Genomic DNA, 40678 nt, shown 5'->3' on the forward strand with positions numbered 1-40678 from the left:
CCCGCCACGCCTTTGGATGTACTCATCCACCGCTTCGGTGAAAATGTCGACCATCGATTTATCGTGAGCGGCAGCGAAAGACTTCAAGCGACGACGAAATTCGGGCGAAACACGGAAATTGCACGGCACCTGTTCGCCTGCTTCCGGCTTGCTAGTTGCATTTCCCACCACATGAGTCGTCTCTTGTGGTGTCGGTGGTAATCCTTTGCCGCTGGGCTTCTTGCTTGGTGAGGCCATCTGTTGCGCTCCTGGTAGTTCGCGTTAAAGCGTCAAAGCGTTATTTCTTTACTAGCTTATCGCTTCTAGACGGTCGATTAATGACTGGATCAAGGCGTCAGCTTGCTCGCGCGGGCCTTTGTAGGGGCTTTCCACAACCGACTGACCGCCATCTTGCGCACGCCGGAAAGCTGTCTTCTCAGGGATCTGGGAGTCGAGCACGTAATAGGGGGTGGCGGCGAGATAGCTGCGCGCTTCATCCAGCTCGCGCGGGCTATCGCCAGTCTTCACCAAGGCGACAGCGATGCGCTCCACTGAGACGCCATGCTCACCGGTCAACGCATTCGCCAGCAGCACGGTCGGCTCCAGGTCATCGAGGGAAAGCCCTGTTGGCAGCACTGTAAGGTGCGCACGCTTGGCTATTTCCACCGTCGCTCGGGTTGCGTGTGGAGCACCGTCCATCACCATCAGGTCATAGGCATCCGCCAGCTTCAGTGCTTGCCCCACAGTACCGAAGGTTTCCACTGCCACCACCGGCTCAACTTCTCGCGCAAGTCGACGCTGAAGCCAAGAAAAGCTAGTCGCCTGGTTAATGTCGAGATCCGCCACTTTCACGTTCCAACCGGCAGCCGCGTACGTCGTCGCCACCGCCCTGGCTAAGGTCGATTTTCCCACGCCACCTTTCTGGCTGATCACACCAACAACGTAACCCATGTCATCGCCTATTCAGTTCGATTTCGTTTCGGTGGGCAGACGATACCACCCATAAATAAATGACGCTATAACGCAATGACGCAATAAACGTAGTAGCTAGCGAGAAAGGGTAAGAGCTATTGATATAAACGGTTTTACTCAATCTGAGTAAAAGTGAAGGCGTTAACCTTCAATGCTAAGACGGAGAACACTCTTAAATTAGTGATGACCTGGCACCCAAAAGTGACCCCAAGTTGGGGTAAGTGACCGACCCCATTTTGGTAAGAGTCATACCGTTATTGGTGACAATCATGCGAGCGTTTAACCCAAAGATTCAGATGGAATACAGCGAGAAAATAATCACCGCAGAGCATTAAAAAACGACGACCATCCGCGCAAGCCAGCAGCCGTTGGGACGCTCAACTACGAAGGTATCGTAGTGAAAGACACAGATCGGAAAAATATCCGACCCTGAAGTGCCATAGGGGCAATGAAACCTACCTTTTGCAGATACGCTGAAAGGCCCTACTCCACATCAGGCCTCTCCAAGCGATACACCGCAGAAGGTCCCTAGGCGAGAGGAGTATCCATAACAGAAACCCCCTATTGGGCAGGAAAGCGCTCGGCTGAAGGTAGGTAACTCACTAGATAGCTTCCGTTGGCATTATCTTCAAATATCGACAGCGCGCTGATAGCACTTCAAAGCGCGCGTATAGGTGCCAAGCCCTGGACGATCCACCGGCACTTCACGCACCACCGACACGACAAGGCCCTGATCTTCCATCAGCCGCAATGTGCGAGCAACATCCGTCATCCGCTTCCCCAGACGCTCAGCCACGGCGGCGGCAGGGAGGTATTCATCCTCAGGCTCACTGGCTAACAGATCCAAGATCATTTGCTTGTTTCGTGTCATCCGCATGAATTATCACCTAATGCCATAGGGCTCTGCCTCAAGTAGTACGCATGGACCACTGCCCAACGTCTTATGATTACCTAATCCTGAAAAGTGATCGAATAAAACATCTCAATAAATAACAACGGTCACGCCCCTATAGGCTTCGCCCCAAGTAGTACGCATGGACCGGTTATCACTTTCTCGATTAACTAAATCCAGTCCTGTTACAAGCGAATCAAAGCAGTACACATAACCGATTGTCACGTTGAAACCATGAGCCTTAACCCCTTACAGGCTTCGCCCCCAAGTAGTACGCACGCACTAGTTATCACTTTTAAGCAGCTTCACGACACGAGGTTGTGAAATACCCAATTCTTTCGCAATGGCTCGCTGTGAAAGACCCTTGGCGCGTAACGCTAACGCAGCTTCACGGCGCCGTTTCGTTGTGTCCGCCATGTTCTCCAGGTATTCGCTCCTCTCCGCTATGCCGGCCAGTCTGCGCCGCTGTCGCTCACGTTCAGCGTGACGTTCGGCTGCTTCCGTTTTGCTGATGATGGTTTTAAGCTTTTTCTGCTCTTCATCAGTGATTTTCAGCGCTTGAATCAGCGTGTCATTGCGCGGAGTGTACAGCGGAGGATATTTGCGTCCGTTGAACTCAACCTGCTCACCTTGTGCGTACGCCGTCGCACGCCGGAAGGTGGTGCCAAGGTCGCAATCTTGATACGTCCAGCCAGGGGCGATCTCTTTGGCGAGAGAGCGGGCTTCGTAGTGAAGTTGATTTGCCTTGGTAGGCTCGGCGAGGGCGAGGAAGTTTGTCGTCCAAAACAAAAACAGCATCCGCTGCCCTTCAATGTTGCCTGAGCGCATACTGGCAAGCGTGCGAAGGTCTTCTAGGCGATCCCAGGCAAGCTGACGGTCGCTGAGGCGTCGTAGGCCGTATTTCCCACCCCGGATAAGGGTAAAGCTCTTGCGGCGCCTCTGACGCTCCTCACGGGCCTTCTGCTCGGCTTCTCGCTCCGCCTCATAGATATGCCTCGGCACATCCACCAGCTCATCAAACAGCGTATCGAAGCTGTAACGCACCAACTCGCCATCTCGTGGGTCTCGATCTTCCCAAATGACTTCACAGCGCTTTTGGTTTTTCTGATTGATCGTGCCTTCAAGGCGGAGAACGCGAGAGGCGTCACGCGCGCCTGCATCAGCACCAATGTGCTCAAATCGCTTCACTAGGCATTTTTGCGCATGGTTCCAGCGCATGACCGCCGCGCGAGGAATGGGCCTATCCAGCAGCCACTTCATGTGTACACCGCGACCACTGAACACAATTAGGCTCGGCGCTGGCACGCCTTCGTCTTGGCATGCTATCAAGCAGCGCATCGACCACTGGTCGCCATCGAGGTGCGTGGCTGGCCCCGGGTCAATATCGACAAACATCAGGCCGACGCGCGCTAAATTAACGACGCGCCGATTGGGCTTGGTGAACTCAGCTTGACTGATGTAAGTATCGCGATCGCGCGGAACCGTCGAGAGCACTTCCGGCAGCATGCGAAGTGGATAGGATTTCTGGAGCATCCCTTTATGAGGATGCCGGGACACGACAGAGAAAAAGCCCCACTGCGAGCTGTGATAGCTCTCGGGCTCAGAAATAAGCTCAATCTGCGTATTGGGCGTGCGTTTAACGCACACTGGGGCTATACTGGGCATACGGCAATCGCGCCCTCCCGGCGCTTGTCTCCGCCCCCAGGTTCCTCTTCTGCCGCCAAGCTCCGAGGATCTGGGGGTTTGCTTTTTTATGGGGCTAACCTACCCCGACTCTTATTGCTTACCTCACCTAGCTTACATCATCTTTTTGTGTTCTGCCCGCACTGATTCATTGATAGCAGTGGTCCGCTGCGACGCGCCAAGGGTGTCGATAGTATCTACCCCCCGTTCATCATCATCCAGCCTGCTCGCAGCGTTGCGGTGCGAGCATGAATATCTCGGCTAAGTCTTCAGCCAAACACTAGAAAACGGGAAAGCGTGATGCTCAATCGGCGAAATTTTCCGCTGATTGCCAATATGCGCCCTGCCATCCATAGAAATGCCCGCCTCAAACAGAGCGCTACAATCTGAGTGGGAGCAAAATGCTCTGAGTGAGAGCGAGCCGTACCCCGTCGAGGCAGCACGAGCGCAACTCTGCGCTGGTTATTGCGGCATAGAAAAGTCAGCTCAGCGCAATTTTCCGCTCAGTACCATGAGCAGCCGCGAGATTGCGGAGCTGACTGGTAAGCAGCACAAGCATGTGATGCGCGACATCGAGAAGATGTGCATCCAGCTGGAAATTGACTCGGCCCAATTCTGGGCTGAGTACCGGGACAGCACAGGACGCTCTCTGCCGTGCTTCAACCTCGACCGCTACCACGCCGAAGTCTGGGTTGCTGGCTATGAGCAGGCAATTAAAAAAAAGGTGGCACGATATTGGTCGCGCCACCTTTTTCTCGTTATCGGCTATTGAACTGTATTAAAACGGACCGTCCTTGGTGTGATACTCGATCCAGCTTTCCCTATCTTCTTGCTCTTCTTCATCGACGCTAGACTCTCCAGCGTGCTCCGGGCACTCGCCTGCTGCGTTGAGATCCTCAGCGCGGTGAATAATATGGTCGCCGCAACACCAGCAGGTTCCATAACCTTCATCATCGGATGCGCATTGTTGAGACACCCAGCCCTCCGGAGTGTCCCCGTTGTACGGATCTCCGATCGGCATAATATCGAGGCTCTTTTCTCCACAACACTCGCAGGGCGGCGCCAGGCCAGCATATACGACGTCAGCGAGATACTCGGTGGGAGCTTCCTTTAGAGGCGATGACTTCATGGCAGTGACCCGTTCTTTTACGTGTTTCAGGTCAGGGTCGTAGGAGTCGAGCCCATTGCCTTCATCATCTACCCAGCAATCTCCATCATCTATCATTGCCTTCTTGCTGTTATACCCAAAGTAGTGGGAAATCAGCGCATGAGCATGAGAAGGCTTGACCTTGCGGTTGTCTGCGGCAAACGTTTTGATGATGAAGTCGGCCGCTTCTTTGGTGACATCGGTATCGGTAGTCATGATTGCGATCCTATCTATCCGGCACCGGCAGAAGCCTGAAAGGCTATGTTGAGCATTTAAACAATCTGCCAGAGCCTATAAATAGGTGCTTAGCGGAGGGTAACTCGGGTTCTGAATGCCTGATTAGGTTGCTCAAATCCAAGGTCGGCACAAACCTAGCTAGAAGCCAATACCCGGATATTATGAAGTCACGCTGCCAAAGTCAAACCTGACGCCAGCGCTAAAATAGCCTGAGCTAGTGACAAACGAAAAGGGCCGAATCGGCTCAACATGGGCCGACTCGGCGCAGTTTTGCGCTAAGCACCAGGCGTGCCTTACCATCCATGGAAACGTCCGCGCACATGGACCAGTTCAGTCACTGGCCTTTTGCTCAGAATTGAGTAAAACCTCTTAAATTATTGATTGTAGGGCTTCATTTTTTTGTGAGCCCATTTTAAAGCCTTTTCCGGGCTCCATTTCGTGAGCCACAAAGTCTTGCTCTTCCAGAAACCTATATTGATCAATACGGGTTTACTGAGGGCCGAGACTTTCTCCCGATTCTGGGTAAAAACCCTAACGGCGGGCGTCCTAGCAAGGAATACGCTATTTCCCTCGACACGGCCCCGTGGTTAACCAATGACAGCGCCTTACTGATCGCGGCGTACCGGTATTCCACCAGCGGTGGAAATCTCCACAAAGCCACACATAAACCCACGTGGCTATGGGCTTCAGAAGGGTAACAGGGCCACGACAGGGCCACGGTAAAACCGGTATATCAACGGCTGATACAGGGGGTGGGTCAACGGCTGATATATGTCAGCGGCTGTACTACCCCTGATTTGCGTTATAGCCACCGACGAGAGGTACAAACGTTGTCACCCTCATGGGTGATAGTGTCTCCCCTTTGATGACGTGACCGATGCTTTCGACCTACATATCCGTCATGGATATTCAGCTCCCCGGCGAATCGCAGCATCGCTCAGTCGATAGCTGAATTTGTTGCTGGCAGTTCATTTGTAGCGTGTTGATCTCGACCTCGGTGTGGTTATTGGCGCGCCTTTGGCGCCAACTACCCGGGGTGGCCTGAAACACAGGTCTCCCCCGTAGGGGCAGAAAAACAAGGCCAGTCAAAGCCACGTGTCATGCGGGTTTCAGTGGCCTTGTGGCCTGATTTTACTTTTAGGCCAGCACTCCTCACGGAAGCCTCAACCATGCGGGTTTATGTGGACTGGCCTTGTGGAGTGGCCTGATTCAGGCCAGCAGGCCAGGCCAATCATTCAGGCCAGCTATCGGATTAATAATGGTTGGGTGCTAGGCTTTTTATTAGCGTTACCGCACCATCAATCCTCATAGCCTGCGGAGCCCTCATGAAAACCAAAACCTTGGAGGATCGTCTAACTTCTGGCCACTCGCGTAAGCCTGTGCGTGCCCAGACTGCAAAGCCTTACCGCTTAACGCCGTCTGAGATTGAGAGGTTGCGCAGTGATTCTGTCAGGGCGATGGAAAAGCTAATGCGATAATTGGGCGAGCTGTGCGCCTCATTATGGTTTTTATCATTCATGGTCTTCCGATCGGTGGTGTCACTGACTCGAGATAAGACCTCTCGCCTATTGGCCGAGGTTGCTAAGCTTCCGCTCTCGATTCAGTTCAGCTTTGAGCTTTTGGACTTTGGGGCTCATGGCGAACATCTCAGCCATCCTGCGTTCAGCGAGCAGCATTTCCTTGCGTAATGACGCCACTTCCTCGGCGGTCAGGCGCTGAGTGATATCGTGTTTTGTTTTGTTCATGGGTTATCCCTGTTCTGGCCCTATCTCTCTAAAACAGCGTCAGCTTTGTAATCGCAGCCGTTGCGCTTTGTGGCCTTCTGGTTGCGGTGCTCGCCCTTTTTATAGTGTCAAGAAACTCGGTCTCTCTCGCCCGCGCGTACTGCTCCGAAAGCTACGGCCCGCCCTTTCATGCGTAAATAGCGGTAGCCCATAGCAATCCTCCTACGCCCATAAAAATCCAGGCGGCAACGCTGTTTTTATCTTCATACTGGAGGTACGCCCCAATAAGAAACAGCGCTATTCCGATTACAAGTACCAGTAGGCTCATTGTGTAAGACCTTTTCCGCTTGAATATAATGCGCACCATAATCGGTCCAATGCGAGCCTTTGAACTCGTGCTAAACCATTGGCTCAGTGCGTGACCAAGTCCGTGCCAGCACGAACAGCGCAATTCGTACTAGAGCCTCGTACCTTGAGTTTTCCCTAGTATCACAGCGCCAGCAATAGCTGGTTTTCGCAGGTTCCTATGATTGGTTTCGTTGGGGTGAGACTGCGCGCTTATTACGTTTTATAACGGTTCGAGGCCGGGTATTCGAATCCCAGCTATTCGAACCAAGTTCGCGCGAACAATGCGAACCTAAGCTGCGAACCAATGAACCGCGTTGAGGTTTTATGAGGTTTGACACCCTATTTATCCCTACCTGAATGACGCCTGATAAAGCCAGCGCAGCGTTTCCAGAAGGAAGTCTTTGCAGGTCTGGCATAGACGATACAGGGAACCTCTATCTGATTACCTGCTTCCTTGCACTGGGATTGCTGGTGGCATGTGGGATTGGTGTCCGTTCGTGGGTACAAGGGCGGCAAAGGTAGGTATTCGGGTTCCTGCTCGTGGTTATCCATCATGGTGTCGCCCTACTGGTGAATGTCTCGTCACGCTATCAGGATCGGCCAGTATTGGCATTTACCCTTGGGGTTTAGTTGCGCTCTTATCTTAGCGCTCTGGGCATGATAACCCTTGCCTAAACCTTGCCATCAGCGAAAATCTCAAAGGCTCACTCCCAGTCGTCAGCCACACCGCTGTAAATGGGCTTTCTCGATACGGCTGCAATTTTGGGTTATAAGCCCTCAACAGTACATCGCGGATGTAACCCTTACCGCGCCGGCGCACCCGCTCAGCCTTCCCCACATGAGCAACTTATTGATTAATTCGGGCTGTAAAATTAACCTGCTCCCTTTCGATTTTAGGTATAGGCATGAAAGCACTAACCGCCATTATTGACTGGTTTGGTCCATATACCCTGGAGCAGGTTCGGGAGGTCACTAAGTTCGATTTCGATGATGGCTTGTATGTGCTAATCGGCAAACAGCCATTCCAGCGAAAATCCTGGATTCAGTACATAGGTATTGCGAAAAGCTTGAAGACTCGCCTGACATCACAGCATCCAGCAGTTGGGCACATCCCCCGTGATTTAGAGATTTGGTTAGGCGAAGTCGCATCGCCTCGAACCCCGGGCAGAAAGATGAAAGTCACAGACAACATGCTGGATTTGGCGGAATGGTCGCATGCTTATTATCTTCAGCTGCCGCTGAACAAAAATAAACGCAAAACACCTCCCTTCAGACCAATTACCACCTATAACCGCTGGTGGAGAATTGATTACGAGACCCCCTATCTAAAACGACCTCACGCCGACTGGCCTGACTTTATCGACCACCTAGGAGAGGATTATCTCGCCAAAGTCGTATGGTTTGGTGGCAAGCAGATAAAAGGGCCTGTTTCTGATTTCAAAAAATGAACAACGTCATATATCAGCTAAACCTGCAGTTGCCAATCTTTCCCTGAGCCGTTTGCTCTAAGCAGCCTGTTGCCATAGAAGGGCGATATAACCGTAGGCAATCACTTACGTACTCATTCGGTGATTTCCTACAGACAGCCTTCACTCAATGGACCATGCTTCGTGTGACGCCTTAACACCTCACGTTGTGGCAAGGAGGCCATTTCGTCTGCAGTCACGCGAGCCAGGGAGGGTTCTTGCGAACACCCGACAGCGACGGGAGTGAACATGGATTCAGCAATACGACGTGCTATCGGAGCAGGGTGTGTGTTTGCCCTTCTGCCACTGACATCTCAGGCCGAGGTAATCGACGTCGCAGGGAAAGTGGAGGCATTTTTCCCGGGCGGCACATATGAAAACGTCTTTGAGAATGCCAACATTACTCATGTTGCCCATACGTCCGAAGAGGATTGGACGTTCTATACGCTGACTCTTTACCAAGACCACAAACAAAAGCCTTCTCGGCAGTGGTTCCGCAGCTTCGTGAAAGGTCAGGAAGATTCAGTTCAGGAGGGTACAGCCAGCGTAATAAATAGCTCTGCGGAAGGTGGCGACATTTATGGCACTTTCAGCCTCGCCGGCGAGATGGAAGGAGCGCCCTATGAAAAGCTATGCCGGTTCATCATGAATTCCAACGATTACGCAACATGGTGCGTAGCCGCAATTATTGACCGCGCCGACACTCTCAAGGCCCGTCAGCACTTCGACCAGTACAAGAACCAGTTCGCGTTGCGTGACTGATCCAAGTTGGGATAATAAGTCATATTACGCGACGCTAGCCGATAACTGCTCAATACGTGCCTCTAGCTCTTCATCCGTTAGACGGCGCTCTGGTGGCTCGTCATTCTGCTCTTTGTCGTCCAGCCCAAAGGCTTGGCGCTCAAGGCGTATACACTTGCCTAGGGCGTCCACGCCACTATTAAGCGTGCGCGCAAAGTCGGCGACGTTATTGTCGTTCACGTCCATCTCAGTCAGAACGGCAGCGAGCTTGCTGGCGATTCCCTTCCAGCGGCGTATAGCCTCCCTGTGTTCCAACACCACAGCGACGTTGGAGTCGGCAGCGGCCTCTATCAGGGCGTTATCGTCGTCGGGCAGGTTCTCGTCCAGGTGCGTGCTTTTGCTGCGTACCAACTTGGCGTTGGTAGCCGCTCTGACGTGCTGAGATAGATCACGCTGCCAGCCTTCCGCCTTGGCACGCTTACGGATCGTGGCTTCATGCGCGCCGTGCTTGGTGGCGATAGCGCGAATACTTAAAACACCAGCCCTGAAATCATCATGAATAGCGTCCCAGTCTCTTTTCATCCTCACTCCCTATTGCATTGCAGTGGCAACGGACATCTTCACCACAGATGGAGCGTTCCATCCTCGTGTAGCTTTAAAGCCCTTTCTTCTAAAGCTTGATTCGCCATTTTTTCCAACAGGTCCTTACCGACACCAAAGTCGTTTTCTTTCCCGCCATACAGCCGACGTAGCTTGCTACGTGTTAACGGATCCCCCGACTCAGCTTTTCGGCCAATGAGTTCTTTCAGCCGGGGTAGGACCTCTTGATAGCGGTCTTCGCTACGCTGCTGGACGGCTACGGACTCTCGCTTAGGTGTCTCTATCGGCTTGAGCACACCTCCCACGCTGCGGCGCATCCACTGCTCATCAACGTCGGTGCGGTAATTCGATTTCACGACGCTGAACCGGACCAAGTTCTTTAAATCGTCCTCATTGATCCCTTTACCCGGCTGTGGCTTGGCCAGGGTGGCCGCAAATCGGAGGGCGTCGACGAACGCACTGGCGCCGCGTATATCGTTAACATCCTCGCCGGTGCTGCCTTTTCGGCTGTGGTGAGCGCATAGCACCGTGACACCGGTCTCCTCACGGATCTGCTCGAGCACTTCAACAAATCGCGTCGCCGCTTCATTGTCGTTTTCATCGCCAGAGCGAAAGCGCGATACAGGGTCGATGATGATCATGCGGAGATCGGGAATTGCTTTTGCCATCCGGATTAAGCGAGAGATGCGCTCTTCGTGTCGCACGATGTCACGGCCGTCATGTATGGTTAGGCGGTTATCTTTACCCAAAACCGAAACGGGGTAGTACCGCTCACCCAAAGTTTTTGAGTCGAGACGACATCCATCCCATTCACTTTCATTCACGATGCTATGTAGCCGACGAGACATTTCGTCCTTGCTATCTTCCGCACCAAACATAAGAACAGATCCGGGTCGCTCGATCTTTCTGCCCATGAAAGGCATCCCGGTAGTCACAGACGCCGCCAGTTGCATCAGCCAATAAGATTTACCAGTTGAACCAGGAGCGACAATTGCCGCAGCCACTGGTTCGGGTATTAAACCATCCACCACATAACGCTGTGGCGGCGGCTCTTTGGCGAGCAGATGCTTAGCTTTCGACTGTTCGAGGAAGGCCAGAATATCGTCCTCTTCATCGTTCATCGGCACCAAAGCGTCCCGCAGAGCATCAAGCCCTCGGATAGCGTGATAATCGTTCCAGTCGCTGCCCGCCTCGCTATCAGCAAACTCAGGTAGCAGCATCTCGCCTCCAGTCGCATCAGCGGCTTTCTCGGCGGCATGGCGGCCTGGATTGCTGCCGTCACCCTTACGGTCGTTGTCCCCTGCAATCACTAAATGCGCCCCGGGTGCTTCACTTCTGACGCGTTTGGCAGTAGGAAGAAGTGCGCCGGAGGTGAAGCTAACGGCTACCGTAGCCCCGGTGGCCGCGTGGACGCTGGCCCCTGTGGCCCACCCCTCTACTACATAAATCGACTCGGAGGAGCCTGAGATTACGTGGTAGCCGCCTTTCATCTGCCCGCCAGCCATAAAGAGCTTGTCACCGCGCGGTGTGATTGCCTCAAGCGTCTGAATTCCCGAAGGCCCTTCTACGCTGACCAGCAAACAGTTTGGCAGTGTGCCGGTACGATTCTGGTCGTCGAACCAGATTGCTTCGCTAATATCGGCTTGCCGTAGGTCGCCGCAGGGTTGAATACCTTTACGCATGAGGTAGGGGTGGTTAGAGGAAGCTGGTTTTGCAGACTCCCAAATGCTGTTCGCAATTTCGGCACGCTGAGCCTGGTATTTGCGCCGATGCCGCTCTTCCGCTTCCATACTCTGACGCAGCTGATCTAGCTCTTCTCGATTAAGCTTGCTGCCTTTATGAGCACTCCATGTTTGCCGAATACCGTTGCGCCAGCATCCAAAATGCCCCGCCGCTACTCCATCGAGATGAAGGGCGTAAAAACCTGCCTTATCGCCGCTCTTTCCGTTCGTGGGATAGCGGTGTAACTGGCCATCTGGGATGACCCTTTGAGGCACTGGTAACCCCGCTTCTGCGATTGCAGCGACAAAGCTTTCAACGGGATCTTCCGTGCGGTTTTCGGTATTGCTGCGTATAATATGAGTCACAATTTCGCGCCTCCAGCGCTTTTCAGCAGCCTCGCCTCCCGCCAGCCACAGCACGGAGACGAGGCTTTTTGTTACTAGGCTTGTTGGCGGTGAGGCAGTGAAAGTTGCGCTACGACGGGGCCCAGCAAACCGCGCAGGTCTTGCTCGACGTGATAAAGCCGATCCGCTAACCCATTAAGGGCCTCTCGACTATTTACCGGCGTCGACTGACTTTGCTGGTGTTGCTCAACGATGTCGGCAGCCCTCTCAATCGTTTCCAGCGCATGCCGGATAAGATCGATTGGACGAAACCACCGACCGCCGATGGACACGGGGCGCGTGAAGGAATTTGTCCGTTCAACACTGCCACCTGCTGTCTGTAGCGCTTCAAGACCACAGCGGCAGCAGCGAACAGCACGCCACGTTGGCAGATAAGGAACCTCTTCTGCCGGCATGACATCAGCGAGGCCGATAGCGATGCTCAACAACTCGGCATAGCTATCGATCATGTCGATCACGTCATCAATATGGGGCACTGTTACACTCCTGCTGTGGTTCACACCTGTACCAATAATTAAAAAGGGGTACGGGCTGAGGTTTTTGTCCTGCTTTCCTGATTTTTTTTCTTCACAGGCTTATTTCGTTCAGCCTCATCCACCATTTGCAGCAAAGAGGCCGCGCTTTGCGCTAGCACGGGTAGCGCAACATCAGGCATATCTAGAGCAAATGCTTGCTCAGCTGCATCCAAGAGGTCGGCCGCCTGTTGAAGCAAGAAACCCCACTTTTTAAGCGGGGCTTCGTTATCTAACGGAGGTGTTGAAGAGGCTTTGGAAGCGCATGTGTGCGTAATTTGTCGCGACCTTATTATTGCCACGACCCTGTTTTTGTTGGTTTTTTGTAACTGATAAAGATCGCTCCCTTGATGGGTAAAGGTCAGCGCTTCAACCAAACGGTCGATGCGATCACTGGTCGCTTTTGCGGCACTCAACATGTCTGAGAGAGGCACCTGGCTTGCAACGGATGTCATAAGCTTCCCCCACGCATGGCGGCGTAATGATTGGCGAGATTGAGCGCCGCGGCGCGGCTTTTAGGGGAAATTCGGTAAGACTGGAAGTGGGCGGTACCACCGTGACGATGTGTGTGTTTATAAGGGAGCTGAAGAAAATCGATACCTTTGTCCCGCAAGGTCGAAATCGTTGTGTGAAAGCACGTTTCGCCATATTCGTCTGACGCGTCATATTGCATGACATAACGACTTTCTCGGTCGGCACGAATAAGCATGTCGAGCGCGAGCTCGATTTTTAGTGGCTTGGCTGTTTTGCGGCTCTCACGAGCGGCATTGGCTGCTGACATAACGCTTATCTCCGTTTGCTTTTTACGATGCTGTTAGTTGCTCTTCTTCCCAGCGCTTTACGTCCGCAATCCGCCAGCGGGAGAAGCGATACCCCACCCGCAATGGCTTCGGAAAGCGCCCTTCCCGCACCCAGCGAAATAACGTCGATTGACCGATACCCAGCCGCTCAACGATTTCCCGGCTGTTCAAGTAGCCTTCGTCGTTCATTTTTTTACCTCCAGACACGAAAAAAACCCCGCGCGCAGGCAGGGTTAGAAGAGTTGTGTAATAAATTTTAGGCACAAAAAAACCGCCCTTTCGGCGGCTTATTAGCGCGATGGATTATTTACCTATGCAAAAATCCCATCCTAGGGAAAATAATACTTCAAAGGCTCATTACTTGCAAGATGAACTGAGAGCTTTTGGGCGTAATTGGCAGCAAGCGAGCCTAGAGCGAGCGCCACTTCATCTGATAATGGAGGCATTCAAAACAGATACGCTCTTTCTTAACGACATCGGACGCTTCGCGCGTGGTGAGTTGGCGGCAAACTACACAGCGCATAGGCCTGCCTCGCCCGGGCTTTTCCCGCTTTAGAAGGTTTTCAGCACGTAAGTCACCAGGGTTCTGGTTCTTCAGCAATGGCGGAATGCTTGCATCAGACAAACGGGATGCCAGTGGTGTGAAGCTCTCCTGGCACGCCTGTTCAGCGTTCAATATCCATTCATTGAAGCTAGGCCATGAGCGAGCCACAACCCCCAGGGAGGATGTCAGCTCATCTGGCTTGTCCGCTGCCATCCACACATGGCCGTAATACACCTTGCGGTTCGGCGTGGAGAAAATTGTATAGCTCTGCCAGCTATAAAAATTGAGCAGCAACAAATCCATAAGTCGTTCAGGTGTCGGCAAATCTATCGTCACCTGACCATGCTTTTCTCCCAGGTCGACCGTGTACGGCACGCGCTCTGTTGACGCCTCGCCAACTAGATCAGAAAAACGCGGATAAACGTACACCCTATTCATTTGCTGGATGAACAGGGCTTCCCCTTCAGCTGTCTCCAGCATACGAAGAACGCGACCCTTTGCCATTCCGCGAAGCCGATGTATCAACTCGCCACGCAGGTACGGAAGATCATCGCCAAGATCATCAATTAGCGATACCTGCTGAAACCCACGGCTCATAGCGCCACCTCATGGCCTGATTTACGTCGCATCGGCGTCACGTTATCGCCGGGCTGATTCGCTACATGATCCAGCACTAGGGCGCCCCACGCCTCAATAATGCGGCGTTGCTGCCGCTCATACGTTTGGTGCTGGTAGGCCGCTTCGATCGGGTTACGGCGCGCGTGTCCCAGCATACGGTCAATCAGTTCAGGTTGTGCGTCGAGGCACTCACCCCAAGCGGTAGCGGCACTACGGCGCAAATCGTGGATAGTGAAAGGCTTCCTCTGCCCTAGCTCGTTGAGCTTCCCGCGACGTAAACGCGTCATGGCCGTTGTCAGGCTGTCTGCGTGAATACCGTCGCCGGTTCTGCCCGACAATACTGGACCGCTAGTGCGCTGTTTAATGCGCTCACGGATCAGCGATACTGCCATTGAGGGAAGGTATATCGTGCGAGCGGTGGAGGTTTTCGCGCGCGCCGCCGGTAGATGCCAGGCCGCATTGTCGAGGTCTAATTCCTCGATGCGCATACCGGCCACCTCATCACGCCGTGCCCCGGTCAAAACAAGCAGCTGGATTGCCGCTTTGGTCCAAGGGTCCATACGTGAGGCGGTCACTGCCTGCCATACGGTCCGAAGCTCTTCCAGTGTCAGCACCACATCGCGCGGCTTACTTGTACCCGCACCGTACGCACCGGCCTTCATGCCATCAGCCGGGTTATCATCGATCCATCCCTGGTGACATGCCCACGCAAGCGCGGCCTTCAACGTGATAAGGCTTGCTCTTGCCTGCGCGGGTGCCTTTTCCGCAATGCGTGTCAGCACCGGGGCTATCACTGCCCGGGTTAACTGATCCACCGAGAAGGTGTTCAGCCTATTAAGGTGAAGACGCCAGCGACGACGGTGCGCCTCTAGGGTGCGAGGGGTTAGCGACTTGTTACGCTCGATATGATCCAGCCATCGCTCCATGAGTTCGCTGAATAGCGGCACGATAAGGCGCGCTTGCTTCTCTGCGCGTGGATCACAACCAGAAGCGACTATTGCGGCGTTTTTACGGTGAAGCGCATGGGCCGTTTCAATATCAATGGCCGGCCACTGGCCGAGCGTAATATCCACGCGACGCGCACGACGCTTGATCAACTCACCGCTGTCGCTTTTCTCGTGACCGCCGCCAATGCTTACCCGCGAGATCCACGACTTGCCACCCGTAGGGCGAACCTCCAGCAGTAAACCTCCGGGCGTGGCAGAGCCATCGGTCACACGATAGGGCTTATCGCTAGGCTTTAGCGTTTCGATACGGCGCGGGCTTAACCGCGTGGTGGGCTGTCGTGCCATGAGAAAGTCCTCGCCACTACTCAACCAGAGATGGTTGCGTCGTCACGACGAGAACCCATGAAGCGACTTTAATCATAGCCAAAAAACGACCGTATTTCATGTAAGGAATACGGTCTTTAGCGATTAAATCAAATATATAAGGCAATTTTTTCATAAGATGGCATTGATAACACCACTTGAAACACCACTTCAGCGAGCGGTTACGAGTTCAGCGCGTCAAAGTTAGGCTCTACTCGGCGCCTCTCTCGTTTGCCGTAACCACCGAACACCTCTTCAACATGCTTACGCCCGACCAGCAGTTTGCCTGCCGCATTGATCTTCCAATAGATGCCCATGGCATCCAGGGCTTCACGCTGGCTCTTGGTCTGCTTTCTGCCGGTCAGTTGTATTAGCTCTTCCGCCGTCAAAAACAAATCCTTCACTTTTACTTCCTAGCCTCTTTGTTATCTCGAATCAGGGCTTCCCATGCCATGACATCATCGACATGCCAGCGTGCCGGGGTCCCATGACCGCCTGGCATAACTGCCTCAGGGAATCCTCTCGTCTTAGTCCAGCGCTTCAAGGTTGCACGCGAGACTCCGTAGCGATCACACAGGTAGGTTGAGGGCCAATACGTTGAGGCGGGCGGCGACTTCCAGGCGGACTCCGGATTAGGTGGCGTCGGCGGGGGCAATGTTTCGGTGGGCGCCTCAGGCTGAGGCTTCTTCGAGGTATCCTCAATTTGGTCAGACGAAGCGTCCTTCCAAACACGCTCTATCCATGCGTCGATTTCGCTCTCACGCCACAGGCGCTTTCCGAAGATCAGTTTGCCAGGGGGAAACTCACCCTCGCGGATCAGAACGTAAATCTTCGTGTGCTTGAAACCTACCTTGTCCTGGAGGGCAGGCAGGGGGAGTAGACGCTCGCCTGATTTCAATCTCGGTCTCCACTTGGCAATATTTTCCTAATAGCGCGGTATTAAGTTTCTGTCGTACTGATACTCAATGCGTCACGTTTTAAGCACATCTTATTTTTGATTGTTTTGCTTATCACGTTCGACCTTTTGCTCATTCAATAACTGACAGATAGTCTCCGCAGTAACTTTTCTATGCCGCCTAGAGGGCGGTCGAGGGACGTTAGAGGTATAGTGGGTTTCCGGCTGAACAGGAGGTTGTCTGCATTTTTTGAGGTAAGCTTCGATAGCGCTCTGTTCAAACCGGACATTGCCACCCAGCTTTATAAAGCCAATCTCGCGCTTCATTGAATATGCCTTTCTCTCACTGATGCTGAGCCACTCAGCAAGCTCTGATGCTGTCAGCAAGCGCTCCATAAAAACCTCACCCTATGCGCCAAAATTTAAAGCGTTAAAGCGTTAAAGCGTTAAAGCGTTAAAGCGTTAAAGCGTTAAAATTTTCAGGCAATTTATAGATGCTACGTGAAAAATATTAAAAAACATCGGCTTGTTGTTTTGCCTCAGTAAGGCGCTGCGTCATAAACCTCTTGACCTAAGTCTTTCAGCATGCCTGATATTTCCTTAAAACGACCCCTCACTTTCAACCAAGATCCAGATGATCCAACTCGTTTTTGATCTATTGCATTCAAAGCTGCTCGCTTCGATTGAATACTTTCATGCGCTGCAAAGTTGCGCAGAGCTGTTAGTCTTTCAAGCGCTTGCCTATACTTCGTTTTTTTAATTATGTCGACCAAATAATGATCGTCTGGGACAAATTTTTTGAGCTCTTTGATCAATCCACCACGTCCCCTGAAATCAAAATACCCGCCTTTGAGCACGAGATATTCACAAACCTCGTCTGTTAGGTGCTTCGGAAATTCAACACCAGTAGAATCAGAGATTGCCTTGGTATCGTTGTTGATTGCGCAAACGAGAGCAACCAGCATTAGTTGCTCAAACTCTCGATAGAGTCTGATTATCGCGTAGTCATAGCACCAACTCTTCTCTTTTTCAGAGAGCCCTGATGCAGAAAATTCGGTGAACGTCTCAAGCTCAATGACTTTATCCTGAAAGCTAGCAGCTGATTTTTTCAGGCTCTTCTTCTTAGGCATCAATGCCTCCCATTTGGTTAACACGTCAATTGCTAGGTGTTGGGTTACTAACTACTATCAAAATCCAGAAACAGACCATTGCTGTAGTAGGTTAGTGAAGCACATTACACATCACATACTTGCCAAGTAACCTAGCAGCGCAGTATCAGATATGGCGTAGAGTATAGGAGGGCAAAAAATGCCGCTGAAGTGCAAGCTCGACGGCGAGCCCTGCTTCTCGTTCACCTACACCACCGAGGACTGGGAGGCGCTTAAGGCTGCTAGAAAGCAGCACGATATGCGCATGCCATGCTGTGGTAGAAGAGCTATCCCTAAAACCAGCTCTCTCGGCACACCGTTCTTCGCCCATACCCGTCGCGGTGAATGCGTCTCTGGCCAGGAAACCCGTGAGCATTTATTGGCGAAGTACCTAGTTGCTCGCGGTGCTTACGCAGCTGGATGGAGTGTAGATGTAGAACATAGGGGGGAGACACCCGATGGCGAGGCCTGGGTGGCAGATGTATTTGCCACCAAGGGAAAGGCTAAAGTAGCCCTTGAGGTTCAGTGGTCTCCGCAAAGCGAAGATGAGACACGCCGCCGGCAAGAGCGGTACCGGGCGTCAGGTGTCCGCGGCGCATGGTTCCTGCGAGAAACGCGGCAATACAATCCCTCCTTCCTGAGCATCCTGTCAGAGCGCGCCACGCCATCCTTCGTGGTCCGGCTCGACGACAGTGGGCAAGACTTCCGAATCGGTTGGTCACGGGTGTCGCTTTCAGACTTCGTCGCGGACCTGCTCTCAGGAAAGGTTCGATGGTCCCCGCTTCCAGGTGAGCAAGGGCGTGTGGGCCCTGTAGTGCTCGAAGAGTCTTGCTGGAAGTGTCATCAACCGACAGGCATCGTTGCCAGCATGGTGATGGAAGATTCCCAAGGCATTAGGGTAGGGGCGTTGGATTACGATGATATAAGAATCCGAGAAGATCTTATCCGTGTGGTTTCAGAGTCTGATCTAAGGCGCCGACATCAAATCGGCCCCCTTAAGCACAGATTTAGCCGCACAGAAGGGCGCTCCTACTTCTCCAATGGCTGCTTCCACTGTGGAGCGCTACAGGGGCGCTTCTTCATCCGTGAAGCCCTGCTTGAGGTCTTGGTAACGGACGATCCTGATCCGGTCAGCTGGACCTCCTTCGTGTTCTCGGAGGCAATGGCCAAGGAGTTAGGCGGGTGGCGGAGTATCCGTCTCGCAGACATCAGTGCTGATGAGTAACGTTATTGCGTTAAAGCGTTCTTTAACGCTGGAATAAATCAGTCAAATCCTAAAATAGTGGCCTTCTCCTAGAAAGGATCACGCTCAGCAACTATCAATTCTTCATGGGTTTTACCACCTAGCGGTAAAACTACTAGGGCAATTTTTTATCGCAACTGCCAGCGCAACACAGCGATTCTGCGATTAAGAACCTCCGTTTCCGCTGGTAGGAAACAAGCCGCGGATGACGCCTAAAAAGGCTGCAAACAAGTTGACACAAGTAGCCGTCGTAATAGCAATCATCACCCTGTCAGAGAAGACTGGTCGCGCCTTGTAGTAGCTTGCCCACCCAAGCCACACTACGATGATCATCCAGAACGCAACGCAACCAACGGCAAAGAAGAATGCGTATCTCGCGTACTGTTCTCGGAGCTGCCTATATGAGCGCAGATCGTTGGCCTGTTCTTCATTGATATCCGAACGATAGGGCCTCTCCGCCTGCGGTTGGTTATCATCGCTAGCAGGGTCTTCTTCAGCCCCCTCTAGATTGACGTTAAACCGTTTCCGCATCTGACTCTGGCATCCTTTCTGGCGGATGAATATGTAACGCCATATGGTCGTGAGGAATGAAACCGCCATCAGGTGGGCCCATTGACCAAGCTGTTCCAGGCTCATGTGTCAGCCAAGATAGGCGCGGGCCGCTGAGACCTCCATAGGTTTCGATCACAAGATCAATGTACTCTTGGGCCTCTTCATCATCGTCCATAATGCTGGGAGTAACGATTTTGAAATCACCGTCTTTTTTTAAGGCCGTACTAATCTTGCTCGTGACGGGCCGGGCTCCATAATACTTAATGTCATGATATAGCGACGGAATTACGGGGCCATATGTCCAGCGAGCGAAGTGATCATCCATGAGAGGGGTGCCTTCATGGTCTCGTAGATACCAGGACTGAACATAGAAGAGCAGCTTTTGCAGCTTCATCGGCGTAAGATCGCGAATCTCGCCTTTCTGAGCACGCTCAATGAAGGCGTTCGCAACCGCTTGTGCTGAATAAGCCACGCCAACCTCCTTAGTGCCAGACGATTCGATATCTAAAAAATGAGGGACACCGAGGATAAATGCAAGGTATCCCGGTAGCAATACACCACTCGTCATGAGTCTCCCGCCAAGAACGATATCGCTTGCGTAACTCACCTTTATTGATCCACCGACTCGGTGAATCAGTTCTCTACGTCGCCCTCACCAGCGGCAACCAGCCTGATCTCAGTAACAGCCTCAATCGGCCCCTCCTCAGGTCCCGCTACTTGATGCCGAGGCGAATGCGCCTTGGGTGACATGCGCTCGGCTGACCACTTCAGGCCATCCATCACCGCCTTGGCCACGTCAGGCTTAAGTTCATTAGCCAACAATTTCTCAATCGTCTCCACGATCCGATCAGCATGGGCATAGCCCGCGGCTTCTCGCGCACGCACGTACTGCTCCGAAAACTCAGGGTGTTTCCCATCGACCACCCACAGCAACACGGTCGAAACAGATGGGAATTTATCACTCGAACAAATCGAGCGGAGAGATTCACCAGCGGCTAGGTTTTGGCATAACCGGTTGGCTAACGCTTTGTTGTACTTCGTCGGCCGCGCCATGGTCACACCTCCATCATATCGGTGATATGGACTTGATCAACTATCAACGAGCCGGGTGTAACGGGGGTCAAATAGGGCATGTCGCGCTCCTCACGGATGGCGTAGATATAAAGGCCGGGTATCACTCTAGCTTCTCAAGAGCGTCTTCATGGGTAAGGGTTAGGCTGCCAGACACCTCCTTCTGATCCTTCCAAGCCTGGACGTAGGAGTGCCGGCCAATCATCTCGAGGTTTTTATGCTTGTCGGGCCAGCGAATCTTCTTCAGAAGGCCTTTAACTTCCCGGTCATCGCCAGCGCCGTCCGCTATCTCACTCACATCTACGCCGGAGACGCAGCGGCGCCACACGCTCGGCCATTGCTTTACCGGGAGCACGCGGCCGTCGTCATCCAGGATGTCGGCAACGTCCATTTCGTCGATTTCGATCAAGCGCTGGAGAACACGATCCGCATCCATTTCAACTCGGCGGCTTCGCTCTTCTCGATACTGTTCTAGCAACTCTCGTATCTGAGGTTTTTTGAGGTTGTCAGCCCCCGTGCGATACGCCGTTTTTTTGCTATATCCAGCACGAATTGCCGCCTGGGTGGCGTTAAGGTCGACTAAATACTCTTCGACGAAACGTGCCTGCTTGGGAGGCAGAGAGGGGTTGGTCATGTGGCGATCCTCACGGATGGCTAAAGCGTTAATACGTTAATGCGTTATTTCGTTACTGTGTAGTTTATCAGCTTACGCCGCCATGCGCTGACACGGCGTATGGCACGATACCCGGCGCACTTGATGTCACGATAACAGCGAAGAGGAAAAGCGTCGGGTGTCACCACGATAGGGCGCGGCGGGAGAGCAGAAAACCGTAAGCAGCCGGTTTTCGTCTGGTAGCGTATCTCGGTGTCCACGAAGCGGCGGGGCATTGCATTTCTCCTGTAGCGTTCATACGCCTACTATAGGAAGTCACTGCAAACCCTGCGAGGGTCCGGTATGTGTCGACAGCCTCATTTTCATACGTACGGCTTGATATTCAACAATTCCCCGAACGCCTCGTTGTCTTTCCTCAGTCTCCCCGGATCGGCTATTTCATTATTTTCCAGGCGCCTAACCTCCTGATGGGTAAATTCCGATGCCTTTGACCAATGAATCTCTTCCAGCGTTAACCCATCAAGGAAGAACTCTTTAGAGCAGCTTCGCTCTGGGTCGAAGGGATCGTAGAAAGTTACCCGAGTCAGCCCATTTATCTGAGCGCCACAGACAGTGCTGAAATCTACCAACCAGTCATCGTCAATAGAGCCGCTGGCCATACTCACCTCATCAACTGCTGCGCTGAGCCAGCCTGAAGACCGACAGCATGATCACGCTAAAGCCGGCCTGTAGGTAATACAGGTGCCCGGTGTTCTCCATGAAGTAGTCCAGGCTCATTGAGGGAATGATCAGCGAGGTAATCACCCAAGCCCCCAGGAAAGCAAAGAAGATCGAGAACTTTCTTAACTGCCTGAACCAGGGAGTAAGCGACAAGGCGAAAAGCGCGACCAGAAATATCAGCACCATGCTGACCAGTGAGAATGCCATCGATACCCCAAGGGATCTAAAGACCACTTCCATGCTTACCCCCCCCCCCTTGCCACAATTCAACAACTATCCATAACACCTATTATATCTAGTTAGCGATACCGCCCCTTTATCACCGCTTATCCATGTGGCTTTGAGCCATTTTCCTAAAATACCTTTAATCTACATTAAATGTAATTAAGGTGTGGCAGATAGGCGGGTCTCAGGCGGTTTCTCGTTTCGCATTTTCTTCTTCCATTGAGTTTCTCGGACCCCGCAGAAATGCTGGACAAGCTTGTGGCCGTGCGCTCTTATTGGCAGTTGCTCGCATCGAAGCGCGGCATAACAGAAGAGGCATCATGGCACGTATGAGTAACACCGATAGATTGATCGCAGAGGCCCGCCTGGCTCAGGGCATGACAGAGGAGGAGGCAATACGCGATAAAGAATTTACTGAGTGGGCTCGTTTGCTACGCTCGACTATCACTATGACTGCCTTTGTGTATGGCAGCGGTGGCCTAATCATTGGCTCACTATTCTCATGGCTTCTTAGCAACTAACTACAATCACACCCTAGAGCAGCAGTTGGCACTGACGACTGTCTCTAACCGCAATGGACAGCAGTTAATAATACGGCACCTATGAGAAGTACGGATAAAAGAGCGCGACATCATGGTCCGGTCGCGCTCATCTCGCCATTTTTATGGGAACGTAGTGACGTCTTCCTCAGTCGGTAACGGATCTCCGTAAGACCAATGCGCAGCTAGGGACTCTGCTTCAACGCGCTGCTCCGGAGACAAGTAATACTTGTTATTCAGGTAGCCCATGAAGATCTTTCGCTTGTATGGGTGATCAAGCATCTCCTCGTTCGTCTGTGTCAACGGGCCAAGCGCCATCGTGTATAGAGCCCCGGACAGAACCCTGTTGTAGTATGGGTTTTGGTTGCGCATGCTATACATATTAGCAAGAGAGTTCCTTGCGCTAGAATCACCATGCTCATGTGCCAAGCGCATATACTCGACCGCTTTTTTCATGTCGCGCTCCACCACATCCCCCCTGCGGTAGAGATGTCCAAGCTTATAGTATGCAAAACCACTGCCAGCTTCGGCAGCTTGGGTGTACCAGTAGATGACCTTGTCGATACTCTGAAACGAGCCTGGCTTTATATAGGCTTCCGCTAACTGATGCTGAGCACTCTGAATTCCGTCGTTTGCCGCTTGCTCCATGAGATCCAAGCCCTTGGCAAAAATTGCAGTTACTCCCTCAGGCAGATTGTTATTGTGCAAGTGAGAGTATCCCATCCAATAAATTGAATTTATTTCGCCAGCTTCAACACCTCGCTGAAGAATTTGGTAGGCCTGTTTGAGATTGCCGTCAGATTTCCAAATCTCGCGTACTTGGTCCATGTAGGGGCTTTTCGAGTCCTCAGCTAGTGCCCCTGAAGCAAGTGGCAGAGCCACCAAGCAAACCAACGCAGCACGACGAAAGATTGGAATGATAGGGTTCATCATGATGAGACGTTCCTTTGTCATCTAGTGGGTGGAATCGCCTAGTTTATATTTAACTCTGCTTCGCTTCATCACCAGCCATGAGATAAGTAACATTGAGAAGCTCCAGGGGCTGCCAACGGGGAGCGTCACGGCACGGATGCCGACCACGGATGGTCAGCCCCACCTAAACAAAAACGCCCGCTCGGTGGCGGGCATTTCAAACTAATCATAACCGCAATTATGTTCGGTTTGCCCCGGCACGATGGATTAGGCCGGGTTGTGGTGCGTTCAGTCGGCGGGCTTCTCTGTTATGTCGTCGGCCACCGTGCGCAGCTTGTTGGCGGCATCGTTAAGCACCTGAGCAACTTGCTCTGCCACAGCGGTGCGCTCGTCGGTGTACATCATGCCGAGCCGTCCGTTTGGATGATCGGGGTTCATCACGCGGCGCTGAATCTTCGCGTTAGCGGCTTCGTCTATCAAGTCGCTAGCCAGTGCCCGCACAATGTCGGCTGTCCGGTTCACCTGGGTTAGATTCTCGCTGCTAGCATCGCGGCCCGGCACCCATGAAATAGGCACCACGGCGGGCTGCCTACGCTCTGATGCTCCGTTTTGGATGGCCTCCCAGCGTTCGGCACCGTCATAGTCATTGCCGCCAACGGCCTGCCAGACGCTACCATCCTCCGCGACTGCGTAGGTGCCGGGGCGCTCGCTTTGCGGGTCGCGTAGTTCGTTCTTCCATCCGCAAACTTCGCCCTGGTAAATCAGCACGACGCCATCCACGTTATCGGGGTTCTCTTGCCGGTACTGCGCAGCGGCTTGTTTGATTGCGTTCATTGGGCAGACTCCATTAAGCGAAACAACAAGTCACGAGCGGCATCCGTATCCTCCTCCCCGCCTTTGAACAGCAGTTCAAAAAACGCTTCCTCAATGTCCGCGCTGATCACGTCATGTTCTAAGGCAAGCCGCAATGCTCGGCATATATCGCCATCCTGGTAATGAAAAGCCACTTTTTTTGGGCGCCTGGCGTTCAAGTCTATAACGGTCATTGCAGCGTCACTCCCTTGCCCTTGATGTCGTTTGATAAAGCGCGGTATTCCTCTTCGCTAATCTCTCCGTAAGACTTCATTAGGAATGCCATGCCAGTGCAAAAAGCTTGGTAACGTGCCAATTCTTCGGCGGTTTTGCTTGCTTCCATAACGTTCAGCGCCGCGGTTAACGGATGGGATGGATAGCTTGCCAAGAACTGTTCGATCGTCATTGGGTAACCTCGCGATGATTGTTTTGTGATACGAGAGAGAGCCCACCGTTACGCGGGCTACGCTCAGCCTTAATCAGCTACGCAGCTTCCTGCGCAGTGATTTCACGGATCGTCTCTAACCGTTCGCAGAGGTTTTCCAACAGCCCGGACACTATCTCGTTAGACATCGCGCAACGGGCTCCGTCTGCCGTGTCGTTATGGTAGGCCAGCAAGAACTCCGAAAGCGCCCACGCTTGGCGCGCCTGATCCTCAATACGGTCCGTTAGATTTACTTGATCCTGGGTATTCTGCGCGATCATTGAGCAGCTCCTTCTGCGTTATCGAGGCGGTTTAAGATGTCAGTTTGGTTGTGAAATATATCAGCGGCTGCTCCCGCTTCCATGCTACCCAGTTTCGCCAAATGAATAGCATGGGACGTTGCGCTGCTGCTCGCTTCCTTTAGCAATACGCTGATTGCGTAAAAGAGGCTTTCATCGAACTCGGCACGCTCCCTGGCTAGCGTCGTGGTGTCGTACCAATCATTTATATTCGATTGCGTGGCTACGTTGGCAGCGTCCTCCATCACCTGCTTGGCGGTACGGATTGATTGAGTGCTAAACTTCTGTGGCATATCGGCATTTCTCCTTCTTAGCGGTAGGTGTTGCCGGTGTGTTAAGCCCTGACCTGTGTCCGCAGGTTGGGGCTCCTTTCTTAGGCGACCTTGATCGCCTCATTCAGTCGATTGATAAAAGGCCGCAACGCTTCAAGACGCGGATCGTCGGTCGCTGTACGCCAGACTGCCATACCTAACTCTTGGCTATCCTCTAACCCTAGGCGTCGCGCCTCTTTCTCTAACTCCTCAAGGGCATCCAGTACGTGAGTGCCAAACGCCTCGTTGCTGATAGGGGCCGGCTCTGGGCTATCAGTGGGCGCCTTGCTGAGGTAAAGCGCCAATGCCTCTCGTACTAGATCCGCTAGGCGAATGGCATCCCCTGTCTCCATGCGCCGCTCCCGCGCAATTGCTTCCAGAGCGTCACGCATCTGCGTCGGTATGCGCGCATTGATTGTTGAGTTGTGGTCTGCCATTCCTGTATTCCTTTTTTGTATCACAATATCACGTTATCACAAATAGAAAGGCACACAAGCCCTTTCCTCAAATTTTCTTTATTTAACGCAATAACGTTTTAACGCCAAAAGGGGCTCACTTGACTATAGCCTATTTGCTATATACCTTATGAGCTATAAAGCTTGGAGATTTTATGTGGGAAGTTAAGCAGACAGCGCTATTTGAGCAGTGGTTTAAGGAACTGGATGAGACGGACCGACGCAAAGCTACTGTTGGTCTGCTTTTGCTAGAAAGCCAAGGGCCTCATCTGCCTAGGCCATATGCGGACACCGTCAACGACTCCAAGCACGCCAATATGAAAGAGTTGCGAATACAAAGCCAAGGAAAGCCATTAAGAGCATTCTTCGCGTTTGATCCGGAGAGAACAGGCATCCTCTTATGTGCTGGCGACAAAGGGAAGAATGACAAACGCTTCTATCAGGAAATGATCCCCATCGCAGACGGGGAATACGATAAGCACCTAGAAACACTGAAGTGAAGAAGGCCCACCACCATGACACGCACATTGAAAGAGCTGTTAGCAGAGGAAAAACCTGAGCTTGTTGCGTCTGCCCGTGAAGAGGCTGACCGCATTCTGATGGATATTCATCTCGCTGAAATTCGTCGCCGGGCGGAAAAGACTCAAACAGAGCTTGCCGCCGCCATGGGCGTTAAGCAGCCTACTATCGCTAAAATGGAGAGAGACGGCCAAGACGTACGTCTCAGCTCGCTCAAGCGCTACATCGAATCCCTGGGTGGACGTATGAGTATCGATGTTGAGCTGCCTGACGGTAGTCACCACGGCTTCTCGGTTTAGCACCTTGTAGGTCATGAGCCTCCTGGGTACTATCCCGATCTCACTCCGACAAAGGCCGGCTCAATCAGGCGCGAGCGAGTTGTTGCGTCAGTGATTGCACTCTCTGCGTTAAAGCGTCAAAGCGTTTTTTTAACGCATCAGGGCGAAGGCGAGCGTTGCTCTTCCGGTGCGACGCTCAGCGTGATTCGCGGAAGACTGCCATGCTCTCCACCCCCGTTTTTATCCATATGCCGGCTAGCGATGCGACAGCAAAGGCTCGCCCGGTCACCTTGCCCTTTTTCGACATCCACGCCCTAGGTATCACGCATCTTAACGGTAAGCTTATACAACAATTTGTCGTCATACCTCCGACCGAGCCCGGCGTCTATTTTGAGATCGCAGAGGGGCAGGGGCAGGCCGTTCTAATCGAGATGGAGTCCAACACATCTAGCTTGCTACCCGGGCCGGTGATCCTCATTTGTGACTCAGCAGGCAGCGAGGGAGAGGTGGCTATAGTCAGTTTGTTCACCTCTATGCCTTAGCGTTATAGAACGCAATAACGCAATAACGATAGCCTGTGATTTGTACTGATGAACCTCGTACTGCTAGCAATCACGGCCCAATATATCGACAGCAGCCGTAGCCAGTCTTACCTTATTGAGCAAAAAGACAGAGAGTTTTTGCCTCACTAAGCAAACAGTGTAGTTAGCCGCTATGCTTTTATCTCCTCCCTCTTTCATAAGGAGAACTTCATGTCTGATTCAGGCAACAAAGAAGTGAATGCTGGCAATGCGCTCCGGCTCAAAACAGCTAGCAAGCTCAACCGTCTCCCTAAAGACCTGCGTAATGATATGCTTCGCTCGTCACAGTCCGGTCTAGATTTTCATAACAACGAGTTAGCAAGTGAAGAACTCGCTAAGCGCGCCGATAGTGCTCTAGCGGTGATTCCTGAAGGCTTAGAGACACAAGACAAAAGCAGCGCTGCCTACCAAAGCATTCACAATGGTGTAGTCGAAATTAATGATGATGGAAGCTGGTCAGCTGTCACATACCTTGGCGATGACATCACAGAAATGAGCCACCAGGACCAAGACGCTTTTCTAAAAGAACGCGAGCGCCGGCAAGGTGGCAGCAACACCTCGATAGACGAACTTTAGTGCTTCACGTTGTTGTACCAACGATTGACGCATCCTTATCATCGCCCAATTAGATGCCGCCACCAAGAGCGCTTTTTCGTTTTGGCTATGGCCGCCCCATCATCGGGGTGGCCTATATAAAAGCGATCTCCGTTAGGCAACGTCACACATCGCCGATCGCCGGGATTGAAGCGTCCAGCGGCAATATCGTCATCCAGGCGACGTTTATGCGCCTTAAGCGCCTCTATCGACTCCTCTGACAGCGTGAGGTCGTTATGCTCACCGCCCTCCATACGAACTCCTTACGATGCGTGGTGCGCCCTGAGAGGCGCATTACCTCTAAAGTCAGGAATGATTCACCATAATGCCGAACGAATGATTCACGATAATGGTGAACAACCCACTGGATTCAATAAGGTTACTGACCTTGTTGTTCAGGGCGCACCCGAGATTAACGGTATACCCTACATTGACGGTCCTGGGTTACCGGACGGCTTCAACCAATCGGGCGTTTCAGGCCCTGGTTTTGGCGCGCTTGATGCCTGCGCCGGTGCCTCTTCAGGTGTGCGAATAACAGCGCCATTGGTATGGAATAATTCACTGTCAAAAAACTTATCTTGAAGCTCGGTTAAATCGCGGCGTTTAGTCAAGAATCGCCAAAGCGGAAGCCTGTCTTCGTCCGGCAAGGTCGCCAGCACTTCGGGTGATAACTGCTGGAGACGAGTGATCATCGCTGCCTCCCTGTCTCTTTGCTGCTTTTCGATCCGCGCTTTCTCTTCTGCTTCGCGCTGCTGTTTCGCTTCCTTGCGTTTACGCAGTATCCCTTGCCGAAACTCTGAGACTTTTTGAAGCTGGTCATCGGTCAACCCGCCTACCAGGCCTTCCATCGTCTTTTTCGTCGTTTGATGCGCGTCTTTCTCAGCTTTTAGTTCTTCCTGCGCCTGAGCAGCGGTTTGCTCCCACTCCCACGCCCTCTGACGATCAATTTTAGCCGTCGCCAGCTGCGCCATCAGGCCCTCTACTTGCGACTGTAGCGCCTCGGTCACACGCGCTGCTAAATCTTCCGGCGATTCGCTGCGTATCCCGAGCATGTTCGACTTTGGCTTTAACAAGTCAGCCGGTATATTAAGTCGCTGCTGTACACCTTTCATTAACGCATCGTGGTATTTTTTGAGATCGATATGAGTGAGCGCGCTGCGCTCAACACCGCGGCGCAGCCCATGCTTCTTACCCACCTGCTCTGCAAAATTGCTTTGTAGCCGGGTTAGCTTATCTCGGCCCCCCATAAAAAAATTTGAACTCAACTTGATATGCGCAGGCTCCACGAACTCTCGCATTTCGCGGTTTTGCCTCCCCGTTACGGGATCCTTTCCTCCCATCACCCAGCGCCGCCGGGTCTTCTCGGCATAATGGACAAGCGGGCACACATAGACAACGAGGTGTGGCGTACGCTCATCGAGCTGGATATTCGCCGCGACCACATTGTCAGCACCATGACGCTGCTCTAGCCACTTGAGCGCGTCCTGAAAATAAGCTCTCCAGGCAACTGGGCCTCCCTGTTCTTCAAACGCTTCGTGCGGCGCTGACACCAAGTATTCCAGCGCCACAACGGCCTTCGGATGAACCTTGTCAGCTAGTTTGATGCGCTGCTTAATTGCCGCTTTGATAGCGCTTGGGGTGCTTGCGTCTTTCCAATCTTCGTTGAGATGTGTACGGCTCTTGTCAGCATGCGGCACGGACATTGTCCGATAATTGTGCGCTAAGCTAGAGCCTAGCGTGGCAAACGAGTTGAGCTTGATTGCGCGGATGATCGCGGGGTATTGAGCTGCCATAACGCTTTTCCTCTTGTGTTGATATGAGTAATAAGGGGTGGATCACTGGTGTGTGCCCCAATGACTCGGTTTTTTTGGCCCTTAACAACGGAAGAGGGGTTTAGCGTTCAGAATTTGAGAAAGGTGGTTTTGATCTATTGAGGACAAGGAGGCTCACGCTATGAAAGACACCATCATCGTGGTCTTAGGGCTGGCTGTTTTGGCTCTCTTCACGCTTTATCATGGCGCCAAAAGCGATTTTGAGGAGGCGCAACGATACGGCCGCATGCTGTTCAACCAGCTGCCAGCCAGTGAACAGCAGCGTCTCCGCGATCAGTGGGAAACTCGCCAGGATATGCTCGACCCGGGTGATAGGCATGACAGATTCTGACGTCCAATAAAAAAGGGCGAAGCCTCTCAGCCTCACCCCTCAGCCAGCGCAATATCGCGCCATTGCGAAAACCCTACCACTACCCGAAATAGGGTAGTGGTTTTAAAGGGCGTTATTCGGCGAGCAGCTCCGGTGCCAACGCTTCGTTATAGAGCCTGTTAAAGCGATCAACACGCCGCTCCATCGCCTCCTCGATGCGCTCAACGCGTGTGCGTCGCGCTTTATCACTCAGCCGCTCGTTGGCTTCCAGGCGGTCTTTCACCTTGCGCAACTCTTCCAGCCGCGTTGCCGTTGCTTTGGCTTGCTCAAACAGCCGCAACTCATCGCGATGATCTATACGAAAGCGCATTCCCTCGCGCCCTTTGAGACTGTCCGCCTCCTCGCGCATCTGCCACAGCTCGTTACGACGCTGATAGAACTGCTGCTGATCAGGATGCGGTGTCACGTTGCTCACCACTCGGCCGGCAAAGGGAATACGGTAATTTTCGATCTCCTGCCCGGTCACGCTACGCACGGCAAAGTCGGCGGTTTTCTCCGCAAAGCCCCAAGCACCGCCACCGTAGTAGTTCACCAAGTGCTGGATAACGTCGGGGTTTATGTCCACCTTCCCGGAGATATTCTCGGTACCGCCGGTGATGTCGTTGAGAACGCGCGTAAGAGTCTTGTAGGCCTCCGGTGTGCTGCGGAAAGACAGCGAGCTCTCCGGCTTCGGCGCTCCGAACGGCAAGTTCTCCTGGTAGATCGGACGTGCCGCAAAGTCCTCATTCCATCCCAGTTGAGTCAGTGAGCGTGCCAGCGTGGGCGTTAGGTTTTTCACCGTAATGCCGCTTAGCGACTCAGAATCCTCCCAGCCGATCGGTGAAAAGCTGCCGACGACCGCCAAGCCCAGATTCTTCGCTGCCTCAACCGGGCTTTCGGTGCCCGCCATGACTGACTCAGCATGCGTTCCGGCCACGGCGAATACGTTATAGCCGTAGGGCAACGGAATCTTGATGTAGTCCTCCGGGTTGCCCGTCGCCCACCCTGTCATCAGCACATAATGACGCTCCTTAACGTGGTCGGGGATCTTGTCGTAGAACAACACACCGTCATCATCTTCGTCGGAGAGCCAACGGTTGAGCAAAGCTAGTGCGAAAGCACCCGACGCCATGCCCATGCCGATCTTCTGGCCCAGGTTCATACGGCTCCATACGTTCAGCGGGCTATTACCTTTGGGCGTATCCTTCAGCGTGACCATGACGCGAGCGAAGTTCATCGAGCCCTGGATAGAGGCGTTGGCGAACATATAGGCCGCATTCAGCGCCGTACCAATCTCACCACGGCGATTGAAGTTGACGGTCAGGTTTTTCGCCAAGCTCGCCGCTTGCCGACGCGATAACCCATTACGGCGGGCATTAGCGTATGACGACAGGCGCACTGCGTTCTCGACAGCGCCATTGACGTTCTCCACGAGGTCAGCGGTTTTGCGTCCGAAGCGGCGCATATGGCCCATCGTCGTGCCGTCCGCGCGTCTCACCATGGCGGCGATCTCTTTCGCCTGGGCGTCGATGTCCTTCATATCGAAATAGCCGGTCTTCGCCCCGTCCTCAATGAACTCCTTAAACCACTGGTCCCACTCCTTTACCTGCGGGTTACGGCTCGCCTCGCTCCGGTTGAGGCCACGCCAAGCAGCCCGCATGGCAGGTCGCACATCGCGTGCGGTATCCCACAGGATTCGCTGCCCTTTGATCTTGCCGTCATCCCGAGTCTGCTCGGCGCCTATGTTGAGCAGCGCCGTCTGAATGTCGCGCTCAAAGTTGGTCACCAAAAACTCAGGGTTCAAAGAAGTCACCAGCGAGGACATTACCCGCGTGGCCGCGCCGGCCGTACGGGTTAGCCAACCGTTGCTTTCCGGCCCCACGTTACGCATGGCGTTCAACAGGCGCTGGTCTTTCACCTTGATGTAAAAGGTACGGCCGGCCCGCTTCGTTTTGAAGTAACGATCGTCGCGACCCATTTGAACGGGGCGCTCACGTACCTCCCAGCGCTTCTCTCCGGTCTCGGGATCGCTCACCCGGACGGTGGACGTTTCAGAGTCCGGGCTATCGTCGGTAAAAACCTCCCATAGCGCCGGGTTTGGGTGGTCCGTCACCATGGACAAGAAGGCGTTACCCACTTCGTTTTTACGGCGACGAATCAGCGCTAGGTTCGCATCCACAATAGCCTGAGTAGACGGTGACGCCGCCCGATCACGGCGCCCCTTCACCAAGAAGGACTCCTTGCCTGTGATCTGGAAGCCCTTACCGATACGCGGCGCTTCCGGCTCGTCGTTGGCGAACCCCTTGAGCGGCACGTAGTTTTCGTAGGTCGCTTCCCAAGCGTCCAGCACATCGTCGGTTTCCAGCCCACCATCACGGATGGCGTCACGACGCACCGCCGTAATGTCTTGGACAATTTTCGCCAAACGCTGATAGTCAGACTTCTTGCCGGAGCGCTCCACCTTTTTGATGATGTCGGCCGCTTCCGCATTGGACATCCCAGAACCACCGTCCTGAAGAGAGTCGTCATTAGGATTACGCGCCGCCACAACGGCGTTACGTTCCGGCGCATGGAGCGCGTAAACGTACTCATCAAGGTCCGCCTGGCTGATCTTGGCCTTGGCTAACCCTTGAGCCAGCGGTTCAACGTACTCATTACGCAAGGCATCCAGGTCATTTTCCAGACGACCGTGATAAAGCTCCTCGTTCAGATAAGGATCAGCCTCTTCTTCGATGTTGCCACCGGCCTGCTGAATAGCCCGGCGCAAACGTAACAAGGGGCGCATTTTGTCGGCTCCACGCCTTAGCGCCACATCCAGAAGGCTTTCGTCAGGTAGCGAAAACCCCGTGGAGTCGTTGGGGCCGTAGGGTCCAGCAACGCTTTCAGGCTGCTCGCTTTTAAGGCTAAAACGAATCCCCTCGACATCACCGGCCGCCTCACGGCTGAACTGCGATTGATCGTTCTCGGGAAAAATCCGTTGGGGACGACGCCCTTCACGTATACCCTCGCCAATGCGGCGTGCCAGGTCGTGAAGTTCGTTATGGCTCAAGGGGTGCTTAATCAAGCCGCGGCGACGAAGCGTGCGCTGGAGGGCTGACAAAACGCGATCCCACGCTTTGCCTAGGGTGCCTCGCTCCACTTCCGCAATATGCGCGAAGACTTCCTCTGCCTGAATATCGAGCGGCGCATCCGCATAGTTACGCCGCACCTCCTCCCAGACTTTAGCCATTGAGCGCACGTTCTGTGTCTCTAGGATGCGATCAAGCAAGGCGCGCTTTTCGCGCTGCGTGAAGGTGTTAAGCCCATAATGCCCCAGCACCTCGTGTCGCAATGTGCGCTGGATATCGCGTTTATTCGTGGCATTGCTCGCCACCACCGTCATCACGTCACGTGAAGGATGGTAAGCCCCTTTGAGGCGCCCTACGCGCTCCACGGTTGCCTGTGGCCCGTAGAGTTCTTCTTGCGTTGCACCCACACGCACTTCAAGCGGAAGGTTGCCGTTATAGTCACGGATGAACTCATCAACCGCACTCCGCGCTTCATCCACCTTAACGCCGGCGGCTGCGCTATCACCGCGCACTACGCTCTTCAGACCAAGGGTTTCAGCGGGATTGCTAGGCCCATTTTTCTGAATACTCTGGCGAACCTCCATATAACGACGTGCCCGATCACCCAGCGCTCTCACGTCGGCATCGGTCCACGCCACACCAGGAAACACAGTACGTAGCGCACGACGGATGGCCGCCATCACGCGCTCTCGCAGCTCTGACCGGCCGTTTGCTTCCTCGACAACGCGCGCCACCAGCTCTTCAGCAACCTCCAGCCGGCCTTCTCGCGTGGTTGTGTCCAAGAAAGGATACGCCTCACGCACTTCCCGTAGCGTTTGTCGGCTGGCCTCGCTTCCCAGGTAGCTGCGATAGACCTCCATCATTACCTTGTTGAGATCCTTGCCGAGGACGCCGCGAATACCTTGGTGAGCCACCGCTTCATGAACCGCGCGGCGAACCCCTTCCTGGTCGTCCATCAGATTGTCAGCAACAACAAAGCTCTCTCCGCTGGTCGGGTCGTAAACCCCCGCCACTTTTCCGGCATCGATGCCGCGTTCCTCCATGGCGGTAAGCACATGCGAGGGTAGCTCGGTAACAGACTGAACCGCCCGCACCGCGGCTAAAGCCGGATGTTCGGAAAGGCGTTGAGCAACATCGCTCACGTACGGCGCACTATTAGGGGGCGGTGCCGGCTCCGCATTGGCGGGAGGAGGCGCTTGCTCCAAGGCGCGACCGTTATAAACCACGACCACCTCACTCGGCGGTACGTCTGCGGTGTCCAGTGGTGAGGTAGCATCCCGCTCCTCAGCGGTCATACCTTGTCGGGCCTGAGTGTTACGCGCCTCCACTTCTCCGGCTAAACGCTGATAGTAGCGATAAGCTCCACGTTCATCGCCTTCGCGTAGTTGCCGACGAAGCTCGTTGAGGCCAATTTTATCGGCGTACTGGCGAATACCTTGTTGAACCTGATCAAGGGTTAAGTCGCCGGCACGGTATTGCTCCTTCAGCTTAGCGGCATTCTCACCGGATTGGCGGCCTAGTGCGTGAACGCGGTCCTTGAGCCACTTCTCCTTCAGTGGCGGCAATCGGTAGCTGCTTGGGTCTCCTCCCGTGGCAAACCCTTCCAAGTGCTGAATACCATGCTGGATCTCATGAAGTAGCGTGCTGAACTGATCGAGAGGGCTGCGCTCAGCGTTCAAGATGATCTCGCTGTTGCTAGCACTGAACTGGCCGCGCCGCTCTCCCATACCGCGTGCCGACACAACATCGAGGGATCGAAGTCCTGGATAAGCTGCGAAGAGCGCAGGGTGATCGATCACGCGATCCAGCGACTCCGTCCACAATTCGCCAGCCGTTCCATTGGCCACGGGTAGATAGCGAGCACCACTGTCGTTAATTTCAAAGCGCCAGCGCTCGTCAGGCCCACGGAACCAGCCCGTTTCTTGGCGCACGGTTTCAGGATCATCACCGCGCTCAATGCGTTCTTGGGCGCTACCTAGTGCGCGAGCATCGGCTGTTGCCGCACCTTCGCCGGCAAAGGCGAACTGCGGGCCTTGCTGTGATTCCCTGTTTTGTCCTTCTGCGCTTTGCTCAACACGCCCATTCGATGTATCTGCCGCATCATCTTGCGTCGATTGCGCACCAAGTAAATCATCCTGCCCGCCAGTGGTGGCCACATCAGCGGGGCGGTCGCTGCCGCTTGGCGTAAAGCTATCGACTTCGGTGTCGGTCTGGGCGCGACGCGCTCGCTCAATGTCTGCTTCTTCACCCGCTTGCGGATCGCCCTCCTGCTCGATGGTGGTATCGCGCAGTGGCGTGCTGTTGTCAGCTTCACTGCTGGGAAACTCACGCGCCGCCTCAAGCACGTCATTAATGGGAGCATCCAGGCGAATCACCCGAACGTCTTCACCTTGGTCGGCCTTCGCCAACCATTGATGGTGGCCATCCACCACATGGCCATCGGCAGACACAAGAATGGCACGGTCGCCGCCCTCACGGCCCTTTGCGGCCTGGACGCGCTGCTCGGAAAATTCTTGCTGGGTCGGGCGCAGAGAGAGCGCCGGTACCGTGTCCTCGGCACTGTTGATGCCGCGTGCCGACAAGAAATTGGCCAGGGCGCCGCGATGCTCGGCTTTGATCTGCGGCATTTCTGCGCGCGGTATTCTCCGTGTACCGGATCCCGAAGAGAACGCTGTCCATTCGCTATCAATCGGCTCGCCGCGCAGTTGCGTCACTTCCTGAACCTGAGCCTCTTGCCCAGCGGTATTTGCGCCAGGCGCTACCTGTTGGGCGGGAGGATCGCCTCGCGTAATGTTTAGCGCGAAACCGCCTTCAACACGCACCGGCCTTACCGTCTGGCTATTCCGCTCAGCATCCTTGGCAAAGCGACTCATCATCGCTTCACGCGGCGTTGCAAAGGCCCTGCCATTTGATCGGTACTGCAAAGCCCGAAGCTCGGACGTCTCAGACTGCGCAGACTCCTGACTGGCTGGTGGCGTGCTGCCATTCAAATCCAGAGCAAAGCCACCCTCTACCGGTACGGCCGTCACCGGCTGATTGCTGCGCTGTGCGTTGCGAGCGAAGCCACTAGCCATGGCGGCGCGTTCTGAGGGGAAGGGGTCGCCATTGGTGCGATACTGAAGGTCTTGGGCTGCCTGGCTGTTAACCGGTGTAGTGTCGGTCGCCATGGCATCAGCAACTCCCCCCACTCGTACGGCAAAGCCTCCCTCTACGGGTACCGCTTCGACCGTCTGCCCCTGAGATTGGCCGCGTCGCGCTATACCACTCATCATTGCTGATGGCTGGGTAGCGAAAGGCTGGCCGTTGGACCGATAGCTTAGCCGAGCCTCTTGGCCACCCTCGGGGGCCTGAGTTTCTCCCTCAGGAACAGACACTCGGTTGCTTCCAGCAACGCCCCCCGGGGCAGCGTCTTCAAATATCGGCGCCTCGCGGCGTTGCGCTTCTGCCGGCTCATTACTCGGTAGGTAAGCGGCCTCTCTTTGCGCCGGCTCCTGGCCTAAGGGCGACTGCGGAACCCCTTCCTCGCCGCTGCGTTCGACCACCCCCTGCTGGCTTTCAGGTAGTGGTGCCACCGAAACAGCTTGCAAGTCACGCTGAAGATTTGCCGTGACCGTGTCGGCTCGCTGGAGAAGGCGCTGTGCTTGCTCGGTCTTTCCCTGATCCAGGGCGGCTTCTGCGCGATTCAGCACAGCTTTTAGCCGCTTTTGACGCTCTCCTGTTTCGACGCCGACTTCTCGTGATAGCTGGCTGAGGCGATCCGATTCGGCAGTAGCCGTATCAAGCAGATAGGTTAACTGGTCTGCCAGCACGCCCTTTTGTTCAGGCGATACGGTGGTGGCTTGTCTTGCCGAGCTTTGTGCTGTTTGCTCAGCCTGTTGACCGGCCACCGTCTGAGCCAGCACATCACCGCCCTGCGCAGCAGCCACCTGTCGCGCCTGCTCTACGGAAACCTCGGTCAATCGGCCTTCTGCGTTACCGTCACGAACCTCGGGGCGTCCAGGCGCAATATCGATGGTCGTATCAGGCAGGTTCTCGTTAGGGTTCTCCATGCCGTGATCGCGCCAGGCCTGCTCCCAAGCCGCTTGCCCGTCCTGCTGCTGGTTCTCCCCCTGCTGACCATTGATGCGCCCTGTCGCACCAGTGAAGCGCTGAGCCACGTCGGCAAGTCTTTCTCGCACCGCGCCCATTGCTTGCTCGTCGCCCCGGGTGCGCGCCAGCGTCTCTTCACCCAGGAGGTCGGACGCCTCTTCGCTTAACGCATCCAGCTCAGCCACCGCCTGAGCATCACCGCGTGCTTTGGCAGTAGCACGCAACGACTTGAACCCATCGCCATAAAGCAGTGAGTCACGCGCTTCCCGCTCGCTTGAAGGTAGTGCTGAGCGCGGGCTTCCAATCAATTCTGCCGCTGTTCGTGCGCTTTCGGTCACGCCTGGTTCTGGAGCTGTCGGTGTCGCGGCCCCTTCAGTCGTGTCGGTGGGTTGAGGGTCAGAGGAACCGCCGCCTGCTGCGGCCCCTATGCCGGCCCCCATACCCGCACCAATGGCAAGACCGCCTGCTGCCGCATTGGGCACGCCGGCCAGAGCTTCAACGGAAGGATCGGCACTTTGCATCGCCAGGTTTTCAGATAGCTGCTGCCCCGCTTCCTGGGGCATTTCTTCAAATATGCCTTCCCCGATACCACCACGGACAGCGGCCCCCAGGCGAGTCGTGGACCCTCCGGTGATGATTTTCGCCAGCGCCCGATCACCCATGCCGCCGAAGGCCCCTGTGATAACGGCCGACGTGACAAAGGCCTGGCTAGACGCATCGTCCGCCAGCTTGCTGCGAGCCTCTTCAAAGCTCATGCCGCCTTCGTTCATCAGGGTTTGAACAGCCTGGGAGTCTGCCAACTGATCTTCCGGCATGCCGAGGATGCTATCGCGCACTTCCCGGGAAGATGCCGCACCACCCAGCATCCCCTCACTCAGCCCGCCAGCCAGTGTGGCCGTTGTTGCGGCACGTTTAGCCGCTAGCTTCGGCGCTACCCCTCTTGCCACGTTCCAGGCGTACACGCCTTTTGATAGCGCCATCGCAGGCGCCATTGTCATCGCGGTTTCAGGGATGGATTCAGTCATGCCGGCCGCATAGCTACGCCAATCGCCCCAAGCCGGCCCAAGGCTATAACCGTCTTCACCTTCATTGATCCACGCTTTCTGGCGCGCTTCGCGTGTCTCTTGGGTCAGATCTTCCTCGTTGCGCTCAATACGTCCTGTGAGAAGAGCTTCGGACTCTTTGCCGTTTGCCCACTCATCAACGCGGTCGATCGCCTTTACCACGTCCTCGCCAAAGGTCTTTCGTACCGCTTCGCGAACATTAAGCGCTGCGCGATCAGCGCCCATGACGAGTAAGTTACCGAAGTCCGTGAGCACAGAACCTTGGTCAGTCTCGCCTGCGGCGCTATTCTGCGCGTTACGCTCTGGCTGACGCTCGTTGCGACCTTTTAGTGCTCGCTGATCGGCTAGACCGCCGGCATAACCGAAGTTGAGAGCGTTGCTGGGCGCATCACGCTCACCAAAAACGTCGGCTTGTGTGCGGTTAAAGAACTCGCTTTTAGCATCATTCAGCTTGTCGGCGGGCACTTTAGGGCGAACTTCCTTATCAAAGTAATCAGCGCGCATTCGCTGCCGGGTTTGCCAGTCAGCTGATTGAAAAGCATCACTGCTAGCGATATCCGACCACGCATCATCTCCCTGCGTTTTCGCCGCCATAGCGCCGTCGTCAACAGATTCACTCCCGGCCGTATCGAACTGATCGAAGATGTTCGCCCGCCCAACAGGCTCGTTTGCAGGCGCGTCGAACTGATCGAAGATGTTGCCAGACGGCGCACCCTGCTGAGCCTGCTGCGCTTCATCAAACTGATCAAACACGTTCGCACTCATTAGAGCCCCTCCGGAAGATACCCGTACTTGGCTTCAAACGCCTGACGTATCTCTGGTGTGTCATTGTTACGAAGGAAGTTGATTGCGGCGCTAGGCGGGGAGGTCTTCGGTTGCGGGTTACGAGTGGAAGATGACCCTGGTGGCTGAAGGCCGTACCGCTCGCTGGCGATTTGGTCGCGCCGGCTTTGGTAGTAGTCGCGCTCTTCACGCATACGCTGACGGCGGCGATTTAGATCTTCTTCAGTGCCGTTCAGGTTCATTCCAAAATCTGGGTCTTCTAACGCTTCGTTTAGCTCACTTAAGCGATTTTCGACGTAATCCATCTCACCATTTTGATTACGCGAGCTCGCCACCATCGGCCAAGCTTCTTCGATACTCGACGCGATACCATTATCCACCAACCACTGCGCTTCTTTTTGATTGGCAGTAGGCCGATTGCCATAGCCGCCTTGATTGCGCACTTTCTGAAGTTGGATTGCGCGATTGTGCTCTCTCTCGGCGTCCCCTAGTTCCCATTTACGGTCTTGCAAGCGATGACGCTCTTCTCGCTTCACCGTCGCTGCGGCTGCCTGCTGCTCGCGCTTCCATTCGGTATCCTTGATCTCCTGCTGATAATCCCGACGAATCTTCAAAAGCGCCCGTTCGCGTCTTTCTTTCAAGCTTTCCTGAGCGATTTCTTGTGCGGCATCAGCACCGCCTTTCAGCGCCGCTCCAATTAGTCCTAAAGCCATGTAACTACCCTCACTTAATAACCTTGAGTTTTTGCGGACTCGTTTCGTTATCGTCGTAATGACAGGCGTCTAACCCACAGTCATAAGCAGCACATCGAATAAGGTCGAGGGTCAGCTCAGAGGCGGCCATGAATAGGATATCGAACGCAAAACCACAGCCGCGTGACGTCGCCTCACTGGCTTTGTCCAGCAAGAGAACAGCGCTCTCCACCTGAAAAGGCCAATCAAACGTACTGACGAACGGTTTTGTGTGATCTTGAGCGATGCGGTCTGCGAGATCCGTTAGCGATGAGATCAGTACATCTGGGTGCGCTTTAGGACGGTTAGAATCTTCGTAGGCGGGTTTTGATGCGTCGATTTTAGAAGCGATATCCCTGAGCAGCTCGGCTGCCTTTTGGGGATGGATAGGCATTGATGTTGCTTTCATTTTGGGGCACCTCACGGTGAGCCGGATTGTTAATGTTAACCATCATATTGTAGCATAAAAAGGGCTGATTTTTCAGTTTAAACCACTGTTGTGTATAGACTTTTTTTAAAATAAAGGCTGTTTTTATAGAAGCTTTTTAGCCCTCTTGGGACGCCTCTATATTTGCGTGTTTGCAGATCGATAGCGCGGTTATGACAGCGTTTCTCTGCTATCCAGTGCAAAAAATCCCAGCCGCCCTACAACACTCACGCACACACACAGCACTCTGACATGGCGTTCGATTTTATTCACTCTTACCCGCCACGCCTTTGGATGTACTCATCCACCGCTTCGGTGAAAATGTCGACCATCGATTTATCGTGAGCGGCAGCGAAAGACTTCAAGCGACGACGAAATTCGGGCGAAACACGGAAATTGCACGGC

At 54.0% G+C, this 40678-nt stretch carries 45 protein-coding genes; 9 read left to right on the forward strand and 36 right to left on the reverse strand.

The genetic code is table 11. The annotated features are described in order from the left end of the window. The 4 genes from BQ9846_RS15990 to BQ9846_RS16005 all read right to left on the reverse strand — a co-directional run. A partial coding sequence (locus BQ9846_RS15990) for a hypothetical protein (RefSeq protein ID WP_075882041.1) occupies positions 1 to 237 on the reverse strand: 237 nt, incomplete at its 3' end. A 51-nt stretch (positions 238 to 288) separates the two neighbouring features. Then, the gene (locus tag BQ9846_RS15995; RefSeq protein ID WP_075882042.1) at positions 289 to 930 is read right to left on the reverse strand and encodes a ParA family protein; all 642 of its coding nucleotides are present in this window, start codon (positions 928 to 930) and stop codon (positions 289 to 291) included. Between the two features lie 649 nt (positions 931 to 1579). Then, the gene (locus tag BQ9846_RS16000; protein ID WP_075882043.1) at positions 1580 to 1828 is read right to left on the reverse strand and encodes a helix-turn-helix domain-containing protein; all 249 of its coding nucleotides are present in this window, start codon (positions 1826 to 1828) and stop codon (positions 1580 to 1582) included. A 297-nt stretch (positions 1829 to 2125) separates the two neighbouring features. Then, positions 2126 to 3508: a helix-turn-helix domain-containing protein gene (locus tag BQ9846_RS16005; protein WP_144049488.1), complete on the reverse strand. Its 1383-nt coding sequence runs from the start codon at positions 3506 to 3508 to the stop codon at positions 2126 to 2128. A gap of 529 nt (positions 3509 to 4037) precedes the next feature. Here BQ9846_RS16005 and BQ9846_RS16850 point away from each other — a divergent pair. Beyond that, positions 4038 to 4298 (forward strand): Rha family transcriptional regulator, encoded by a 261-nt coding sequence (locus BQ9846_RS16850; protein ID WP_210433214.1) that lies wholly within the window; start codon positions 4038 to 4040, stop codon positions 4296 to 4298. A gap of 6 nt (positions 4299 to 4304) precedes the next feature. Here the strand turns inward: BQ9846_RS16850 and BQ9846_RS16015 are convergent, their stop codons facing one another. Further along, positions 4305 to 4889, reverse strand: coding sequence for a hypothetical protein (locus BQ9846_RS16015; RefSeq protein WP_075882046.1), 585 nt, complete (start codon positions 4887 to 4889; stop codon positions 4305 to 4307). 494 nt (positions 4890 to 5383) lie between these two features. Between BQ9846_RS16015 and BQ9846_RS17305 the strand changes: the two genes are divergently transcribed. Continuing rightward, a complete protein-coding gene (locus tag BQ9846_RS17305) occupies positions 5384 to 5608 on the forward strand; it encodes an antA/AntB antirepressor family protein (RefSeq protein WP_083651648.1) in 225 nt (74 codons plus the stop codon). Between the two features lie 867 nt (positions 5609 to 6475). Here BQ9846_RS17305 and BQ9846_RS16025 read toward each other — a convergent pair. Continuing rightward, complete coding sequence (locus BQ9846_RS16025; protein ID WP_075882047.1) at positions 6476 to 6655, reverse strand: hypothetical protein; 180 nt, start codon at positions 6653 to 6655, stop codon at positions 6476 to 6478. A 1232-nt stretch (positions 6656 to 7887) separates the two neighbouring features. Here BQ9846_RS16025 and BQ9846_RS16035 point away from each other — a divergent pair. After that, on the forward strand, positions 7888 to 8430 hold the full coding sequence (locus tag BQ9846_RS16035) for a hypothetical protein (protein WP_075882049.1): 543 nt from the start codon (positions 7888 to 7890) through the stop codon (positions 8428 to 8430). 267 nt (positions 8431 to 8697) lie between these two features. Continuing rightward, on the forward strand, positions 8698 to 9210 hold the full coding sequence (locus BQ9846_RS16040) for a hypothetical protein (protein ID WP_075882050.1): 513 nt from the start codon (positions 8698 to 8700) through the stop codon (positions 9208 to 9210). 24 nt (positions 9211 to 9234) lie between these two features. On the opposite strand, the gene BQ9846_RS16045 is transcribed toward BQ9846_RS16040, so the two are convergent. The 12 genes from BQ9846_RS16045 to BQ9846_RS16100 form a co-directional block, all read right to left on the reverse strand. Next, the gene (locus BQ9846_RS16045; protein WP_075882051.1) at positions 9235 to 9771 is read right to left on the reverse strand and encodes a hypothetical protein; all 537 of its coding nucleotides are present in this window, start codon (positions 9769 to 9771) and stop codon (positions 9235 to 9237) included. A gap of 38 nt (positions 9772 to 9809) precedes the next feature. Beyond that, positions 9810 to 11930, reverse strand: a complete 2121-nt coding sequence (locus tag BQ9846_RS16050; protein ID WP_075882052.1) for an AAA family ATPase — start codon at positions 11928 to 11930, stop codon at positions 9810 to 9812. A 20-nt stretch (positions 11931 to 11950) separates the two neighbouring features. After that, positions 11951 to 12391 (reverse strand): hypothetical protein, encoded by a 441-nt coding sequence (locus BQ9846_RS16055; RefSeq protein ID WP_075882053.1) that lies wholly within the window; start codon positions 12389 to 12391, stop codon positions 11951 to 11953. A gap of 38 nt (positions 12392 to 12429) precedes the next feature. Then, entirely contained in the window at positions 12430 to 12882 is a 453-nt protein-coding gene (locus BQ9846_RS16060; protein ID WP_144049489.1) for a hypothetical protein, read from the reverse strand. Then, entirely contained in the window at positions 12879 to 13208 is a 330-nt protein-coding gene (locus BQ9846_RS16065; protein WP_075882055.1) for a hypothetical protein, read from the reverse strand. Before BQ9846_RS16065 ends, BQ9846_RS16060 begins: the two co-directional genes overlap by 4 nt. 22 nt (positions 13209 to 13230) lie before the next feature. Next, on the reverse strand, positions 13231 to 13416 hold the full coding sequence (locus tag BQ9846_RS16070) for a helix-turn-helix transcriptional regulator (protein ID WP_075882056.1): 186 nt from the start codon (positions 13414 to 13416) through the stop codon (positions 13231 to 13233). Positions 13417 to 13636: 220 nt separating this feature from the next. Then, positions 13637 to 14368 (reverse strand): hypothetical protein, encoded by a 732-nt coding sequence (locus BQ9846_RS16075; RefSeq protein WP_075882057.1) that lies wholly within the window; start codon positions 14366 to 14368, stop codon positions 13637 to 13639. Further along, positions 14365 to 15681: a tyrosine-type recombinase/integrase gene (locus BQ9846_RS16080; protein WP_075882058.1), complete on the reverse strand. Its 1317-nt coding sequence runs from the start codon at positions 15679 to 15681 to the stop codon at positions 14365 to 14367. Before BQ9846_RS16080 ends, BQ9846_RS16075 begins: the two co-directional genes overlap by 4 nt. Before the next feature lie 200 nt (positions 15682 to 15881). Beyond that, positions 15882 to 16103, reverse strand: coding sequence for a DUF4224 domain-containing protein (locus BQ9846_RS16085; protein WP_075882059.1), 222 nt, complete (start codon positions 16101 to 16103; stop codon positions 15882 to 15884). Between the two features lie 2 nt (positions 16104 to 16105). Next, positions 16106 to 16597, reverse strand: a complete 492-nt coding sequence (locus tag BQ9846_RS17310) for a helix-turn-helix transcriptional regulator (protein WP_075882060.1) — start codon at positions 16595 to 16597, stop codon at positions 16106 to 16108. 90 nt (positions 16598 to 16687) lie between these two features. Then, positions 16688 to 16990, reverse strand: coding sequence for a helix-turn-helix domain-containing protein (locus BQ9846_RS16095; RefSeq protein ID WP_075882061.1), 303 nt, complete (start codon positions 16988 to 16990; stop codon positions 16688 to 16690). Positions 16991 to 17133: 143 nt separating this feature from the next. Further along, the gene (locus BQ9846_RS16100) at positions 17134 to 17724 is read right to left on the reverse strand and encodes a hypothetical protein (RefSeq protein WP_075882062.1); all 591 of its coding nucleotides are present in this window, start codon (positions 17722 to 17724) and stop codon (positions 17134 to 17136) included. A 178-nt stretch (positions 17725 to 17902) separates the two neighbouring features. On the opposite strand from BQ9846_RS16100, the gene BQ9846_RS16105 reads away from it, so the two are divergent. After that, positions 17903 to 18967 carry a competence protein CoiA gene (locus tag BQ9846_RS16105; protein ID WP_075882063.1) on the forward strand — a complete coding sequence of 355 codons (1065 nt, stop codon included), beginning with the start codon at positions 17903 to 17905 and terminating at the stop codon, positions 18965 to 18967. 183 nt (positions 18968 to 19150) lie between these two features. Here BQ9846_RS16105 and BQ9846_RS16110 read toward each other — a convergent pair whose 3' ends face one another. The 13 genes from BQ9846_RS16110 to BQ9846_RS16175 form a co-directional block, all read right to left on the reverse strand. Beyond that, positions 19151 to 19516: a hypothetical protein gene (locus BQ9846_RS16110; RefSeq protein ID WP_075882064.1), complete on the reverse strand. Its 366-nt coding sequence runs from the start codon at positions 19514 to 19516 to the stop codon at positions 19151 to 19153. After that, the gene (locus BQ9846_RS16115; protein ID WP_210433215.1) at positions 19500 to 20105 is read right to left on the reverse strand and encodes a Panacea domain-containing protein; all 606 of its coding nucleotides are present in this window, start codon (positions 20103 to 20105) and stop codon (positions 19500 to 19502) included. Before BQ9846_RS16115 ends, BQ9846_RS16110 begins: the two co-directional genes overlap by 17 nt. Before the next feature lie 65 nt (positions 20106 to 20170). Further along, positions 20171 to 20590, reverse strand: coding sequence for a terminase small subunit-like protein (locus BQ9846_RS16120; protein ID WP_075882065.1), 420 nt, complete (start codon positions 20588 to 20590; stop codon positions 20171 to 20173). 121 nt (positions 20591 to 20711) lie between these two features. After that, the gene (locus tag BQ9846_RS16125) at positions 20712 to 21242 is read right to left on the reverse strand and encodes a terminase small subunit (RefSeq protein WP_075882066.1); all 531 of its coding nucleotides are present in this window, start codon (positions 21240 to 21242) and stop codon (positions 20712 to 20714) included. Positions 21243 to 21583: 341 nt separating this feature from the next. After that, positions 21584 to 21880: a hypothetical protein gene (locus tag BQ9846_RS16130; RefSeq protein WP_075882067.1), complete on the reverse strand. Its 297-nt coding sequence runs from the start codon at positions 21878 to 21880 to the stop codon at positions 21584 to 21586. A gap of 10 nt (positions 21881 to 21890) precedes the next feature. After that, positions 21891 to 22148, reverse strand: coding sequence for a hypothetical protein (locus BQ9846_RS16135; RefSeq protein ID WP_144049490.1), 258 nt, complete (start codon positions 22146 to 22148; stop codon positions 21891 to 21893). Positions 22149 to 22828: 680 nt separating this feature from the next. Beyond that, positions 22829 to 23638, reverse strand: coding sequence for a tetratricopeptide repeat protein (locus BQ9846_RS16145; protein WP_075882070.1), 810 nt, complete (start codon positions 23636 to 23638; stop codon positions 22829 to 22831). Positions 23639 to 23905: 267 nt separating this feature from the next. Next, entirely contained in the window at positions 23906 to 24451 is a 546-nt protein-coding gene (locus tag BQ9846_RS16855) for a hypothetical protein (protein ID WP_075882071.1), read from the reverse strand. Then, positions 24448 to 24663, reverse strand: a complete 216-nt coding sequence (locus tag BQ9846_RS16155) for a hypothetical protein (protein ID WP_075882072.1) — start codon at positions 24661 to 24663, stop codon at positions 24448 to 24450. Before BQ9846_RS16155 ends, BQ9846_RS16855 begins: the two co-directional genes overlap by 4 nt. Further along, complete coding sequence (locus BQ9846_RS16160; protein ID WP_075882073.1) at positions 24660 to 24875, reverse strand: hypothetical protein; 216 nt, start codon at positions 24873 to 24875, stop codon at positions 24660 to 24662. The genes BQ9846_RS16155 and BQ9846_RS16160 overlap by 4 nt, the downstream gene beginning before the upstream one ends. Before the next feature lie 77 nt (positions 24876 to 24952). After that, on the reverse strand, positions 24953 to 25174 hold the full coding sequence (locus tag BQ9846_RS16165; RefSeq protein WP_075882074.1) for a hypothetical protein: 222 nt from the start codon (positions 25172 to 25174) through the stop codon (positions 24953 to 24955). Next, positions 25171 to 25485 carry a hypothetical protein gene (locus BQ9846_RS16170; RefSeq protein ID WP_075882075.1) on the reverse strand — a complete coding sequence of 105 codons (315 nt, stop codon included), beginning with the start codon at positions 25483 to 25485 and terminating at the stop codon, positions 25171 to 25173. The genes BQ9846_RS16165 and BQ9846_RS16170 overlap by 4 nt, the downstream gene beginning before the upstream one ends. Positions 25486 to 25565: 80 nt before the next feature. Next, a complete protein-coding gene (locus BQ9846_RS16175; RefSeq protein ID WP_075882076.1) occupies positions 25566 to 25940 on the reverse strand; it encodes a hypothetical protein in 375 nt (124 codons plus the stop codon). A 173-nt stretch (positions 25941 to 26113) separates the two neighbouring features. Here BQ9846_RS16175 and BQ9846_RS16180 point away from each other — a divergent pair, with 173 nt between their 5' ends. From BQ9846_RS16180 to BQ9846_RS16195, 3 genes are all read left to right on the forward strand, one after another. Further along, a complete protein-coding gene (locus tag BQ9846_RS16180; protein WP_075882077.1) occupies positions 26114 to 26458 on the forward strand; it encodes a type II toxin-antitoxin system RelE/ParE family toxin in 345 nt (114 codons plus the stop codon). Positions 26459 to 26473: 15 nt separating this feature from the next. Beyond that, on the forward strand, positions 26474 to 26776 hold the full coding sequence (locus tag BQ9846_RS16185) for a helix-turn-helix domain-containing protein (protein WP_075882078.1): 303 nt from the start codon (positions 26474 to 26476) through the stop codon (positions 26774 to 26776). A 731-nt stretch (positions 26777 to 27507) separates the two neighbouring features. Further along, on the forward strand, positions 27508 to 27912 hold the full coding sequence (locus tag BQ9846_RS16195; RefSeq protein ID WP_075882080.1) for a hypothetical protein: 405 nt from the start codon (positions 27508 to 27510) through the stop codon (positions 27910 to 27912). A 38-nt stretch (positions 27913 to 27950) separates the two neighbouring features. On the opposite strand, the gene BQ9846_RS16200 is transcribed toward BQ9846_RS16195, so the two are convergent. After that, entirely contained in the window at positions 27951 to 28184 is a 234-nt protein-coding gene (locus BQ9846_RS16200; RefSeq protein ID WP_075882081.1) for a hypothetical protein, read from the reverse strand. A 171-nt stretch (positions 28185 to 28355) separates the two neighbouring features. Beyond that, a complete protein-coding gene (mobV, locus tag BQ9846_RS16205) occupies positions 28356 to 29723 on the reverse strand; it encodes a MobV family relaxase (RefSeq protein WP_075882082.1) in 1368 nt (455 codons plus the stop codon). A 160-nt stretch (positions 29724 to 29883) separates the two neighbouring features. Between mobV and BQ9846_RS16210 the strand changes: the two genes are divergently transcribed. Beyond that, positions 29884 to 30093 (forward strand): hypothetical protein, encoded by a 210-nt coding sequence (locus BQ9846_RS16210; protein ID WP_075882083.1) that lies wholly within the window; start codon positions 29884 to 29886, stop codon positions 30091 to 30093. 112 nt (positions 30094 to 30205) lie between these two features. On the opposite strand, the gene BQ9846_RS16215 is transcribed toward BQ9846_RS16210, so the two are convergent. Genes BQ9846_RS16215 through BQ9846_RS16225 form a run of 3 tightly spaced genes read right to left on the reverse strand, consistent with a single transcriptional unit; the run spans position 30206 to position 40255 of the window. Then, a complete protein-coding gene (locus BQ9846_RS16215) occupies positions 30206 to 39097 on the reverse strand; it encodes an LPD38 domain-containing protein (RefSeq protein ID WP_075882084.1) in 8892 nt (2963 codons plus the stop codon). Then, a complete protein-coding gene (locus BQ9846_RS16220; RefSeq protein ID WP_075882085.1) occupies positions 39097 to 39828 on the reverse strand; it encodes a hypothetical protein in 732 nt (243 codons plus the stop codon). Before BQ9846_RS16220 ends, BQ9846_RS16215 begins: the two co-directional genes overlap by 1 nt. A gap of 10 nt (positions 39829 to 39838) precedes the next feature. Then, on the reverse strand, positions 39839 to 40255 hold the full coding sequence (locus tag BQ9846_RS16225; protein ID WP_144049491.1) for a hypothetical protein: 417 nt from the start codon (positions 40253 to 40255) through the stop codon (positions 39839 to 39841). Positions 40256 to 40678: the final 423 nt, after the last annotated feature.

Origin of the sequence: Vreelandella massiliensis (assembly GCF_900155385.1) — a bacterium.
Classification (GTDB): domain Bacteria; phylum Pseudomonadota; class Gammaproteobacteria; order Pseudomonadales; family Halomonadaceae; genus Vreelandella; species Vreelandella massiliensis.

Excerpts from the sequence above, each read along its gene's own strand:
- BQ9846_RS16045 (WP_075882051.1), bottom strand. The coding sequence starts at position 9,771 with ATGAAAAGAGACTGGGACGCTATTCATGATGATTTCAGGGCTGGTGTT.
- BQ9846_RS16145 (WP_075882070.1), bottom strand. The coding sequence starts at position 23,638 with ATGATGAACCCTATCATTCCAATCTTTCGTCGTGCTGCGTTGGTTTGC.
- mobV (WP_075882082.1), bottom strand. The coding sequence starts at position 29,723 with ATGGCAGCTCAATACCCCGCGATCATCCGCGCAATCAAGCTCAACTCG.
- BQ9846_RS16095 (WP_075882061.1), bottom strand. The coding sequence starts at position 16,990 with ATGGAGCGCTTGCTGACAGCATCAGAGCTTGCTGAGTGGCTCAGCATC.
- BQ9846_RS16135 (WP_144049490.1), bottom strand. The coding sequence starts at position 22,148 with ATGGCATTCTCACTGGTCAGCATGGTGCTGATATTTCTGGTCGCGCTT.
- BQ9846_RS16210 (WP_075882083.1), top strand. The coding sequence starts at position 29,884 with ATGAAAGACACCATCATCGTGGTCTTAGGGCTGGCTGTTTTGGCTCTC.
- BQ9846_RS16005 (WP_144049488.1), bottom strand. The coding sequence starts at position 3,508 with ATGCCCAGTATAGCCCCAGTGTGCGTTAAACGCACGCCCAATACGCAG.
- BQ9846_RS16105 (WP_075882063.1), top strand. The coding sequence starts at position 17,903 with ATGCCGCTGAAGTGCAAGCTCGACGGCGAGCCCTGCTTCTCGTTCACC.
- BQ9846_RS16165 (WP_075882074.1), bottom strand. The coding sequence starts at position 25,174 with ATGATCGCGCAGAATACCCAGGATCAAGTAAATCTAACGGACCGTATT.
- BQ9846_RS16180 (WP_075882077.1), top strand. The coding sequence starts at position 26,114 with ATGTGGGAAGTTAAGCAGACAGCGCTATTTGAGCAGTGGTTTAAGGAA.
- BQ9846_RS15995 (WP_075882042.1), bottom strand. The coding sequence starts at position 930 with ATGGGTTACGTTGTTGGTGTGATCAGCCAGAAAGGTGGCGTGGGAAAA.
- BQ9846_RS16000 (WP_075882043.1), bottom strand. The coding sequence starts at position 1,828 with ATGCGGATGACACGAAACAAGCAAATGATCTTGGATCTGTTAGCCAGT.
- BQ9846_RS16125 (WP_075882066.1), bottom strand. The coding sequence starts at position 21,242 with ATGACCAACCCCTCTCTGCCTCCCAAGCAGGCACGTTTCGTCGAAGAG.
- BQ9846_RS16035 (WP_075882049.1), top strand. The coding sequence starts at position 7,888 with ATGAAAGCACTAACCGCCATTATTGACTGGTTTGGTCCATATACCCTG.
- BQ9846_RS16040 (WP_075882050.1), top strand. The coding sequence starts at position 8,698 with ATGGATTCAGCAATACGACGTGCTATCGGAGCAGGGTGTGTGTTTGCC.
- BQ9846_RS16070 (WP_075882056.1), bottom strand. The coding sequence starts at position 13,416 with ATGAACGACGAAGGCTACTTGAACAGCCGGGAAATCGTTGAGCGGCTG.
- BQ9846_RS16185 (WP_075882078.1), top strand. The coding sequence starts at position 26,474 with ATGACACGCACATTGAAAGAGCTGTTAGCAGAGGAAAAACCTGAGCTT.
- BQ9846_RS16075 (WP_075882057.1), bottom strand. The coding sequence starts at position 14,368 with ATGAGCCGTGGGTTTCAGCAGGTATCGCTAATTGATGATCTTGGCGAT.
- BQ9846_RS16110 (WP_075882064.1), bottom strand. The coding sequence starts at position 19,516 with ATGCGGAAACGGTTTAACGTCAATCTAGAGGGGGCTGAAGAAGACCCT.
- BQ9846_RS16130 (WP_075882067.1), bottom strand. The coding sequence starts at position 21,880 with ATGGCCAGCGGCTCTATTGACGATGACTGGTTGGTAGATTTCAGCACT.
- BQ9846_RS16065 (WP_075882055.1), bottom strand. The coding sequence starts at position 13,208 with ATGTCAGCAGCCAATGCCGCTCGTGAGAGCCGCAAAACAGCCAAGCCA.
- BQ9846_RS16850 (WP_210433214.1), top strand. The coding sequence starts at position 4,038 with ATGAGCAGCCGCGAGATTGCGGAGCTGACTGGTAAGCAGCACAAGCAT.
- BQ9846_RS16195 (WP_075882080.1), top strand. The coding sequence starts at position 27,508 with ATGTCTGATTCAGGCAACAAAGAAGTGAATGCTGGCAATGCGCTCCGG.
- BQ9846_RS16155 (WP_075882072.1), bottom strand. The coding sequence starts at position 24,663 with ATGACCGTTATAGACTTGAACGCCAGGCGCCCAAAAAAAGTGGCTTTT.
- BQ9846_RS16220 (WP_075882085.1), bottom strand. The coding sequence starts at position 39,828 with ATGGCTTTAGGACTAATTGGAGCGGCGCTGAAAGGCGGTGCTGATGCC.
- BQ9846_RS16015 (WP_075882046.1), bottom strand. The coding sequence starts at position 4,889 with ATGACTACCGATACCGATGTCACCAAAGAAGCGGCCGACTTCATCATC.
- BQ9846_RS16115 (WP_210433215.1), bottom strand. The coding sequence starts at position 20,105 with ATGACGAGTGGTGTATTGCTACCGGGATACCTTGCATTTATCCTCGGT.
- BQ9846_RS16100 (WP_075882062.1), bottom strand. The coding sequence starts at position 17,724 with ATGCCTAAGAAGAAGAGCCTGAAAAAATCAGCTGCTAGCTTTCAGGAT.
- BQ9846_RS16170 (WP_075882075.1), bottom strand. The coding sequence starts at position 25,485 with ATGCCACAGAAGTTTAGCACTCAATCAATCCGTACCGCCAAGCAGGTG.
- BQ9846_RS16215 (WP_075882084.1), bottom strand. The coding sequence starts at position 39,097 with ATGAGTGCGAACGTGTTTGATCAGTTTGATGAAGCGCAGCAGGCTCAG.
- BQ9846_RS16060 (WP_144049489.1), bottom strand. The coding sequence starts at position 12,882 with ATGACATCCGTTGCAAGCCAGGTGCCTCTCTCAGACATGTTGAGTGCC.
- BQ9846_RS16200 (WP_075882081.1), bottom strand. The coding sequence starts at position 28,184 with ATGGAGGGCGGTGAGCATAACGACCTCACGCTGTCAGAGGAGTCGATA.
- BQ9846_RS16080 (WP_075882058.1), bottom strand. The coding sequence starts at position 15,681 with ATGGCACGACAGCCCACCACGCGGTTAAGCCCGCGCCGTATCGAAACG.
- BQ9846_RS16225 (WP_144049491.1), bottom strand. The coding sequence starts at position 40,255 with ATGAAAGCAACATCAATGCCTATCCATCCCCAAAAGGCAGCCGAGCTG.
- BQ9846_RS16120 (WP_075882065.1), bottom strand. The coding sequence starts at position 20,590 with ATGGCGCGGCCGACGAAGTACAACAAAGCGTTAGCCAACCGGTTATGC.
- BQ9846_RS16175 (WP_075882076.1), bottom strand. The coding sequence starts at position 25,940 with ATGGCAGACCACAACTCAACAATCAATGCGCGCATACCGACGCAGATG.
- BQ9846_RS16025 (WP_075882047.1), bottom strand. The coding sequence starts at position 6,655 with ATGAACAAAACAAAACACGATATCACTCAGCGCCTGACCGCCGAGGAA.
- BQ9846_RS16855 (WP_075882071.1), bottom strand. The coding sequence starts at position 24,451 with ATGAACGCAATCAAACAAGCCGCTGCGCAGTACCGGCAAGAGAACCCC.
- BQ9846_RS16160 (WP_075882073.1), bottom strand. The coding sequence starts at position 24,875 with ATGACGATCGAACAGTTCTTGGCAAGCTATCCATCCCATCCGTTAACC.